Annotated in this window: 46 protein-coding genes and 2 pseudogenes (1 of these 48 running past the window's edge); 30 read left to right on the top strand and 18 right to left on the bottom strand. The window is 59.4% G+C overall.

Annotated features, from left to right (window positions below):
- The 4 genes from ACIPZE_RS10025 to ACIPZE_RS10010 form a co-directional block, all read left to right on the top strand.
- Positions 1 to 1,615 carry the 3' end of a hypothetical protein gene (locus tag ACIPZE_RS10025; RefSeq protein ID WP_400772665.1) on the top strand. It extends 1,745 nt beyond the left edge of the window, so the window shows 1,615 of its 3,360 coding nt (coding positions 1,746-3,360); its start codon lies off the left edge, out of view; it ends in the stop codon at positions 1,613 to 1,615.
- A gap of 144 nt (positions 1,616 to 1,759) precedes the next feature.
- The gene (locus ACIPZE_RS10020) at positions 1,760 to 5,383 is read left to right on the top strand and encodes a Tc toxin subunit A (protein ID WP_400772663.1); all 3,624 of its coding nucleotides are present in this window, start codon (positions 1,760 to 1,762) and stop codon (positions 5,381 to 5,383) included.
- Between the two features lie 49 nt (positions 5,384 to 5,432).
- Entirely contained in the window at positions 5,433 to 9,488 is a 4,056-nt protein-coding gene (locus tag ACIPZE_RS10015) for a neuraminidase-like domain-containing protein (protein ID WP_400772662.1), read from the top strand.
- A complete protein-coding gene (locus ACIPZE_RS10010; RefSeq protein WP_400772660.1) occupies positions 9,481 to 13,773 on the top strand; it encodes a hypothetical protein in 4,293 nt (1,430 codons plus the stop codon). Before ACIPZE_RS10015 ends, ACIPZE_RS10010 begins: the two co-directional genes overlap by 8 nt.
- A gap of 30 nt (positions 13,774 to 13,803) precedes the next feature.
- Here the strand turns inward: ACIPZE_RS10010 and ACIPZE_RS10005 are convergent, their stop codons facing one another.
- Genes ACIPZE_RS10005 through ACIPZE_RS09980 form a run of 6 tightly spaced genes read right to left on the bottom strand, consistent with a single transcriptional unit; the run spans position 13,804 to position 20,532 of the window.
- Positions 13,804 to 15,135 (bottom strand): DUF58 domain-containing protein, encoded by a 1,332-nt coding sequence (locus ACIPZE_RS10005; protein WP_400772658.1) that lies wholly within the window; start codon positions 15,133 to 15,135, stop codon positions 13,804 to 13,806.
- On the bottom strand, positions 15,132 to 16,133 hold the full coding sequence (locus ACIPZE_RS10000) for an AAA family ATPase (protein ID WP_400772656.1): 1,002 nt from the start codon (positions 16,131 to 16,133) through the stop codon (positions 15,132 to 15,134). The genes ACIPZE_RS10005 and ACIPZE_RS10000 overlap by 4 nt, the downstream gene beginning before the upstream one ends.
- Complete coding sequence (locus tag ACIPZE_RS09995) at positions 16,130 to 17,293, bottom strand: DUF4350 domain-containing protein (RefSeq protein ID WP_400772654.1); 1,164 nt, start codon at positions 17,291 to 17,293, stop codon at positions 16,130 to 16,132. The genes ACIPZE_RS10000 and ACIPZE_RS09995 overlap by 4 nt, the downstream gene beginning before the upstream one ends.
- Positions 17,290 to 18,846 carry a DUF4129 domain-containing protein gene (locus ACIPZE_RS09990; RefSeq protein WP_400772652.1) on the bottom strand — a complete coding sequence of 519 codons (1,557 nt, stop codon included), beginning with the start codon at positions 18,844 to 18,846 and terminating at the stop codon, positions 17,290 to 17,292. Before ACIPZE_RS09990 ends, ACIPZE_RS09995 begins: the two co-directional genes overlap by 4 nt.
- A complete protein-coding gene (locus ACIPZE_RS09985; protein ID WP_283439264.1) occupies positions 18,833 to 19,810 on the bottom strand; it encodes a stage II sporulation protein M in 978 nt (325 codons plus the stop codon). The genes ACIPZE_RS09990 and ACIPZE_RS09985 overlap by 14 nt, the downstream gene beginning before the upstream one ends.
- Positions 19,807 to 20,532, bottom strand: a complete 726-nt coding sequence (locus ACIPZE_RS09980; RefSeq protein WP_400772650.1) for an RDD family protein — start codon at positions 20,530 to 20,532, stop codon at positions 19,807 to 19,809. Before ACIPZE_RS09980 ends, ACIPZE_RS09985 begins: the two co-directional genes overlap by 4 nt.
- A 181-nt stretch (positions 20,533 to 20,713) precedes the next feature.
- Here ACIPZE_RS09980 and sbcB point away from each other — a divergent pair, with 181 nt between their 5' ends.
- Positions 20,714 to 22,144, top strand: coding sequence for an exodeoxyribonuclease I (gene sbcB / locus ACIPZE_RS09975; RefSeq protein WP_283439262.1), 1,431 nt, complete (start codon positions 20,714 to 20,716; stop codon positions 22,142 to 22,144).
- Positions 22,145 to 22,243: 99 nt separating this feature from the next.
- Here sbcB and mvaT read toward each other — a convergent pair whose 3' ends face one another.
- On the bottom strand, positions 22,244 to 22,621 hold the full coding sequence (gene mvaT / locus ACIPZE_RS09970) for a histone-like nucleoid-structuring protein MvaT (RefSeq protein ID WP_064391821.1): 378 nt from the start codon (positions 22,619 to 22,621) through the stop codon (positions 22,244 to 22,246).
- A gap of 336 nt (positions 22,622 to 22,957) precedes the next feature.
- Between mvaT and purU the strand changes: the two genes are divergently transcribed.
- Both purU and ACIPZE_RS09960 read left to right on the top strand, forming a co-directional pair.
- Positions 22,958 to 23,806 (top strand): formyltetrahydrofolate deformylase, encoded by an 849-nt coding sequence (gene purU / locus ACIPZE_RS09965; protein WP_016983125.1) that lies wholly within the window; start codon positions 22,958 to 22,960, stop codon positions 23,804 to 23,806.
- Positions 23,807 to 23,890: 84 nt separating this feature from the next.
- On the top strand, positions 23,891 to 24,067 hold the full coding sequence (locus ACIPZE_RS09960; RefSeq protein ID WP_283439261.1) for a hypothetical protein: 177 nt from the start codon (positions 23,891 to 23,893) through the stop codon (positions 24,065 to 24,067).
- A gap of 86 nt (positions 24,068 to 24,153) precedes the next feature.
- Here the strand turns inward: ACIPZE_RS09960 and ACIPZE_RS09955 are convergent, their stop codons facing one another.
- The 5 genes and pseudogenes from ACIPZE_RS09955 to ACIPZE_RS09935 form a co-directional block, all read right to left on the bottom strand.
- Positions 24,154 to 25,149, bottom strand: a complete 996-nt coding sequence (locus ACIPZE_RS09955; RefSeq protein ID WP_400772648.1) for a YbhN family protein — start codon at positions 25,147 to 25,149, stop codon at positions 24,154 to 24,156.
- On the bottom strand, positions 25,146 to 25,922 hold the full coding sequence (locus ACIPZE_RS09950) for a DUF2334 domain-containing protein (RefSeq protein WP_400772646.1): 777 nt from the start codon (positions 25,920 to 25,922) through the stop codon (positions 25,146 to 25,148). The genes ACIPZE_RS09955 and ACIPZE_RS09950 overlap by 4 nt, the downstream gene beginning before the upstream one ends.
- On the bottom strand, positions 25,915 to 27,006 hold the full coding sequence (locus tag ACIPZE_RS09945) for a glycosyltransferase family 1 protein (protein ID WP_283439487.1): 1,092 nt from the start codon (positions 27,004 to 27,006) through the stop codon (positions 25,915 to 25,917). Before ACIPZE_RS09945 ends, ACIPZE_RS09950 begins: the two co-directional genes overlap by 8 nt.
- 309 nt (positions 27,007 to 27,315) lie before the next feature.
- Positions 27,316 to 28,080 carry a methyl-accepting chemotaxis protein gene (locus tag ACIPZE_RS09940; protein WP_372238489.1) on the bottom strand — a complete coding sequence of 255 codons (765 nt, stop codon included), beginning with the start codon at positions 28,078 to 28,080 and terminating at the stop codon, positions 27,316 to 27,318.
- 93 nt (positions 28,081 to 28,173) lie between these two features.
- A pseudogene (locus ACIPZE_RS09935) lies at positions 28,174 to 29,205 on the bottom strand (cache domain-containing protein); the annotation flags it as partial.
- A gap of 189 nt (positions 29,206 to 29,394) precedes the next feature.
- Between ACIPZE_RS09935 and ACIPZE_RS09930 the strand changes: the two are divergent.
- Positions 29,395 to 30,882: a helicase HerA-like domain-containing protein gene (locus ACIPZE_RS09930; RefSeq protein WP_283439257.1), complete on the top strand. Its 1,488-nt coding sequence runs from the start codon at positions 29,395 to 29,397 to the stop codon at positions 30,880 to 30,882.
- Between the two features lie 80 nt (positions 30,883 to 30,962).
- Here ACIPZE_RS09930 and ACIPZE_RS09925 read toward each other — a convergent pair whose 3' ends face one another.
- On the bottom strand, positions 30,963 to 31,418 hold the full coding sequence (locus ACIPZE_RS09925) for a DUF721 domain-containing protein (RefSeq protein WP_129395245.1): 456 nt from the start codon (positions 31,416 to 31,418) through the stop codon (positions 30,963 to 30,965).
- Between the two features lie 308 nt (positions 31,419 to 31,726).
- Between ACIPZE_RS09925 and secA the strand changes: the two genes are divergently transcribed.
- From secA to ACIPZE_RS09905, 4 genes are all read left to right on the top strand, one after another.
- Positions 31,727 to 34,462, top strand: a complete 2,736-nt coding sequence (gene secA / locus ACIPZE_RS09920; protein WP_129395244.1) for a preprotein translocase subunit SecA — start codon at positions 31,727 to 31,729, stop codon at positions 34,460 to 34,462.
- Positions 34,463 to 34,584: 122 nt separating this feature from the next.
- Positions 34,585 to 35,802 carry a bifunctional glutamate N-acetyltransferase/amino-acid acetyltransferase ArgJ gene (gene argJ, locus ACIPZE_RS09915; RefSeq protein ID WP_129395243.1) on the top strand — a complete coding sequence of 406 codons (1,218 nt, stop codon included), beginning with the start codon at positions 34,585 to 34,587 and terminating at the stop codon, positions 35,800 to 35,802.
- Positions 35,803 to 35,950: 148 nt separating this feature from the next.
- The gene (locus ACIPZE_RS09910) at positions 35,951 to 36,583 is read left to right on the top strand and encodes a glutathione S-transferase family protein (RefSeq protein ID WP_400772643.1); all 633 of its coding nucleotides are present in this window, start codon (positions 35,951 to 35,953) and stop codon (positions 36,581 to 36,583) included.
- Positions 36,580 to 37,527, top strand: coding sequence for a Nudix family hydrolase (locus tag ACIPZE_RS09905; protein WP_400772641.1), 948 nt, complete (start codon positions 36,580 to 36,582; stop codon positions 37,525 to 37,527). Before ACIPZE_RS09910 ends, ACIPZE_RS09905 begins: the two co-directional genes overlap by 4 nt.
- A 120-nt stretch (positions 37,528 to 37,647) precedes the next feature.
- On the opposite strand, the gene ACIPZE_RS09900 is transcribed toward ACIPZE_RS09905, so the two are convergent.
- From ACIPZE_RS09900 to ACIPZE_RS09890, 3 genes are read right to left on the bottom strand one after another with little or no spacing between them, the layout of a single operon-like run.
- Positions 37,648 to 38,223: a cob(I)yrinic acid a,c-diamide adenosyltransferase gene (locus tag ACIPZE_RS09900; protein ID WP_283439253.1), complete on the bottom strand. Its 576-nt coding sequence runs from the start codon at positions 38,221 to 38,223 to the stop codon at positions 37,648 to 37,650.
- Positions 38,224 to 38,226: 3 nt separating this feature from the next.
- On the bottom strand, positions 38,227 to 40,263 hold the full coding sequence (locus ACIPZE_RS09895) for an ATP-binding protein (RefSeq protein WP_129395239.1): 2,037 nt from the start codon (positions 40,261 to 40,263) through the stop codon (positions 38,227 to 38,229).
- A gap of 45 nt (positions 40,264 to 40,308) precedes the next feature.
- Positions 40,309 to 41,226 (bottom strand): putative 2-dehydropantoate 2-reductase, encoded by a 918-nt coding sequence (locus ACIPZE_RS09890; protein ID WP_400772639.1) that lies wholly within the window; start codon positions 41,224 to 41,226, stop codon positions 40,309 to 40,311.
- Between the two features lie 140 nt (positions 41,227 to 41,366).
- On the opposite strand from ACIPZE_RS09890, the gene ACIPZE_RS09885 reads away from it, so the two are divergent.
- Both ACIPZE_RS09885 and ACIPZE_RS09880 read left to right on the top strand, forming a co-directional pair.
- Positions 41,367 to 41,852, top strand: coding sequence for a YajQ family cyclic di-GMP-binding protein (locus ACIPZE_RS09885; protein WP_042560649.1), 486 nt, complete (start codon positions 41,367 to 41,369; stop codon positions 41,850 to 41,852).
- A 152-nt stretch (positions 41,853 to 42,004) separates the two neighbouring features.
- On the top strand, positions 42,005 to 42,847 hold the full coding sequence (locus ACIPZE_RS09880; protein WP_064391795.1) for a mechanosensitive ion channel family protein: 843 nt from the start codon (positions 42,005 to 42,007) through the stop codon (positions 42,845 to 42,847).
- 118 nt (positions 42,848 to 42,965) lie between these two features.
- Here ACIPZE_RS09880 and ACIPZE_RS09875 read toward each other — a convergent pair whose 3' ends face one another.
- Positions 42,966 to 44,315, bottom strand: coding sequence for an OprD family porin (locus tag ACIPZE_RS09875; protein ID WP_283439251.1), 1,350 nt, complete (start codon positions 44,313 to 44,315; stop codon positions 42,966 to 42,968).
- Positions 44,316 to 45,211: 896 nt separating this feature from the next.
- Here ACIPZE_RS09875 and ACIPZE_RS09870 point away from each other — a divergent pair.
- Together ACIPZE_RS09870 and ACIPZE_RS09865 are read left to right on the top strand one after the other, a co-directional pair.
- Positions 45,212 to 45,637 (top strand): HIT domain-containing protein, encoded by a 426-nt coding sequence (locus tag ACIPZE_RS09870; protein ID WP_283439486.1) that lies wholly within the window; start codon positions 45,212 to 45,214, stop codon positions 45,635 to 45,637.
- A 3-nt stretch (positions 45,638 to 45,640) separates the two neighbouring features.
- Positions 45,641 to 45,847, top strand: a complete 207-nt coding sequence (locus ACIPZE_RS09865) for a SlyX family protein (RefSeq protein WP_283439250.1) — start codon at positions 45,641 to 45,643, stop codon at positions 45,845 to 45,847.
- Positions 45,848 to 45,914: 67 nt separating this feature from the next.
- Here ACIPZE_RS09865 and ACIPZE_RS09860 read toward each other — a convergent pair whose 3' ends face one another.
- Positions 45,915 to 46,517: a cold shock domain-containing protein membrane protein gene (locus ACIPZE_RS09860; RefSeq protein WP_400772637.1), complete on the bottom strand. Its 603-nt coding sequence runs from the start codon at positions 46,515 to 46,517 to the stop codon at positions 45,915 to 45,917.
- A gap of 313 nt (positions 46,518 to 46,830) precedes the next feature.
- Between ACIPZE_RS09860 and ACIPZE_RS09855 the strand changes: the two genes are divergently transcribed.
- The 14 genes and pseudogenes from ACIPZE_RS09855 to ACIPZE_RS09790 all read left to right on the top strand — a co-directional run.
- The gene (locus ACIPZE_RS09855) at positions 46,831 to 47,301 is read left to right on the top strand and encodes a Dps family protein (protein ID WP_129395234.1); all 471 of its coding nucleotides are present in this window, start codon (positions 46,831 to 46,833) and stop codon (positions 47,299 to 47,301) included.
- Positions 47,302 to 47,489: 188 nt separating this feature from the next.
- Complete coding sequence (locus tag ACIPZE_RS09850) at positions 47,490 to 47,825, top strand: ribbon-helix-helix domain-containing protein (RefSeq protein WP_283439248.1); 336 nt, start codon at positions 47,490 to 47,492, stop codon at positions 47,823 to 47,825.
- A gap of 129 nt (positions 47,826 to 47,954) precedes the next feature.
- Positions 47,955 to 48,176, top strand: a complete 222-nt coding sequence (locus ACIPZE_RS09845; RefSeq protein WP_007912741.1) for an FmdB family zinc ribbon protein — start codon at positions 47,955 to 47,957, stop codon at positions 48,174 to 48,176.
- Positions 48,177 to 48,275: 99 nt separating this feature from the next.
- The gene (gene aspS, locus ACIPZE_RS09840) at positions 48,276 to 50,051 is read left to right on the top strand and encodes an aspartate--tRNA ligase (RefSeq protein WP_129395232.1); all 1,776 of its coding nucleotides are present in this window, start codon (positions 48,276 to 48,278) and stop codon (positions 50,049 to 50,051) included.
- A 129-nt stretch (positions 50,052 to 50,180) separates the two neighbouring features.
- Positions 50,181 to 50,927, top strand: a complete 747-nt coding sequence (locus ACIPZE_RS09835) for a YebC/PmpR family DNA-binding transcriptional regulator (RefSeq protein WP_034153419.1) — start codon at positions 50,181 to 50,183, stop codon at positions 50,925 to 50,927.
- Between the two features lie 156 nt (positions 50,928 to 51,083).
- Entirely contained in the window at positions 51,084 to 51,611 is a 528-nt protein-coding gene (ruvC, locus tag ACIPZE_RS09830) for a crossover junction endodeoxyribonuclease RuvC (RefSeq protein WP_129395231.1), read from the top strand.
- A gap of 114 nt (positions 51,612 to 51,725) precedes the next feature.
- Complete coding sequence (gene ruvA, locus ACIPZE_RS09825) at positions 51,726 to 52,334, top strand: Holliday junction branch migration protein RuvA (RefSeq protein ID WP_129395230.1); 609 nt, start codon at positions 51,726 to 51,728, stop codon at positions 52,332 to 52,334.
- Positions 52,335 to 53,396 (top strand): Holliday junction branch migration DNA helicase RuvB, encoded by a 1,062-nt coding sequence (gene ruvB, locus ACIPZE_RS09820; protein ID WP_008080222.1) that lies wholly within the window; start codon positions 52,335 to 52,337, stop codon positions 53,394 to 53,396.
- Between the two features lie 127 nt (positions 53,397 to 53,523).
- Complete coding sequence (gene ybgC, locus ACIPZE_RS09815; protein WP_064119107.1) at positions 53,524 to 53,991, top strand: tol-pal system-associated acyl-CoA thioesterase; 468 nt, start codon at positions 53,524 to 53,526, stop codon at positions 53,989 to 53,991.
- The gene (gene tolQ, locus ACIPZE_RS09810; RefSeq protein ID WP_129395227.1) at positions 53,981 to 54,676 is read left to right on the top strand and encodes a protein TolQ; all 696 of its coding nucleotides are present in this window, start codon (positions 53,981 to 53,983) and stop codon (positions 54,674 to 54,676) included. The genes ybgC and tolQ overlap by 11 nt, the downstream gene beginning before the upstream one ends.
- A gap of 23 nt (positions 54,677 to 54,699) precedes the next feature.
- Entirely contained in the window at positions 54,700 to 55,152 is a 453-nt protein-coding gene (gene tolR / locus ACIPZE_RS09805; protein WP_161806672.1) for a protein TolR, read from the top strand.
- Complete coding sequence (gene tolA / locus ACIPZE_RS09800) at positions 55,152 to 56,216, top strand: cell envelope integrity protein TolA (protein ID WP_129395226.1); 1,065 nt, start codon at positions 55,152 to 55,154, stop codon at positions 56,214 to 56,216. Before tolR ends, tolA begins: the two co-directional genes overlap by 1 nt.
- Positions 56,213 to 57,514: a Tol-Pal system beta propeller repeat protein TolB gene (gene tolB, locus ACIPZE_RS09795; RefSeq protein WP_129395225.1), complete on the top strand. Its 1,302-nt coding sequence runs from the start codon at positions 56,213 to 56,215 to the stop codon at positions 57,512 to 57,514. Before tolA ends, tolB begins: the two co-directional genes overlap by 4 nt.
- Positions 57,515 to 57,566: 52 nt before the next feature.
- Positions 57,567 to 57,638 (top strand): annotated as a pseudogene (locus tag ACIPZE_RS09790) (peptidoglycan-associated lipoprotein); the annotation flags it as partial.
- Positions 57,639 to 57,671: the final 33 nt, after the last annotated feature.

Below are 57,671 nucleotides of genomic sequence, written 5' to 3'. Positions count from 1 at the left end.
CCTGGCTTACACCGTGGTCGATTACACGCCGATCCTGACGGGCAAGGGGGTGAGCGGAGCCACGGTGCAAGTGACAGACAAAGCCGGCGGCGCGTCGCTTGCACCGCCGGCAGCGGTCACGGCTCAGGGCTGGCGGGCACAGGCATCATCACGCTGGGAGCCGAACACCAGCAAGGTTGTGCTGTTGGTGCAAAAACAAGGTGCTCTGGACTCCGAGCCCGTGGAGATGACCATCAGCGTGCCATTGCTGGCACCGCTGATCACTGCTGTTGAGGATGATGGCCTGTCGCCGAAAATCTCCGGCACTTGCTGGCCCGGCGCGACACTTAGCCTGAAGTACAGCGACAGTACGACCGGACACGAACCCAGTGGCAGCAGCGGCACGTGGGCTTTCAAACGAGACATCGGGTTTGCACCGGACAAGGAGCATACCGTCACGGTGATACAGACCGTGGCAGGGCGCGCCTCGCCGGCAGCGACGCAAACGTTCTGGGTCAGCCCGGAAAAACCGCTGATCACCGAACCGGATGAAAACGCAGACACCCACTATGACCTGATCGTGCGCGGAACCAACGGGTTTAGCGGTGCCACGCTGCAATTGTGCGACGCCCAATACGGTCGGGCATTGGGCGATCCGAAACGGCTGACGGCGCATGGTGACTGGTTCATCGAACTGAAAAAACTCGATTTTCGCAAGTATCAGATCGACGCCACGCAAACCATCGCCGGCAGGGAATCCCTGCGCAGCGATGTGCGCAGCTATTTTGTGGTGCTGTTGCCCCCGAAAATCGATGTGCCGGCACACAATCAGTCGTTGGCGCGAATCTCCAGGTTCTCAGGTACTGGAGAACCCTTCGGTCAGGTGACGCTCTGGCGTGAAAATCCGAGCGAAATCCTGCTCGATAAAGTCCCCGTCAGTGGCGAGGGGAAATGGCAGGCCGAGGTGGCGTTACCGATCGGCAACTACACCGTGAAGGCCAGGCAATTCTTTCAGTCCCATGAATCGAAGGACACTGCGTCGCGCATTTATAAAGTGGTGCCGGCAGCGCCGTTCATCGAGAGCCCCGGGCGGGGCGTGCATGTCGGTCGGTCGGTTGTCGTGTCCGGATTCGGATACCCGGGAGACACCGTTACGGTCACGCTGACAGGCAGCAAGGGCACGCTGTCCGGTCGTAGTCCGGTGCTTGGGGATCGTAGCTGGTCATTGACGCTTGAACCGGATCAGCCCGCCGGCACCTGCGATATGGTGGCGGTGTCCTCGCGTGACGGCTTCGAATCTGCCGCCTCGGCTGCACACCCTGTGGTGCTCGGCACTTACCTGCCTGTCATCGATGAGCCGGCGCCGGGGCGCTGGGTCGAAAATCCGCTTCTCTTCGTCGGTAAAGGGCGCACCGGCGTCGGTCGCGTGGTGACCTGGTTCGACCCGGAACAAGCCCTGAGCGCAGGCCTTGCCGTTACCGCGCAAGGCTGGCGCGGCGAGGCGACGCAAACGCTGAGTCCCGGCGGCCACTGGTGCCGATTCCAGCAGACCATCACCGACGCAGCGGACGGTTCGACCCTGTCCGACTGGATCGAAAGCGATCGTTTCGACGTGTCATCGCCGCCTGAGGATTGATCTCTTTTCCGAAGAGTGGTGGTGTCTACTGTCATTTATGACAGTAGACACCCAGCCGCCGCATGACTCAGATTCATGCATGAAAGCATCGGCTCGTCAGGCGAAAAAACATCCTGACACGAAAACGATACAGGGAACCCGACCATGACTAACCCGGTGATTCGTCCCGTTGAGCAACTGCTGAAGCAGGTGTTCAGCGAAGCGCAACGCGACAGCTATGTCGATTTCTGCACCTATCTGGAGCGCGGCGGGTCCATTTTTCATGTGGTGGAGCACGGCGTTCGCGGGTTGGTCGACGAATACAGCATGCATCCCGAGGACGCGCAGGCATTTTTGCGCAGAGCCAACAGTCTGGCGATCTTCGTGCGACGTCGTTTCATCGAGCACTCGTTGCGCCATTCTTCGACACAATCGGTCCATCCTGGCAGTGGTTTGCTGTCGATCGTTGACGGGCCGAGCTACGAGCGACTGTTCTATCCGAAGTTCGATGAGTTTTGTCCGCCTCAGGCACTGGAAGCGATGAACTCGCCAGTGGCCTATCTGATCGAATTGTTACGCTGGATCGATCAGCGGATCTTTCCTGAAGGTGACGCGAGCAAACTGGATTTGCACCTGCGCCGCCAGGATCTCAAACAGTTGCTCGTCGACTTCAACGCCGTGCATCAAGCGATCTCGGCGCTGGACGTCATTATCCCGGTGCTTGAAACCTTTATCATTAAAAACAGCCCCAAAAAGCTGGACCTGGAGGACGCCCTCTTCGAGGCACGCTACCCCAATGGATTACCGTATTTTCAGCATTGGGTCACGCTCGATTTCGTCGCCCGTCAACACGGTTTTTCGGTGGGCAATATCACCCACATGGTGGACCTGGCCTATCCCTATTTTTTGCAGTCCGAAGCGTGGGACACCGATGCCGGACGCGCACTGAGCCATGCCTCGCGACTGGGTCCGTATCAGCGTGAGTTACTGACTGAAGCCCCCATTGACCCAGAGGACGACGATGCACGGGATGCGTACTACGCGCGTAATTTCGGCACGGTCGGCGCTGGATGGCAAAACCTCAATCAGGTGAAATTCTTCGGCGAGCGTACCCGACAGGACTCGCGGGGCCTGGAGGCGTTGCTGTCGATTCGCGAGTTCGCCCCGACCCGTTCGGCCAATGTGGCTGTTTACGGAGATTCCCAGCCGGGGGAAACGGAAAGTCATCGTTGCGGATCGGTCTTCGTCAACGCCGGCACATCGCCGGTGCTCGATATCGACTACAGGGACAGCAGCGGAGGGTTTCTTCATCGCTTGACGCAAGCGCCGACGACGATTGATCGCTACGAGCGAATGAATCGCAAGCTGCGACTGGACCAATGGCTGGACCTGCCCAGCGACCAAGTGGATGCGCTTCTGGCAGCAGCCATCCATGCCGAGGCGCGAGGGGCAACACCCGCTCATCCGAACTGGATTTCCACGCACAGCGTGCATGCGCTGGGGTTGTTTCAGTCACTGCGCGAGCGCTACGGTTGCACGGCCCAGGACTTCGCGGCGTTTATCGATGAAGTGTCGATTTATGGCCGGGCGCAGGTGCTCTCGCTGTTTGACCGCACCTTCAACAGTCAGGGTGACTATCGCCAGCCAATGCGGCTGGACGGTGGCGAGTTTTCGGCACTGCCGACGCAAGGCGAGAGCGATTTGACGATCAGTCAGCTATGCAGCGGTTTGAGTATCGATCTGCAGACCTACGCTTACCTGGCGGCGGCCATTGCCGAGGCACATGGGCTGGGGAACAAACTCAAGCGCAGCGCGGCGGTGATCTCGAGTTTTTACCGGTTGGTGAAGTTGCCGCGGTTGCTGGGCATTACGCCGGTCGAAGGCGTACTGATGCTGACCCTGTTGGGCGGCAAGAGCTGGATCAACGGGTTGGCAGGCCTGCCACGCATGGTCGAGCGCCGCGATGATGAAACCCCTCCCGACGTTCTCAATCTGATTTATGCCATGCATTCCTGCGCGTCCTGGTGCAAGGATCGCGACATGCCGGTGTTGTGGATGTTGCAGCAGGTTTCACCACCTCAGGCATTGGCGGTGGTCACCGAGGCTGAACGTCAGTTGTTCGAGCAGATTCGCAACTTGCTGCCAGCCTCATTGTTCAGCAATGCCGGACTGCAGACGGCCGGCGTCCCCTTGCTGGTCGGGCTGGACTGGCTGCAATTACTGGTAGCGCTGGTCGACGCCACGGGGCTGGTCATTGCTTCGGATTTGCCTGAGGCGGATTACCTGCTCTTTGCCAGAGAAAAGCTTGATCAGGCGGTCAGGGACGGACTCGGAGAAAACGACGCCGGAGTGCGGGCGATGATCGTCGAACGCATGTTGAGCGTGCTGATAAAGGCACGGGAGGCTCAAGTGTCGGTTGCCAGAGAGTGTCTGGCGGTCTACACCGCACTCGACGCCGAACGTTCGCTGCGGATACTGACCTGGGCGCAGTCCACGGTGTATCAACTGTTGGCCCGGGTGCTGGAACGTGCCGAACAGTCTGCACCGCAGGCGCGTGCGTCCGAGCAGCCGGATCCCTTGTTGAGCCTGTTGGCCGATGTGCGGCGGCGCGCTGCGGTGGTGAGCAAGCTGAACCTGAGTGCCCGGCTGCTGGAGGACCTTCTGCAGTACGGCCACAAGGCCTGGATGGATCAGCAAGACCGGCATCTGTTGTCGGTGCGCACGCTGTATTTCCTGAGCGCGTTGACTCGAGCGTTCGAGTTGAGCGAGCAACCTGCCGAGGAATTGCTCGACTATCTGCGCGAGGTCAATGCCCTGACCGATGATCTGTCTGTCGACGCGTTGTGGCTCGCGCAGCAGGCGGCATTACGGCGGCTCGCGGCATTTTTTGACTGGAGCGTGCAGGAAGTGCACGAGTGCGTCATTCACATCGACCCTGCTCTCAAGATTCTGAAGAACCTCAGTCAACTGGACCTGTTGCTGCGCATACGCGTACTGGCGGCGCACAGTGGCATGGATGCCCAGACGATTTTTCTGTTGGGCAATTTGCCTGAAGCGATCGACAAGGACGCTTATCGACTCGCCGCCGAACGAGCCGTGCTCAGCCTCTCGGAAACCCGTGCACCGATGGTGTCTTTCGCCGATGAGGTGCCTGAACCGCTGCTCAGCATGATCTGTACTGCGGACAAGACCGACGTAGTGGCCAACAAACCTGATGAGAAAATCATCTTTACCGTGACGCTCAAGACTCCCGGCGGCGAAGCGTTGAAAGGAGTCTACGTGCACTGGCAGACGAGTCTGGGCACGGTCGCTGCGAAAGCCACGCAAGTCGATGGCACGGTGCAGGTCGAATACCTGCCGGGCAAAGTCGTGGGGCAGGAGGTGCCTTTATTCTGGGTGGCCCTGATCGATGCGCAGCAGGCACCGCTCGTCACTGTCTCCGATGACGCTCAGACGCTGTTTTTCCCTGGGCCATTGATGTCTCTGGTACCCGAGGAGCCAATACCGGCGGGGCAAGAGTTCGAGCTGACCGCCACGCTGCGCGATGACTATAAAAATCTCGGACGCAACCGTCTGGTGCGCTGGTTTGCCGAGGCCCAGGACGGTACGAGTTTGCCCGTGGCGGTGATCCGCCCTGAACAGAGTTACACCGATGCCGAGGGCATCACACGGGTGTTTGTGTCCAGCCCGTCGGGTGGCACCTTCATGTTCAGCGTGGTGTGCGAGGCCAGTTCCAACACGGCGTTTTTTGAGCCCATCACGTTCGACGCCCCGCCAGTTACCCCATGACTGCGCCCGTTGCCGGCGCGTGTGCTCCAGGACGCAGGAAGAACAGACCATGACTCAGAGCAATCTGGCTGAACTGTTGGAAAAACGCCGTAACGCCTTGGTCGAGTATTGCATTGGCCATATCGCCAAAGACCGTTACGCCTTTGTGAGAACGCCGCAGGATCTGTTCGAATTATTGCGTCTGGACCCGCAGGATAATTACCCGGTGCAGAGTTCCTGGGTGGCGGAAGCGACGAGCTGTGCACAGCAATTCATTCATGCGGCCTATCGCAAGCTTGAACCCGGATACGAAAAGGTCGAGTTCGATAAGGCCGATCTGAAGCTCTGGGAACTGTACAACAACTATCCGGACTGGGCCGCGCTGACGATGATTGCGCTCCACCCGGAAAACTTCATCACCCCGTTCGTGCGGCAGCGCAAGACCCGTCTGTTCAAGGCGCTGGAAGATGACTTGAACCAGACACGCCTGAGCGGCGATTCGGTGCAACGTGCCTTGCAGGGTTATCTGAAAGCATTCGAACAAACCTGCAACCTGGACGTTATCAGTGCCTGTCTGGACGGCGATTCGGCGGTTCGCGCCACCTACTATTTTGTCGGTCGGCAGCGGGTGCAGCCGTTTCAGTATTTCTGGCGCAAGGCCGGGATCGAACTGACCACAGCGGGTGAACCCGTCAATCCAGCGGCTTGGGATGAATGGCAAGCGATCGAGATTCCAGTGGGGGGCCGGGTGCTGGATGTACGACCGGTGTTCTGGAGCGGACGTTTGTGCCTGGTCTGGGCCGAGTGGCGCGACGAGGTAAAGGGGCAGGCAGGGGAGCGTAGCCTGCCGAACCGACTGGACGTCAATCTGGCGTTCATGAACCAGAGTGGGGATTGGTCGGCGCCCTTGAGCCTGCACAGCAGTGAACAAGACACCGATAAAAGCGCGGGCGCGCGGCTGATTGCGACCACGCTGGTCGACGCGTACCACCCCAAGGGCCGGTTGGGTGTATGGCTCACCAACGGCAGCGACTTGAAAGTCGGTGCGACGCGCGACGTGTTGTTTCGTCGGCTGCCTGAAGACGATGGCAGTTGGCTCGATCACCTGGCGACGCATCGCTTTACCGATGCACTGGTCGTTCAGCATCCGTTGACGTCTGCGACTCAGCCAACAATTGTGGCGAGTGAACCCGCAGGCAACATAGGGCCTTACTTCAGGCTGCAAGCGGTGTTTTCAGAGGTGGCTGACAAGGATTCCCTCTGGTTCAGAGGACAGTGTCTGCCGAGAAATCTGGCGGGCAACGCCACCGCCAAGTTCATTTTGAAAGTGAACAATCCGGCAGACGGCGATCCGGAAGAGATCGAAGAATCATTCCCTCTTGCCGGTGGCTGGGCGACTGATTGGCTTTCGCTGAGCCGAGCCAAGGGCGGCTTCACAGGAGAGGTCACTTTTACGCTGAGTAACGCATCTCAAGGCAGTCGGAACTTTACGGTCTCGCTGACGGATTTAATCCGCACAGTCCCGCCAGCACTGGAAAAAAACACCCGGGATGCGGCGCAGTTCATCGCCTTCCGCCAGCCCGGCATGCTGCCCCGCGCCCGATTGAACTCGCTGTTTGGTCCCGATCTGGTACAGCGCAGCAACATCTCGGTCGATGCGGTGCTGGATTGGGACACGCAGTTTCTGCAAGAACCCGCCCCTGAGGCAGACGATAAGTTCACTGAGCCGAACGGGGCATTCAACGGCGCGAATGGCTTGTATTTCTGGGAGCTGTTTTTTCACTTGCCGCACCTGGTCTCCGCGCGTCTGCGAGCCGAAGACCGGTTTGCCGAGGCACAAAGCTGGCTGCATTACCTGTTCGATCCGCAAGCCATCGCAACGTCGGACTCTCCACCGAAACCCCGTTACTGGCGTTGCCGTCCGCTTCAGGAGACGGGCAATCTGGGCCACGAAGTGCGGATGCCCACCGATCCGGACGCGATTGCTTACGCGGCGCCCGAGCACTACAGCAAACTGGTATTCACCGAGTATGTAAAAAACCTCATCGCCTGGGGTGACTGGTATTACCGCCAGCTTACCCGCGATGCGCTGGTGGCCGCGAAGTTGTGTTACGTGCAGGCCGAATTTCTGATGGGTGAACCGCCCTTGGCCCGGACTGTGGATCGCTGGGAAGTGCAGACGGTCGACAGCTTGCTGAAACAGGGTAATACACGTCCGGCGCTCGAGCAGTTTGAACGTGAGTTGGCGTATTCCCTTGCGCAGATTCCAGCGGTCGCCGAAGCGGCGCCGCTGATGGGATTACTGGCGAACGAGCCGTTCAAAACGCCAATCAATCAACAGTTGCTCGAACTGTACGACTGGCCCGGCCAGCGCCTGAACAATTTGCGCAACAATCTGACCCTGGATGGCAAACCGCTGAGCGTTCCGTTGTTCAGCCCGCCCACCGATCCCAATCAACTGTTGCGCGACTTGGCCGACGGCGGTATCGGCGGGCCTCGGCCAATGGGCGGTCGTCTGGTGGTGGGCGCGTTTCGCTGGCGTGTCACTTACGAGTCGGCACTGCGTGCGGTGCAGACCCTGCAGGAATACGGCAGTCAGGTTTTGCGCCTGATCGAACAACGTGACCGTGCTGAACAGGAGGAAATGCAACAGGAACACATGAAGGAGCTGGGCGACTATGCACGCATTGTGCAGGAGCAATCGATTGCCCATTTACAGGCGAGCGTTACCGCTCTGGCTCAAAGCCGCAGCATGGTGCAGGAGCGGGCCGACCGGTATCAGGCCTGGTACGACGAGAACGTGACCGATGCTGAATATCAGGTCATGGAAAAACTGCAGATCTCCAAAGATCTTAATCTGGGCGCCGTCGCGCTGAAGGGCGGAGGGGCAGTGCTGGCCAATCTGCCGAATATTTTCGGCATGGCCGTCGGTGGCAGTCGCCTGGATGCCATCACCGATGCAGTGGTCTTCGGGTTGCAAATCGGCGCCATGGCTTTGCAGACCGACGCGGAAAAACAGGCACTCACCGAGAGTTATCGCCTGCGTCGCCGAGAGTGGGAGTTGCAACGCGATCAGGCTCGGTCCGAGGTGCAAGCCATTGACGAGCAACTTAGCGCGCAGGCGTTTGCGCTGGAAGCGGCCAAGGCCAGCCTGGAGCAGACCTTACGCGCCAACGCTCAAGCATTGACCCTCTACAACTACCTGAAAAAGCGCGCCAGCAACGCTGAATTGTTCGGCTGGCTGTTGGGGCAACTCAAAGCCTTGCACTATCAGGCCTACGACGCGGTGGTCAGCCTGTGTCTGAGCGCCCGCGCGTCGCTGAGCGCCGAAACCGGTGACGACGATACCGACGATGCGTTGCCACAAGTCTGGCTGGACAACCGTCACGGCCTGACCGCCGGCGAGCACCTGCGCGAATATCTGCTGCGCATGGACCGTCTGTATCTGCAAAGCCATGAGCGTCGGCTGGAGCGGGTAAAAACCGTTTCGTTGCGGCAACTGTTCGATGATTCGGCCGATCCGCAGAGCGGATTTACCAACTGGTCGCTGGCGCTGGAGGACTTGATCGACAAGGGCACTCTGGAATTCCAGCTGACGCAGTTGCTGTTCGACCGTGATCATCCGGGGGAGTACTGCCGGCTGATCAATCTGGTCGAAGTCGATCTCCCGGTGCTGACCGGCCCTTACCAGGATGTTCAGGCGACGCTGCGTCAGGTCGGCAGCATGACCGCCACCCGGGCAACGGCGCGTTCGGTTGAGTACCTGCACCAGCCGACAGGCGCAGTGGCGCCACCTGATGTTCAGTTCAATCTGCGCAGCGGCCAGCAGATCGGTTTATCGGTGGGCATCGCCGACACCGGAATGAACGCCAGCAAACCGGATGAAGGCTTGCTCAATCCGTTCGAAAACACCGGGGCGGTCTCGCGCTGGCAGTTGCACTTTCCGTGGCCCAAGAGCGAGCGGCAAGCGCCGATGCTCAAATCGCTCACCGACGTCATCGTGCGTATCCGCTACACGGCCAAGGCCGGTGAGCCGACGTTTACCCTTGCCGTCAAAGACCTGGTCACCCGGGCTATGAGTTCCCGTCAGTCACGCAATGTCAAAGGAGCAGGCAATCATGTTTGATCCAGTCGTTCAGGCCAATGACAGTCTGCTGCTCAATGGTGATTTCAGTCAGGGCATCGAAAACTGGACGCTAGGAGCCAACCCGCGTGAGGTCAGAGTCGTCAGCGAGGTGTATGACGGCGTACCGATCAGGCTGCTTTCTGCGGGCAACCTTGGTTCTGCCTGGCAGCAGGTCACCGTACCGGTAGAGCCGGATGCCAGCGCCAGGTATGTATTGAGTTTTCTGTATGAAACGCGGCATGCCGAAGCGGGCCGCATGCTCATCACGGCTGAAGATGGAACCGTGTTGAGAGAAATCTCGTTGCCGCCGGCCAGCCCTCGCGAACTTGCAGAGGACCAGGCAAGTGTCGCCAGCAGACCGCCGCTGGTATTCGAGCCAATAGAGTACAACGCTCCGTTCGATCTGCCGTTGCAGCGCCTGGACAAGATCCGCGTCACGGTGGTCGCTCCGGCCAATGCTGATCCCGATGACTATCACCAGAGGATCCTGATCACTCGCATTCATCTGGCCCTGCACCTTGAGCCAGCAGTGCTGCAGACACTGAAGCTGGACGATGAGCAATTGCCGGCCAGCGGGTTGCTCTACCTGTGCCTGGGTTCAAACGGTGGCTTTCAGCATCGGCTTGAATGTGTTCCCGAACCCGCCAGCCCCTGGCTATACACCAAAGCCGCGTTGATCAGCGACGATAACCCGCAAGGCGCCGTTACCGCGACGCCTGACTGGGGCGTCGATCATCCGCTGAATTTACCGTGGGTTTTGCAGTGCCCGTTGATCGGTGATCAGGGGCCGTATCTGTTCACGATCAAACTGGTAAACCAATACACCGCTGCGCCCTACCCGATACAGGTCTCGCTGGGCCATCACCGGCTGGTGTTTCGCGAGAAGCTGGAGGCCGTGTATTACCCGGTGCTGGAGTTGGCGCAATCGGTGCGGCTAGGCGTGCGAGTGGCCTCCTGGTACACCGGTCAATATCTGGCCGGGCGCACGGTGACCTGGGCGATCGACGGGCAGGGGATTCTCGGCACTACGCCCACCGATCCCGAGGGGTGGGCGTATTTCGATTTCCCGCCCACGACTGCGGGCGATGTTGCGATCAAGGCCTCGGTAACGAGTCCGTACTATGCAAGTGGCGTCGAGACTACAACGCTGGATGTTCGGGTACTCGCGACCGATCCATGGAAGGACGTGCTGGCGGTGGTCGAGGGCAACGCCTTGCCTTGGGCGCAAACGACCGGATATCCCAATCGTGGTTCTACCTATCAGTTGAGTGTCCGGCTGCCTGAGGTGTTGCGCGGCACTGAGTTGGCCATGCGCTGGGAAGGGGATTCTGCGGCACAGTTGGGCGTGCAGGTGCGCCCTGAACTGGAAGAGCCAGTATCGGTGGGGGCAACAGACCTGAGCTGGGATTTTATCTGTCAGGACAAACTCGACGGTCGCTTCCATTTGTTGTTGTCGTGTTCGAAGCTGTTGTCGCCCTCCAGCAGAAAACCGATGTCACTCGCGCGTAACCTGGTGCGCATCGGTGACGTTCAGTTGGCTAACAAGTTTCCGGTGGTGGATGAGCGCGAAAGCGTCCTGCTGCGGGTTCAAGTGGTGCAAGTGGTGCACGTGGTCACCAGTGGCGACGGCGATCCGGTCAACAATGCATTGGTCGACTGGCTGACGCCCGAAGGCACGATCTCGACCCAATCGGGTAGCGGTGGCTGGGCCAGCGTGCTTTACCAGCCCTCTCGGGGTGGCGACCTGGTGGTGACCGCCCGCGTCAGAGCGCACGCCGACGCGCTCGCAATCGAGCGGCCGTTTGCAGTCAAGGCATTGCCGAGCAGTCCATGGAAGAATCAGATCAGGATCTTGTTCGACAACACTGAAGTGGATCTGGCCGAGCTGGGGTTGCTGTGCTGGCGTGGGGCTTCGCACACCCTGCGCATTGAAGCGACGGCCGGCAGTTCGTTGCTCGACCAGTTGGTAACGCTGCAATGGCGCGGTGAGTCGCCGGGGATCGGCTTGACCGTCGCGGGTATCGGCGTGCCCTTGAAGCTGGAGTCGAAGGGGCTGGAATGGACGTTCAGTTCACAAGTGGCATCGAGTAGCAGCAGCCTGTTCAGTCTGGTATTGAGCAGCCCGGTGCTGGCGTCACCCCGAGAGTTGTTCGGTCGGTTGATCGCTACGGAGCTGTTTGACGAATTGACGGTGATGCTGGATCAGGTGACCGCGACAATAGCCAGCCAGAGATTGTTTCCATGCCTCGGCGCCAGACACAACGTGCGCTATTTACCCAATGCGCTGAGCCCCTTGGTGGGGCTGCAGGGAACGTTGATGTGGCTGGGAACACCGGCCGGCGAGCTGGATGCAAGCGTCGAACCGCCGCTCCATGTTACCCAGACGCTGAGCGATGGCGGTATTGCATGGAGTCTGGACTTCACTGCGAGCAAGGTCTGCGGTGACTTTACGCTCGGGCTTTTTTTGCCTGCATTGAGTTTGTCCATGAGCGCCAACCCGATGCAGCTCGCCCACAACAAATTGCGCATTGGCGACTGGCGCGAGTCTGCGGTTGATGCCGTCATCGGCAAGGATAAAGCCTGGAGTTGGGTCAGGGTGTTTTCAGCATTCACCGGCCAGGCGGTGGCGCAGGTGGCGGTGCAGTGGAAGACGGCGGCCGGCCTCGAAACAGTCGCCAGCGATGACCTTGGCTGGTCGGGCTTTGGCTTGACGCCGGGCACCGCTGGTCAGCAGCAGGTGTTGGCCAGCGTGCTCAGCCCGTTCGACGGCTACGAAGAGCAGCGCGTCTTGTCTTTTATGGCACTCGCCCGTGACCCTTGGGAGGGTGTGCGGGTGCGCTTCGATGGCCATGACGAACAGCCATGGGGCAGCCAAACCTTCTTCCCGCGGCGCCGAGGCACACATGTCGTCGAAGTGCTGTTTGAGGATGGCAGTCCATTGTTCGAGCAAGACCTGGCCTTGGGATTGACCGGTAGCGGTCCTGCGGAGCTGGGGCTGCGCTTCGAACCCGCGCTCGGCGTTGCGCGCCGGCCCTCGGCGCTTGGCCTGCATTACTCATTGCGCTGCGATGATGTGACGGACGGCGGTTTCGCGCTACGCCTGAGCGCCGAGCGATTGGCGCGCCTGTCACCGGCCAACGCGATGTCGTTGGGCGTGGGCGAGCAAGTGTTGAAACTTCTCGCCAATAGTCGTGTTCAGCAGGTGCTGGAATGGGAGCAGGAGCTGGTCGAGCAGGTGACCGTGGTCTCGTCCATCACCGGTAAGGGCATCGCGGGAATCGCAGTGACCTGGCGCAATGAAGCCTTGGGGACGGTGACCACCCTGACCGACTTTTATGGGGTGGCCCGTGTACGGTTCAAACCGCAGACACCAGGTGCGGCGGTGGTGACGGCAACGGTGGGGGATGCGGTTTATTCGGAGTCGGTCGATCTGGCGTACACGCTTGAGGAACCGCGCGAAATCAGTGAACTGTACGAGCCGCAAGGTTCGCGGTTGCCGCCGGACGAGGAGCAGACGGTAGCCATTGCCAAAGTGGTTTCGGCACGCACCGGCTTGCCATTGGCTGGTGTGCAGGTGCGGTGGAATTTTGCTGGTAATGCCTTGGTCCCGTCGGTGACGGACGAGGAGGGTATTGCTCGGTTGACCTTTAGGTATCCGGCCGGAGTCGAAGACGTCCTATCGGCAACTGTCCGGGGTGGGTTGGGTGGTTGGGATATGGCGCAACTGGGATATGTCGGCGTAGTGCCGGAGATTGATTCGCTTACCAGTCCCGATACAAATATTAATCTGGGCCAGGATGCAACGGCCGAAATCCGGGTGGTGTCGCGCCACGATGGCCGGGGGCTGGCTGGCGTCAGGATCGTCTGGGACTACCCGCAGCTGTCGCTGCCGCCAACGGTCACGGGACAAGACGGAAAGTCACGCATTGATTTCAGACCGGGTGAAACGGGTCAGCATGATCTGAAGGCAACGGTGGTCTTGGGTGGCTCGCGATTGCTCGAGTTTGAAGTGTTTGATCCAGCAACGAGGCCGCAGATGTTTGAGCTTGCAAAGCTTCACGGGCAGATCGGTGTTGGTGGAGAGGCTCACATGCGTGCGCGAGTGACTAACAGATCCTTCATACCTATCCAGGGAGAGGAGGTTTTCTGGAGCTTCCCCAATACTGAAATCGCTTCTACCAGGACCAACGCTGATGGTTATGCAGAAGTAAAATTCATTCTGCCTGCAAGGGGAACCATCGTTGCTAAAGTTCGGGGAGGATCAAATATGAGTATGCCTGTATGAGTAGGTCTCTCATTGGCTATGGGAGCGGCGTCAGAAAATGCCGGACCGCTTCCAGCTCAAATAACGGTTCACCAACTCAGTGCTCAAATCACCAGAGCGTACATCCAGCACCTGCACTCCATGAGCATTCAACCGCTCATGCAGTTCAGCCCGGGCGTTGAGGTAATCTACCGTGCCGCAATAGGCCAGCGCTTCAGGCAGGGTTTGCACTGGGGCCTGGCGCACCTGGTCGAGCGTTTCTTCGCGCAGGCTGACCACCAGCACTTGATGCTGGCGGTTCAGGTGCTGGACCGCGTTGGTCAGTTCGCCATGGTCTTCATCGCGCAGGTTGGTCACCAGGATGACCAGTGCCCGGCGTTTCTGACGGGTCAGTAGCTGTTGGACGGCTGACTGGTAATCCGCCGGACGTTGGCTACTCGCCAGATCGTAGACTGCGTTAAGCAAAATGTTCAGTTGCCCTGCGCCTTTTACCGGCGCGAGATATCGCGGTTGATCGCCGGCAAAGGTGCTCAACCCCACGGCATCGCCCTGCCGCAGCGCGACGTAACTCAGCAGCAGACACGCATTCAGCGCATGGTCGAAATGCGCCAGCTCGCCATCCTGGCTGCGCATTTGTCGACCGCAATCGAGCATGAAGATGATCTGCTGATCACGCTCGTCCTGGTACTCGCGGGCAATCGGCGTGCGCTGCCGGGCAGTCGCCTTCCAGTCGATCTGGCGCAGGCTGTCGCCTTCGCGAAATTCGCGCAGTTGATGAAATTCCAGGCCTTGCCCGCGACGCTGGCGCTGGCGCACACCGAGCTGGCTGAGCCAGTTGTCCACCGCCAGCAACTGCCCGTCGTAGAGCTTTGCAAAGTCCGGATAGACGCGAATGTCGCTGCACACCTCGATCAGACGTTTGCCTGACCACAGCCCCAGCGGGCTGGGCAGGTTGATTTCGCAAAGTTCGAAGGTGAAATGACCGCGCTTGAGCGGGCGCAGGCGATAGCTGACCGCGCTGAACTGACCGGGTTGCAGGGCGACCGTCAGCCGCAGGTTTTCGACACTCAGACCCTGCGGCACGTGATCGAAGACCTCTACCGTTACGGGATCACCGAAGTCGTGACTGACCTGCAACCGTACCTCGCTCCAACGGCCGAGTGCGAGGCTCCCGGGGATCTGCCGTTGCACCCGGGGCGAGGGCAGGCGCTGGAGGCGGATGGCGTCGAGCAGCGCCAGCACCAGCAGGGCCAACAGCAACCCCCAACTGATCGCCGACAGGCTGGAGGGTGTCGGGATGTCGAGTGCCTGCACGGTGCCCAGCAGCGTGCCGACGGCCAGCAGAAAGGCCAGCCACATCAGCAGCAGGCGTGACGGTTTCACAGGCGCGGCGCCGGCACTTGGTCGAGCAGTTGCTGCAGCACCTGATCGACCTGCAAACCTTCAATATCCAGCTCCGGCGCAATGCGCACGCGATGACGCAGCACCGCCAGTGCACAGCCCTTGATGTCGTCGGGAAGCACAAATTCACCACCGCGCAACAACGCACGAGCCCGGCCGCAACGCACCAGGGCGATAGACGCCCGAGGCCCGGCGCCGAGGGTCAGGCCGGGCCAGCTGCGGGTGCTGCGCGCCAGGCGCACGGCATAGTCGAGCACCTGATCGTCCAGCGGCAAATCACTGGCAATCCGTTGCAGGGCCTGCACATCCTTGGCTTGCAATACCGTGCGCAACGGCTGCACATCGAGCATGTCGGCGCGAGTCGACCGGCTGACCTGGCGCACCATGTTCAGCTCCTGATCGGCATCCGGATAGTCCATGCGCACCTTGAGCATGAAGCGATCGAGCTCGGCTTCCGGCAATGGATAAGTGCCTTCCTGTTCGATCGGGTTCTGCGTGGCCAGCACCATGAACGGTTGAGCGATCGGCAGGGCGCGACCTTCGAGGGTGACCTGGCGCTCCTGCATGGCTTCGAGTAGCGCCGCCTGGGTTTTCGCCGGTGCCCGGTTGATCTCGTCGGCCAGCAGCAGGTTGGTGAACAGCGGTCCCTTGCGCAGCTTGAACTGCTCGGTGTGCAGGTCATACACCGCGTGCCCGGTGACGTCGCTGGGCATCAGGTCGGGGGTGAACTGGATGCGCGCAAACTCACCGCCAAAGCAACGCGCCAGCGCCCGTACCAGCAAGGTCTTGCCCAAACCGGGCACGCCTTCGAGCAGCACATGACCGCCGGCAATCAGCGCAGTCAGCACATCTTCAATCACTGCTTCCTGGCCGATCACGGCCTTGTGCAATTCGCTGCGCAACGCTTGCGCCAACTGGCTGGCACGCTGGCGTTGCTGGGCAGCGTGGCTGGCGCTGCCGGGCTCGATCTGTTCACTCATAGCGTGTTCCTCAAGGTTTGCAGGCGGGCGACCTGACGGCTGAAGTCAGCGGCGGACATGCGCTGTTTCGGCGGCGGGCTCAGCGCCTGGCTGATGGCGCGGGTCGGTTGCCGGGTCAGGCGCGACAGCGCCAGCCATTGTTCGGCAACGTTCAATTGGTCGAAGCCGGGATGCCGGCGTCGCGCGCGGCGCAGTACATCCTGTTGCAAGGCTTGCAACAGCGTGTGCTGGCCGTTGTGACGCAGGATGAAATCGGCACTGGCGCGCAGGTGTTCCTGCAACTGGCGACGGCCCGTCGGCGCTGGCGCCTGAACAGGCCCGTGGCGGACAGCAACGTGCCAGAGCCACAGGCCGATCAGCGCCAGCAGGGCGACGATGGCCTGCGGGAAATAACGCCAGAGCAGCGCCAACAGACCCTCGTGTTCAGTGTTGTAGATCAGGGTGACGTCAGTCTCGGCGCTCAGATACCAGAGCAGCCAGGCGTTGTCGTGTTCGCCAATCGACGGGGTTTTCCACAGGTCGGCATCGGTGACCACGGTGACGGTGCCGAGGCCATAGGTCAGTTGCATCATGTGCGTGGCCTTGGCGCTATTGGCCCAGGCCTGCGCGAGATTGTTCGGGTCTTCGAGGTGAAAGTCAGTATCGAAACCGGCGTAGGCCGGTGCGTCTTCGTCCTCCAGATACAGCTTGGTCAGTTGCGGATAGCGGTCTTGTTCCTGATCTTCGGGTGGATCCTTCAAGTCCTTGCTCAGGGACTGATGCAACTGCACCCGATCAAGCAGCAAGTCGTTGCTCTGTTTGCTGCGTTCATCCCACAACGATTCGGCGACGAACACCAGTCGCCCCCCCGCGCGGGTCCAGTTGAGGACTTGATCGATCTGGCGCGGTGGCATCTTCGAACGCTCCCCGAACAACAACAGCGTATGCCCGCGCGGATCAATATCGGCGAGTACCGCCTGGCTCTCGGCATGGCTGACGTTGAGGCCGCGCTCACGCAGGAACATTTCTGCCGCCAGATAAGGATTGGCCTGCGCGGCTGGCGAGGGGCCGTGATCGACGACTTCCTGATAAGGCCGCGCCTTGAGGAACAGATAGACGCTCAACGTGCCCAGCAGCACGACAATCAAGGCGCCAACCAGCCACAACGTGCGCCGGTTCAACGGGCCAATTCCCGGTCGAACAGCACGCGCCAGCCGCTGCACAGCTCTTGTTGCAGCTGTGCCGGCGGAATTCGATTCCCGTAAGCCATGTTTTGCCAGTGCCGGGTCAGGCTGCGGCTGTACAGCAGCAATTCTGGACGTTGCATTTGTTCGATACGCGCCAGTACCTGGTTTTCCGTGTCGGCGGGTTTCAGTGTCAGGGCATAGTCATGCAGCAGATGGCTGAGCAAGCCTCGATAGAGCAGACCCAACGCTGCTCGCGGATCGCTCAGCCAGAGTTGTTCGGCGCTGCCGGCGATGTCATCCGGCAGGGTTTCTCGGTTCAGGTCCAGGCCAAACGCTTGTTGTGGCTGCGGTCGCTTGATGCGTGTTGGCAGACTCGGCCGGCGACTGACGAAGGTGCGCAGAAAGTCGCGATAGCGCCAGATCAGCCAGCCGAGTGCGGCGATCAGCGTGGCCCACAGCAGCACTTCAATGACCTTGGCGAGAACGTTGAAATGCTGACCCTCGAGCCAGCCCAGCAAGGTTTTCAGCCACTGCGGGGCTTCACCGGGTTTGTTCTCCGTGGCCGGTGCGGCCGGGTCATCGCCAAACCGGTAGCGGGTGACGGATTGCTTGTTCTTGAACGGTGCCTGCTCCAGCAGGGCCTTGATGCTGTCGTGCGCGGCCTGGCTGGTCACTGGCTGATTGAGCAGGCGTGGAGCGCTCGGGGCATCGTCAGCGTTGGCGTTTTCAGCGGCCCATGCCGGTTGCAGATTCGGCAGCACCAGACAGATCGCCAACAGCACACCGAGTACGCCGTTGTTCAGGCGTTGGCGCAAGCGGCGGAACACCAGTTCAATGTCCCAGGCTTCCAGTTGCGTGCGGCGGTTGAGGTAAAGGCTGAAGCCGCAGGCGACGTAGACCGGTTCCCAGACCACGAGGATCAGCGCGTAAAAAGCGTTGGTCAGATGTTCCAGCCAACGCCAGTGATGATCGGCGGAGAGAATCAGAGTCTGCCAGTCCCAGTCGGTTTCGATCTGCTGGGGCAACAACATGTAGAACAGCACCATCAAGCCGATCCACAGCGCGGTTTCCAGGTGCACGCCGATGATGGTCAGCCATTGCGCGGCCCCCGCATTGCGTTGCAACAACGCTTGCAGGCGTTGTTGCCGAGCAGCGCCGTCGAGGCCCTCGAGCTGCATCACCGGCAGCAGAAAGCTGCGGCTGAAACTCAGCCGTCGCCAGGTCAGACTGGCCAGCAGTTGAGGCTTGAGCAGGCGCGGCCATGCGCGCAGGGCTTGTTTGAGTGTGGGCGTTTCGCCGAACAGGGCTTTCGACAGGATGTACAGCGGCAGGCGTTCATAAGCAGGTTTCAGCCACCAGAAAATGAAGATCGCCAGCGACGGCGAGTCCCACAGCAGCAGACTGAGCAGGACAAACAGCGGCAGGGTGACGATCGCCCAACTGGTCATCAGCAGGCGTCGATGACGCTGACTCATGAGCACGCCGAGGTCCATGGCTTCCCAAGTGGTGCGCGGGCGGATCACCACAGTGGCGTCACTCAGGCGCATGGCGGATCCTTCCGGCGAACAGCAGGTACATCGCCACCAACGCCCAAAGCCCTGTGCCAACGGCATATTTGGTCAGCGGCGTGACAGCGGTTTTCGACGACCAATAGGCCTCGATGAACGCCGCGATCAGCAGGAACAGCATGACCCCGCAGATCAGCAACACGCTCTTGCGCGCGGCCAGGCGCAGCGCTTCGCCGCGAGTCAGGCGCCCTGGTGCAATCAGTGCCCAACCCAGTTTCAAGCCAGCGGCGCCGGCCAGGGCAATGGCGCTGAGTTCGAAGGCGCCATGGCCGATCACAAACGGCCAGAAGGTCTGGCCGAAACCGATTTCGCTCAGGTGACCGGCCACGGCTCCGATCACCAGACCGTTGTAGAACAGAAAGAACGCACTGCCGACACCGGCGAGCAATCCGCTGGCGAAGGTCTGAAAAGCGATGCCGATGTTGTGCATCACGTAGTAACCGAACATCACCCAGTCTTCGCTGGCCGCCCGTTCGACGGTGCGCCCGAGGTGCCCGGCGACAGGGTCGTACATGCCTTGCATCTCGCGCACCTGATCGGCGGGAATCAGGTTGTAGACCAGTTCGGGAAATGCATAAACCAGCACACCGACACCGATCAGACTGCCGAAAAACAACAGGCCGGCAATCAGTACGAAGGGCCATTCGGCGCGCACCAGTCGCGGGAAGTCCGCGAGGACAAAACTGAGCAGATTGGCGCCGAGTCGACTGCGATGGCGATAAAGTTGCTGATGGCCGCGCAGCGCCTGTTGTTGTAACGAGTCGATCAGAAAACTGCTGTAGCCACGTTCCTGCGCCAGCGCCAGGTGCTGGCACAGCCGGCGATACGCCTTGGGGAAACCGCTGACCTGCGAGGTTTGCTTGCCGTGTTCAAGGCGTTCGAGTGCCAGCGCAAAACGCTCCCATTCGGCCTTGTGACGACTTTCGAAAAGGCTCTGTTTCATGTCGGGCCCAACAAGCCGCGAGCGATGCCGTTGAGTTCGGTGACCGCTTTCGGCGCGGAGATATGCAGGGGCTGGGCGAGCAGTGCCGCCAGCTCATTGACCCTTGCCGGCGACAACTCGCCCTGACGCTCGGCAAACCCGAGCACCGCGCGTTGTTCGCTGAGGGTCAGCGGGACCGGTGCGCGCCGAGGTTCGGCGACGGGCAACTGCGGACGCTTGAGAGGGCGTTCGGTGTAAACCACCAGGGTGCCGGCAGCGATGTCGCCGAGGCGTTTGAACGTCGGGTGTTGCAGGCAACTGATGGCGCCGAAGAAATAGCCGAAGGGCAGCAAGTCGACGAATCGCAGCAGGTTGCGCAGCAGCGAGGCTGACCAGCCGACCGCTGTGCCGTCATCATGGACGACCCGCAAGCCCATCCACTGTTTGCCCGGCGAGCGTCCCTGGCGCAGCACTTCGAACAGCACCATGTACCACCAGCTCACGGCAAACAGCAGCAGCGAGCCGAGGCCCATGCCGAGTTTGCCAAGGAAGGCGAGGGCAATGAACAACACACCGAGGATCACCCCGCGCAGGCCCAGGTCGATCGTGAAAGCCAGCGCACGCACCATCAACCCGGCCGGACGCAAGGGCAGGTCGATGCCTTCCGGCGTTTCGACCTGGTGCCGCGTATCGAGCGGCGGGGGCAGCGGTGCTTTCCTTGGCGGTGCTGTGGTCTCGAGCATGGGCTACCTGATGTTCGCCTGTTCGGGGTGCAAGTGGGTCCGATGCTAGCAGCCTCTCGGGGGAAAACGACATAACTATGTATTGCACATCGTGTGGCACAAGGTGCTTGAATGACGCGAGGCTGGCCGCGACCGCGGTTGAGCGCCTAGACTTCGCCGATCTTCAGTTCAGGAACCGCCCGTGACTTCCATCTTCTGGTACGACTACGAAACCACTGGCATCAATCCCCGTAGCGACCGCCCGTTGCAGGTTGCCGGGATTCGCACCGACCACGACCTCAACGAAATCGACGCGCCGGTCAATCTCTATTGCCAGCCCAGCGAAGACATCCTGCCGCATCCGGCGGCATGCGCGATTACCGGCATCACCCCGAGCCAGCTCGCCGACAAGGGTTTGAGCGAGGCCGACTTCATGACCCGGGTGCATGCGCAACTGGCGGCGCCCGGTACCTGCGGCGCCGGTTACAACACCTTGCGTTTCGACGACGAGATGACCCGCTACAGCCTGTATCGCAATTTCTTCGATCCCTACGCCCGTGAGTGGCAAGGCGGTAACAGCCGCTGGGACTTGATCGATGTGGTGCGCGCCGCCTACGCACTGCGCCCCGACGGGCTGGTCTGGCCGACCGATGACGAAGGCCGCGTCACCCTCAAGCTCGAACGCCTGACCGCCGCCAACAATATTGACCATGGCCATGCCCACGAAGCGTTGTCGGACGTACGCGCAACCATCGCGCTGGCGCGGCTGATCCGCGAGAAACAACCCAAGCTGTATGACTGGCTGTTCCAGTTGCGCAGCAAGCAGAAAGTCATGGACCAGATTCGTCTTTTGCAGCCGATGGTGCATGTTTCCGGGCGTTTTTCAGCGGCGCGCAATTACATCGGAGTGGTACTGCCACTGGCCTGGCACCCGAAAAACCGTAACGCCTTGATCGTCTGCGACCTGCACCTCGACCCGCAGGGTTTGCTCGACCTCGACGCACAAACCCTGCGCCAGCGCCTGTACACCCGCCGCGATGACTTGCTGGAAGGTGAGTTGCCGGTGCCGCTGAAGCTGATTCACGTCAACCGTTGCCCGGTGGTCGCACCGCTGGCGGTGTTGCGTCCGGCAGATCAGCAACGCCTGGGCCTGGACATGACGCTTTATCAGGAACGGGCACTGCGGCTAACTGACGCACAACTAGTCTGGAAAGATAAAGTTGCGACGATTTATGCCAGCGAAGACTTCACCCCGAGCGAGGATCCGGAACAACAGTTGTACGACGGATTTATCGGTGACCGCGATCGACGTCTATGTGAGCAAGTGAGAACCGCAGACCCTGCGCAATTAGCGCAAGAGCAATGGCCTTTCGATGATGAACGTTTGCCTGAGTTGCTCTTTCGATATCGAGCACGCAACTTTCCCGATACCTTGAATTTTGCAGAGCAGGAACGCTGGAGAATATTTTGCCAGCAGCGTTTGTCGCAAGCCGAAATGGGCGCGCCGAATACCCTCGATTCTTTTGCGCAGGCGCTAGAGCAATGGCTGCCAAATGCTACGCCGATGCAAAACCAGGTACTCGGTGAATGGCAGAATTATGTCGAGGCATTACGCAAACGTTTGAATCTTTGAAATCGAACATGTCCGCCGCACAAATGGCGGGCATAAAAAAACGCCAGCGCAAGCTGGCGTTTGTTTTTATCGCAGATTGCTCTGCGAAGGCGTTGCGGCTTAGCCCAGCAGGGTAGCCCAGCCTTCAACCACGTCACCGCCCCACTTGGCTTTCCACTCTTTCAGAGTTTTGTGGTTGCCACCTTTGGTTTCGATGACTTCGCCGTTGTGCGGGTTTTTGTATTGTTTAACTTTGCGAGCACGCTTGGTGCCGGTAGTTTTTACTGCGCCGCCACGTGGAGCTTTGGATTTTGCATCCGGATCCAGCAGGGCAATGATGTCACGCAGGGACTTGGAGTATTCGCCCATCAGGGTGCGCAGTTTGCCTTCGAATTCCAGCTCGGCTTGCAGTTTGTCGTCTTGCGACAGGTTCTTCAAACGGGCTTGCAGCTCTTTGATAGCTTCTTCGGTGGCGCGGTATTCGTTGATCAAGGACATGATTACTACCTTAGTAGAGTGCTGAATGGCAGGGACAGTGGCGCAATAATAGTCAGGCTGTTTCATCAAGTAAACATTTAACCGGAGTTTTTATTTGAATTAGTTACGGGGAATTAGCGGCAAATTGAATATTCAGTTAAATAGTGTGATGCAGTCATCACAGATATTCACACTTGTCTGATCAAGCAGCGCCATTAGCACGCCATCATGCCGGCGAACGTCCCCGTGAAAACGCCTTACGCCGTGGCGGCGCCCACGCCAGCGCTGATCAATACTGCAGTTTTCCTGCGCAGTCGCTAGAATGGCGGCCTTTGCGAAGTTCTGGAGTTTCCCCTCATGCGCACTTTTCGGCTGGTGATATCTTGCCCGGACCGCGTTGGCATCGTTGCCAAAGTCAGTAATTTTCTGGCAGCCCACAATGGCTGGATCACCGAAGCGAGCCACCACTCGGATAATCAGGTCGGCTGGTTCTTCATGCGTCACGAGATTCGTGCCGATTCGCTGCCATTCGGTATTGAAGTATTGCGCGAGAAGTTTGCGCCAATCGCCGAAGAGTTCTCGATGGACTGGCGTATTACCGATACCGAGCAGAAAAAGCGCGTGGTGCTGATGGCCAGCCGCGAATCCCACTGCCTCGCCGACTTGCTGCACCGCTGGCACAGCGACGAACTGGACTGCGACATCTCCTGTGTTATTTCCAACCATGACGATCTGCGCAGCATGGTCGAGTGGCACGGCATTCCTTATTACCATGTCCCGGTCAATCCGCAGGACAAGCAACCGGCCTTCGACGAAGTGTCGCGCCTGGTCAAACAGCACGACGCCGAAGTGGTGGTGCTGGCGCGCTACATGCAAATCCTGCCGCCGGACATGTGCCGCGAATACGCGCACAAAGTCATCAACATTCACCACAGCTTCCTGCCGTCGTTCGTCGGCGCCAAGCCGTACCACCAGGCTTCCCTGCGTGGCGTGAAACTGATCGGTGCGACCTGCCACTACGTGACCGAAGAGCTGGACGCCGGCCCGATCATCGAGCAGGACGTGGTGCGCGTCAGCCACAGCGACAGCATCGAAGACATGGTGCGTTTCGGCCGTGACGTCGAGAAAATGGTGTTGGCGCGAGGCCTGCGTTATCACCTCGAAGATCGCGTGCTGGTGCATGGCAACAAGACCGTGGTGTTCTGATCGAACTCACACAGGCTTGAAAAACGAAGGGTCTGGGCGTTCAATCGTCCAGGCCCTTTGTCATTTCTGCTTTGAGGAAAAGCCATGACCGATCCACTGGACAAAGCCACTTCCAAAGCACCGGCGACGTTGGGCGAGGGTTGTTTGAGTCGCTACGACCCGGAGGACATGAGCCCGGAGGATGGCACCGAGTTTCCCGGTGCGGCCGAGTTGTGGGAGCAGGTAAAACCAGAGTCGGACGATGAAACAGGCGAAGCCTGAAAAGATCGCAGCCTGCGGCAGCTCCTACATTGAAACCCAATCCCTGTAGGAGCTGCCGAAGGCTCGGGCCGCGATCGGACGATCTTTTATGCTTGCCCCACCTTCATCAGTTTGCGCAACAACGGCCGCCCCAGCATCAACAAAAACACCGGTCCCCCTACTACCAGATAAAAGTAATACGTCACCACCCGCCAGATCAGAATCGCCGCTGCTGCCGTCGATTTCCCCACCATCGGCGCCAACAGCGCCGCCGAGGTCAATTCCGCCGCCCCCGCGCCACCTGGCAACAGACTGAACTGCCCGGCGCCGAGCGAGAGCATCTGCACGAGGAAACTCCACGCCCACTGCAAGTCCGCGCCCAGCCCGCGCAGGGCCAGATACAGCACGCTATAGCGCAGCAGCCAATGCACGCAGGTCAGGGCGAACACTTTGGCCAGGGTTTGCCAGGGCAATTTCAACGTGTCGGTAAACGCGGCGAGAAAGTGCAGCAGCTTGCGCGCCCAACGGCGACGGGTACCGGTCTTGACGTTCATCCTCGCCAACAGACGACCGCTCAGCCGGATCAGGGCGCGGTGGTAACGTGCCAGCAACACGCAACTGAACAGGCCGCCAAACAACGACACGGCGCTGACCATCAGCAGCCATTCGAGGCGATCGCTGAGGTGCTGGAACAGCGCGTAAATCAGAATCCCACTCAACGCACAGAGAAAGAACAGCAAATCGCTGAGCTGGTCCATGGCAAACACCGCACTGCCACGCGCCGGACGTACGCCGCTGCGCGCCAGTAACGCCATGATCGTCAGCGGCCCGCCACTGCCGCCGGGTGTGGCGCAATAGGCGAACTCAGCGGCCATGACCACGCCGAGACTTTTCAGTGGCGTGACGCGCTCGCACTGATCGCCGAGCAACAAGCGTAAACGCAAGGTATTGATGCCCCAGCAAAGCAGGATCATGCCGAACATGACCAGCAGCCAGTGCAGCGGAAAACTTTGCAGACGCGCCCAGATTTCGCCGCCGCCCAGCACCACCGGGATCAGCACTGCCGCGAGCAAGCCGATCAGTAACAGAATGCCGCGACTCATGCGACATGTTCCAGTTGACCGCGCTGTTGTGCCAGCCAGTTGATTTTGCTCATCGGTACGCGTCCATCCGCCAGCAGTTGTTGAAGAGTGTGCAGCCAATAATCACGGGAAAAACGGTGACGCATGTCCACGGGGTGCAAGCCTAGCCGAATCACCGGCGCCTGGCGCCAGCGCTGTTGCCGCTGATCGCTGAGCATTTTCGACAGGCCTCGACGCCAGGCACTGCGGGCGCTCCAGACCAGACCGGGGGCCGCTATGGGGGTGAAGTCCGGCAGAAGATAAAGATGTTGCGGGTCGCTGGTGTAACGCAGCGGCAATTGGCGCAAGGCTTGGCGGGTGCCATCGCTCATCAGCCAGGCCGGGGCGACGAAACCGTGCAGTGGCCAGTTGTGGCGCTGGAACACTTCGATACCGGCGCGCAGTCGGGTCAGGGCGGCGTCGTGGGACAACCGATAGAACTCGCCTTCGTGGGTATAAACGCGGCGCATAAACCAGTCTCGCGGGGTGTGCGGGCCGGGTTCCTGATCGTCATGGTAATAACCGTGCAGCGCCAGTTCATCACCGCGTGCCACGCGTTCGCTGAGCATTCGGGAAAACGCCGGATGAGCGTCGAGCGTGTCGTGGCGGTGGAAGTCCGGCACAACCAGCCACGTCATCGGCACGTTGCCCAGGGCGTCGATCGCTTCAACAAACGGCTGGTAATCCGCCCACGTCGAAGGTGCCACATCGTGCAGCACCAGCAACACGGCGGGTTTGGTGAGTGGCTCAGCCATTGGCAACTCTGGGTAACGAATCACCGAGCACGGCGTGATAGTGACCCAGCAGGCTGTCCACTACCGTGTCCCAGGCGTAATGCTGTTCGACATGTTGGCGGGCTTGCTGGCCAAGCCGGGTGTTGCCACGACTGAATAGCTCACGCACCGCATTGGCCATGGCTTGCGGGTTGTTCGGCGTGCAAAGCAGGCCGCACGATTCATTGACGATTTCGGTAAACGCGCCAGCCGCGACGGCCACCACCGGAATGCCGCAGGCCATGGCTTCAAGAATCACCAGGCCGAAGGTTTCCTGATCGCCGGCATGCAGCAACGCATCGGCACTGGCCATCAATTGCGCGACCCGTGGGGCCGGGCAGAACTCATCGATGACACTGACGTTGTCCGGCACCACGGCGGGCATCGACGAGCCAACCAGCAACAGGTGATAACGCGGGCCCAGCCGCTGCATGCATTTGAGCAGCACTGGCAGGTTTTTCTCTTTCGAGCCTCGTCCAGCGAAGATCAGCAGGCGCGTGTCTTCGGCGAGGCCCAATTCGGCGCGCAGATTACGGTCGCCAGCGTGCGGATGAAAAGTTTGCAAATCGACGCCCAGCGGTTGCACGAAGACATTGCGTACGCCGAGGCTGCGGAGCTTGTCGGCCATGACTTGGCTTGGCGCCAGCACCCGATCGAAATTGCCGTAAAGTTTGGTGACGTAGGCTTCGACATTCGGCGTGAGCCAATGGCCCATGCGATTGCCGACCAGCAGCGGCAGGTCCGAGTGATAGAAACCGATCACCGGCACGTCGAGTTGCCGGCGCGCATCAAGTGCGGCCCACGCCGTGAGGTATGGATCGCCAACTTCGATCAGATCAGGCTGTAAATCCTGCAGGACGTTTCGCCAGGGCGCGAGACGCAGGGGGAAGCGATATCCCTTGCCGAAGGGCAGGGCAGGGGCGGGAACCGTGTAAACGCCGTCGTGTTCGCCGAAATCCGCGCCGGGGATCAGCAGGCTGTGACGAATGCCGGGTTTGAAGCCGAGGCGACGATGTTTGGCATCCAGATACGTTCGTACGCCACCGCTGGCCGGGGCGTAGAACATGGTGATGTCGGCGATATGCACGGTGATCAACCCTCCGCAGCTGTGTTCTCCCTTGGTTGACCTTTATCAAGAATAGATGTTCGGTCGGGATTGCGCGGTAGAGCTGAAGAGCTTCAGAGCGGAGGAGCCCCTCACCCTAACCCTAACCCTCTCCCGGAGGGAGAGGGGACTGACCGAGGTGTCTGGGCTTGATTCATGGAGCTGAACGTCTTCAGTCGAACTCAGGTTTTGAACAGCATGAAGATCGGCTCCCTTTCCCCCTCGCCCCCCTGGGGGAGAGGGCTGGGGTGAGGGGGTAGGCTTTTGATCTTAAATCCGGAAACTACCCACAAGCTGTTTCAGGCGCGAAGCCTGCTGCTCAAGATCCGAGCAAGCGCGCAACGTCGCCTGCAAGTTCTCCACTCCTTCCTGGTTCAGCGTGTTGATCTCGGTGATATCGACATTGATCGACTCGACCACGGCCGTCTGTTCCTCGGTCGCGGTCGCCACCGACTGGTTCATCCCGTCGATCTCGCCAATGCGCTGAGTCACGCTGTTCAAACGCTCCCCGGCAAGGTTGGCGATTTCTACGCTGTCCTGGCTGTGGCGCTGGCTGTCGCTCATGGTACTGACCGATTCACGCGCGCCGACCTGCAGCTCCTCGATCATCGTTTGCACCTGCTGCGCCGATTCCTGAGTGCGATGCGCGAGGTTGCGTACCTCGTCCGCAACCACGGCAAACCCGCGTCCGGCCTCACCGGCCCGCGCCGCTTCGATCGCGGCATTGAGTGCCAGCAGGTTGGTTTGCTGGGAAATGCTGGTGATCACTTCGAGAATCTGGCCGATGTTCACGGTTTTGCTGTTCAGCGACTCGATGTTGCTGCTCGACGCGCTGAGCATGCTCGACAGCTGATTCATCGCCTTGATGCTGCGATCCACCACTTGCTGGCCGTCTTCGGCGAGGCCGCGCGCGTCACTGGCCTGACTGGAAGCTTGCGCGGCGTTGCGGGCGATTTCCTGAGCGGCGGCACCGAGCTGATTGATCGCGGCAGCCACGCTGCTGGTGCGCGAAGCCTGTTGATCGGAGTTGTACATCGACGAGTTCGACGCGGCGACCACACGCAGGGCGACTTCGTTGACCTGGCCGGTGGCCGACGAGACTTCGCGGATCGAGCCGTGGATACGCTCGACGAAGCGGTTGAACGCCGTCCCCAGAACACCGAACTCATCATTATTGACGATGGTCAGGCGCTTGGTCAGGTCACCTTCGCCGTCGGCAATGTCTTCCATGGCGCGGGTCATCACGTGCAACGGCTGGATCAGGATGCGGATCAGCATGCCCAGCAGCGCGAGGATGATCGCCACGGCAATCACGGTGGCAATTACCGCCGAGGTGCGGAACTGGCTGAGCATTGCGAAGGCCTGGTCTTTATCAACCGACAGACCGATGTACCAGTTCACCGACGGCAGGCCTTTGATCGGCGCGAAGGTGACGATACGGGTCTTGCCATCGACCGTGACTTCACTGAAGTCGCTGCTGATGCGCGGGGTGTCCTGTGGATAGGCTTCCTTCAGTGACTTCATCACCAGGGCTTTGTCCGGGTGCACCAGAATCTTGCCGTCGGCGCTGACCAGGAACACATAACCCATGCCGTCGAAATCACGTGCGGCGAGGGTGTCGACCAGCGATTGCAGGCTCAAGTCACCGCCTACTACGCCGACGCTCTGCCCGGCTTTTTTCGAGGCGGTGGCAATCGAGATGATCAACTGACCGGTGGCGGCGTCGATGTACGGTTCGGTCAGGGTCGAGGTGCTGCTGCTCTCGGCACCTTTATACCAAGGGCGCACGCGCGGATCGAAACCGTCGGGCATTTTCGTGTCCGGGCGGATGGTGAAGTGCCCGGTGGCATCACCCAGATAAGTGGCCATGAACGTCGAGGTCAGGGTTTTCTGTTCCAGCAGGCTGGCGACGTTGGCCGGTTCCGGGTTGATGGCGATGTTCTGGGCGGCGTTCTCGATCAACAGAATGCGACCGTTGAGCCAGGTCTGGATATTCCCGGCAGTGACCTCGCCCATTTCGTTGAGGTAGTTGTTCAGATCAGCGCGGATCGCGTTGCGCTGTAGCCAGTCGTTATACAAGGTAAACGAGGCGAATGCGGCAATGACGATGAGGGCGGCGGCAAGCAAAATTTTATGGCTGAAGCGCAGATTTTTGTTCATGGCTTGGGGTTCCGCTAAGGTCTTAATGTCCAGGGCGTGCTTTTATAGAAGCGCGCAAAATGGGCAAGGTTGAAAGTAAGCTGATATTTCCGTCTCTCCTTAGGGAAATGTCCGTCCTGACTTTTGGTCAGGTCCTACACCTCTCTTTATCGGCCATGCAGAATCAAAGATTAACCAACGGGTGACAAAATGCCTGACTCATCGCAACTCGTTATCGGCGCCGACCTCGCGGGGCAGGAAATTGGCCAGGCCATGCGCCTGGCGAACCGGCACGGGCTGGTCGCTGGCGCCACCGGTACCGGCAAGACCGTGACCTTGCAGCGTCTCGCCGAAGCATTCAGTGACGCCGGCGTCGCGGTATTCGCCGCCGACATCAAGGGCGACCTCTGCGGCCTCGGTGCCGCCGGCAACCCGCAGGGCAAGGTTGCCGAGCGCATCGCCGGGATGCCGTGGCTCAACTACCAGGCGCAGGCTTATCCGGTGACGTTGTGGGATATCCACGGTGAGTCCGGTCATCCATTGCGCACGACGTTGAGTGAAATGGGCCCGTTATTGATCGGCAGCCTGCTGGAACTGACCGACAGTCAGCAGTCGGCCCTGTACGCCGCGTTCAAAGTCGCCGATCGCGAAGGCTTGTTGCTGCTCGATCTGAAGGATCTGAAGGCGCTGCTCAATCACCTCAAGGACAATCCGCAGATGCTCGGCGACGACGCCGCGCTGATGACCACCGGTTCCAGTCAGGCGTTGTTGCGCCGTCTGGCGACGCTGGAACAGCAAGGCGCTGAGGCCTTGTTCGGCGAGCCGGCGCTGCAACTGGAAGACATCCTGCAACCGACCGCCGATGGCCGTGGGCGCATTCATCTGTTGGACGCCAGTCGTCTGGTGCACGAGGCGCCGAAGGTCTACGCGACGTTTCTGTTGTGGCTGCTGGCCGAACTGTTCGAGCAACTGCCCGAGCGCGGCGATGCCGACAAACCGCTGCTGGCGTTGTTTTTCGATGAGGCGCACTTGTTGTTCGGCGACACGCCCAAGGCTTTGCAGGAGCGTCTGGAACAAGTGGTGCGGCTGATTCGCTCGAAAGGCGTTGGCGTGTATTTCGTCACCCAGTCGCCGGCGGACCTGCCGGATGACGTGCTCGCGCAGTTGGGTTTGCGTATCCAGCACGGCTTGCGCGCCTTCACCGCCAAAGAGCAGAAATCCCTGCGTGCGGTGGCGGACGGCTTCCGGCCCAATCCGGCGTTTGATACGTTGTCGGTGTTAACCGAACTGGGGATCGGCGAGGCGTTGGTCGGAACCCTCGCCGAGAAGGGCACGCCGGAAATGGTCCAGCGTGTGCTGGTGGCGCCACCGCAATCGCGGATCGGGCCGTTGACCGCTACCGAGCGCACAGTGCTGATCGCCGGGTCACCGTTCAAGGGCCGCTATGACAAGCCGATCGATCGTGAATCGGCGTATGAGATTCTCATGGGCCGTAAGGGCCTGGCGCCGGAAGCCGAAGCACCCGCCGGCAAGCCTGCGGTTGAAGAACCAAGTTTGGCTGACAGGGCCGGAGAGTTTCTCGGCACCGCTGCCGGCCAGGCGCTGAAATCCGCCATGCGCCAGGCCGCGAATAACCTCGGCAAACAATTGGTGCGCGGTTTGATGGGCTCACTACTGGGCGGCAGCAAACGCCGCTGAAAGCAAAGATCGCAGCCTGCGGCAGCTCCTACAGGAATTAATGTAGGAGCTGCCACAGGCTGCGATCTTTTGATCTTGCTTCAGGTTTTGTCTTTGGCGTGCGCCGCAAGACGCTCAAGTGCGGCACGCAACCCCGGATCACTTATCCCGTCCGCCGTTGCCTGAATCGTCGCCGCCGCATCCGTCGACAAATCCATCGTGTGCCCGGCCGCGCCGCGTTGCACTGTTGGCGGTTGCACCTTGAACAGGATCCGCGTCAAGCTGGCGAACTCATCGAACATCTGCAGTTGCCGCTGCAAACGTTTTTGCTGATAGCGCAGGCGGGTGGCCCAGTGGCCATCGGTGACAATCAGCAACAAACTGCCCTCACGCCACGAGGCAACATGGCAATGTTCACGGGCGGCAGGCTGCAGTTGGCTTTCGAGCAGACGCTGCAAATGCCCCAGGCGCTGGGCATGGCCGAGGATGGCTTTGAGCGGCTTGGCTTCGCGCAAGAGAACGGCGGGTGCTTTGGCCGTAAGAGGGCGAAATGCCATGATCGAACACCTGAAGTAACAGAATCGCCATGGTAGCAGAAAGGCCAAACTCACTCGCCCATTGCTTTTGCCCCCGCTTTACCCATTAAATCAACGACTAACTTCTGCCTTGTATGACTTGAAGTTGAGCAAAACGCCCCTATTTTAAGTGAGCCCCGTCAAAGCGCAGTGCCAGCATCGTGGAATATCGCCACTTTCCTCACTTCCGTTTCCGGGTAGAATGCTCGTTCGCATGCGGCCATGAGGGCTGCACGGGCGACGCTCACGGGGCCGCCCTCCATCCCTTTAGTGTGGAAGATCCTGCCGATATGTTTGCGCCTTTGTTAAAGAAACTTTTTGGAAGCAAGAACGAGCGTGAAGTCAAACGCATGCTCAAGACGGTGCAGCTCGTCAATGCCTTCGAAGAGCAAATGGTGGCCCTTTCGGACGATCAATTGCGCGCCAAGACCGATGAGTTCAAGGCCCGCATCGCCAAAGGGGAAACCCTCGACAAGCTGTTGCCAGAAGCCTTTGCGGTCGCCCGCGAAGCCGGCAAGCGCATCATGGGTATGCGCCACTTCGACGTGCAACTCGTCGGTGGCATGACCTTGCACGAAGGCAAGATCGCCGAAATGCGCACCGGTGAGGGTAAAACCCTCGTGGCGACCCTGGGTGTTTACCTCAACGCGCTGTCCGGCAAGGGCGTGCACGTTGTGACGGTGAACGACTACCTGGCCCGTCGTGACGCCAACTGGATGCGTCCGCTGTATGAATTCCTCGGCCTGACCGTCGGCGTCGTGACGCCGTTCCAGCCGCCGGAAGAGAAGCGTATCGCTTACGCCGCCGACATCACCTACGGCACCAACAACGAATTCGGTTTCGACTACCTGCGCGACAACATGGCGTTCAGCATGGAAGAAAAATTCCAGCGCGAACTCAATTTTGCCGTGATCGACGAAGTCGACTCCATCCTCATCGACGAAGCGCGTACCCCGCTGATCATTTCCGGTCAGGCCGAGGACAGCTCCAAGCTGTACATGGAGATCAATAAACTGATCCCGCAGCTGGAACTGCACATCGAAGAAGTCGAAGGCGAAGTCACCAAGGCCGGGCACTACACCGTTGACGAGAAGACCCGTCAGGTCGAACTCAACGAAGCCGGTCACCAGTTCATCGAAGACATGCTCACCGGCGTCGGCCTGCTGGCCGAAGGCGAGAGCCTGTACTCGGCGCATAACCTCGGTCTGTTGACCCACGTTTATGCCGGTCTGCGTGCGCACAAGCTGTTCAACCGCAACATTGAATACATCGTGCAGGACGGCCAGGTCGTCCTGGTCGACGAACACACCGGTCGTACCATGCCGGGCCGTCGTCTGTCCGAAGGCCTGCACCAGGCCATCGAAGCCAAGGAAGGCCTGAATATTCAGGCCGAGAGCCAGACCCTGGCATCGACCACGTTCCAGAACTACTTCCGTCTGTACACCAAGCTGTCCGGCATGACCGGTACCGCCGACACCGAAGCGTTCGAATTCCACCAGATCTATGGTCTGGAAGTCATGGTCATTCCGCCGAACAAACCGTTGGCGCGTAAAGACTTCAATGACCTGGTGTTCCTGACCGCCGAAGAGAAGTACACGGCGATTGTCGCGGACATCAAGGAAAGCATGGCCGCTGGCCGTCCGGTGCTGGTGGGTACTGCGACCATCGAAACTTCCGAGCACATGTCCGCATTGCTGGTGAAGGAAGGCATCGAACACAAGGTTCTCAACGCCAAGTTCCACGAAAAAGAAGCCGAGATCATTGCGCAGGCCGGTCGTCCGGGCGCGCTGACCATCGCCACCAACATGGCCGGTCGTGGTACCGACATCCTCTTGGGCGGCAACTGGGAAGTTGAAGTCGCTTCGCTGGAAGACCCGACCCCTGAGCAGATTGCCCAGATCAAGGCCGACTGGCAGAAGCGTCACCAGCAAGTGCTGGAATCCGGTGGTTTGCAAGTGATCGCATCCGAGCGTCACGAATCGCGCCGTATCGACAACCAGCTGCGTGGCCGTGCCGGCCGTCAGGGCGATGCCGGTTCGAGCCGATTCTACCTGTCGCTGGAAGACAGCCTGATGCGCATCTTCGCCTCTGACCGGGTGAAGAACTTCATGAAAGCCCTGGGCATGCAGCCCGGCGAAGCGATCGAGCACCGCATGGTGACCAACGCGATCGAAAAGGCGCAGCGCAAGGTTGAAGGCCGCAACTTCGACATTCGCAAGCAACTGCTCGAGTTCGACGACGTCAACAACGAACAGCGTAAAGTGATCTATCACATGCGTAACACGTTGCTGGCCGCTGACAACATCGGTGAGACCATCGCCGACTTCCGTCAGGACGTGCTCAACGCCACCGTCAGCGCGCACATTCCACCGCAATCGCTGCCAGAGCAGTGGGACGTAGCCGGTCTGGAAGCGACGATTGCCAGCGACTTCGGCGTAAAACTGCCGATCCAGCAGTGGCTCGACGAAGACGATCACCTGTACGAAGAAACCCTGCGCGAGAAGCTGATGGCCGAGCTGATTGCCGCGTACAACGAGAAAGAAGACCAGGCGGGTGCCGAGGCACTGCGCTCCTTCGAGAAGCAAATCGTTCTGCGCGTACTGGACGACCTGTGGAAAGACCACCTGTCGACCATGGATCACCTGCGTCACGGCATCCACTTGCGTGGCTACGCGCAGAAGAACCCGAAGCAGGAATACAAGCGCGAGTCGTTCACGCTGTTCTCCGAGCTGCTCGATTCGATCAAGCGCGACTCGATCCGTGTGCTGTCGCACGTTCAGGTTCGCCGCGAAGATCCGGAAGCCGAAGAGCAACGCCTGCGTCAGGAAGCCGAAGCACTGGCCGCCCGCATGCAGTTCGAACACGCTGAAGCGCCAGGCCTGGAGCAACCGGAACTGCTCGGTGAAGAGGTCGATGTGGCCCTCGCCGCCGCCCCGGTTCGTAATGAACAGAAGCTGGGCCGCAACGAACTGTGCTACTGCGGTTCGGGCAAGAAATTCAAGCATTGCCACGGGCAGATCCAGTAAAACCCGTTTCAATCGCTGAAATACCCGCGCCGCGACCGGCTCCTGCCGTCGCGGCGTTTTGCCATTTAAACCACCGTCGCTGCGAGCGGCGGTGCTGACATCATTGAGTAAGGAGCGCATTCATGGCTGTTGGTCTTGGTCCTTTGCCAACGTTGCACCCGGTTGCCGGTTTTGAACTCGGTATCGCCTCGGCCGGCATCAAGCGTCCTGGGCGCAAAGATGTCGTGGTGATGCGCTGCGCCGAAGGTTCGACCGTGGCGGGCGTGTTCACGTTGAACGCCTTTTGTGCAGCACCGGTGATTCTGGCCAAGAAGCGCGTGCAGAACGCTGTGCGTTACCTGCTGACCAACACCGGTAACGCCAATGCCGGCACCGGCGAGCCGGGTCTGGCCGCTGCCGAGCGCACCACGGCGAAACTGGCTGAGCTGACCGGCGTTGCCGCCGAGCAGATTCTGCCGTATTCCACCGGTGTGATCGGCGAGCCACTGCCGGTCGAGAAGATCGAAGGCGCGCTGCAAGCCGCGCTGGACGACCTCTCGGAAAACAACTGGGCAGCGGCCGCCACCGGGATCATGACCACCGACACCCTGCCGAAGGGCGCCAGCCGCCAATTCGAGCATGACGGCGTGACCATCACCGTGACCGGCATCAGCAAAGGCGCGGGCATGATCCGCCCGAACATGGCGACCATGCTCGGTTACATTGCCACTGACGCCAAAGTCTCCCGCGACGTGCTGCACAACCTGATGCTCGACGGCGCGAACAAGTCGTTCAACCGCATCACCATCGACGGCGACACCTCGACCAACGACTGCTGCATGCTGATTGCCACCGGCAAGGCTGCATTGCCGCAAATCACCCGCGCTGAAGGCGAGTTGTTCGCCAAACTGAAGCAGGCGGTGTTTGAAGTGTGCATGGATGTCGCCCAGGCCATCGTGCGTGACGGCGAAGGCGCAACCAAGTTCGTCACTGTTGAAGTGAATGGCGGCGGCAATCATCAGGAATGCCTGGACGTCGGCTACACCGTGGCGCACTCGCCGTTGATCAAGACTGCGCTGTTTGCTTCCGACCCGAACTGGGGCCGTATCCTCGCAGCCGTCGGCCGTGCCGGCGTGCCGGACCTGGACGTGAGCAAGATCGACGTTTTCCTCGGTGACGTGTGCATCGCCAGCCGTGGCGCGCGTGCGGCGACCTACACTGAAGCGCAGGGTTCGGCGGTGATGCAGCAGGAAGAAATCACCATCCGTATCGAGTTGGGTCGCGGCGATTGCAGCGAAACCATCTGGACCACCGACCTGTCGCATGAGTATGTGAAGATCAACGCCGAATACCGCACTTGATCTAACCTGAGACCGACTCGCTGCCTTCGCGACCAGGCTCACTCCTACAGTTGCCACAGATCTTCTGTAGGAGTGAGCCTGCTCGCGAAAGCGATGGTTCAGACACAGCAAGTTTTGAAGCTTTCCTCTGACGAAAAGGCGCCACACCATGTCCTTGCACCTGATCATCGGCGACAAACTGCTTTCCTCCTGGTCCCTGCGCGCGGCACTGGCGGTGGAACTGACCGGTGCTCCCTACACGGAAGAACTGATCAAGCTCGGCAAGCCCGACACCCGCGAGCTTTTGCTCAAACATTCGCCGACCGCCAAGGTGCCGCTGCTGCAAACCGCACGCGGGACCATTGCCGACTCGTTGGCCATCGCCGAATACCTCGCCGAACAATTTCCGTCCGAGCAGCTCTGGCCGAGCGATATCTTCGCCCGTGCCCAGGCGCGATCCGCCTGCGCACAAATGCACAGCGGCTTTTTCGCCATGCGAAATCACATGCCGTTCAACCTCAGCCACGACGCGCCGCTTAGCCCGGTGCCGCCGGAGGTGAAGGTCGATATCGAACGCATGCTGACACTGTGGGCCGAATGCCGTGCTGCGGCCACCGAAGCCGGGCCGTACCTGTTTGGTCGCGTGAGTCTGGCCGACGCATTTTTCGCACCGATCGCCGTGCGCCTGCGCACCTATCAGGTACAGCTGCCGGCCACCGATCAAGCCTATGTTGAAACCGTCTACCAATGGCCGGCCTTCAAGGCGTGGCAGAAGGCTGGACTGGAGGAATTGAACCCGTGAAACGCGTACACGTCGCCGCTGCCGTCATTCGTGACGAGAGTGGCAAAATCCTCATCGCCCGCCGTGCCGATACTCAGCATCAGGGCGGCTTGTGGGAATTTCCCGGTGGCAAGGTCGAGGCAGACGAATCAGTCGAAACCGCGCTGGCCCGCGAGCTGCACGAAGAGTTGGGCATCGTCGTTGGTGCTGCCCGACCGCTGATCAAGGTGCGTCACGATTACCCCGACAAGCAGGTGTTGCTGGATGTCTGGGAAGTCTCGGCATTCACCGGCGAACCCCACGGTGCCGAAGGTCAGCCATTGGCCTGGGTCACGGCGAAGGAACTGGTGAGCTACGAATTCCCGGCAGCCAATCAGCCGATCGTGGCGGCAGCGCGTTTGCCGGCGCAATATCTGATCACCCCGGAAGATCTGGAAACCCCGGCATTGCTGCGCGGTATCCAGAAGGCGATCGCTGGCGGGATCAAATTGATCCAGCTGCGCGCCCCGAACGGTTACGACCCCAAGTACCGTGATCTGGCGGTGGATGCTGCGGGTCTGTGCGCAGGCAAGGCGCAACTGATGATCAAGGGGCCGTTCGAGTGGCTCGGCGATTTCCCTTCGGCTGGTTGGCACATCACCTCTGCACAGTTGCGAAAATACGCAGCGGCGGGGCGTCCGTTGCCGGCGGAACGCTGGTTGGCGGCGTCGTGTCACAACGCTGAGGAATTGGCGTTGGCGGAACAGATGGGCGTGGATTTTGTAACCCTGTCGCCGGTGCAGCCGACCCTGACGCACCCGGATGCGCAGCCGTTGGGCTGGGAGCAGGCCGGGGCGTTGATTGAAGGCTTCAGTAAACCGGTGTTTCTGTTGGGCGGGGTTGGCCCGGTGGAGTGTGAGAAGGCCTGGAATCATGGTGCTCAAGGTGTAGCCGGGATTCGCGCGTTCTGGCCTGATTCGCTGTAAAGGCTGCTGGCCTCATCGCGAGCAGGCTCACTCCTACAGGGACCGTGTTTCTTCTGATGGAATGCGGTCAACTGTAAGAGTGAGCCTGCTCGCGAAGGCGTCCTTCAAATCACTGCAAATCTAAGGCTTGGCAGCAGGTTGCCAGAGAATCTCCGCAATCCCCTGCCGCCGCGCAATCAACCGCGCCGCGACAAACAACAAATCCGACAACCGATTGATGTACGCCAGGCCAACCCCGGCCAACGGCTCAAGCGCATTCAAATGCTGACAGCGCCGCTCGGCACTGCGCGCCAGGCTGCGACACACATGCGCCTGTGCAATCAGCATCGATCCACCCGGCAAAATGAAATTCTCCAGCGGCCCCAGCTCTTCATTCCAGACATCGATCGCTGCTTCCAGCCGTTCGATTTCCGCCGCGTTCAACGCCTGATACTCCGGCATCGCCAGCTCGCCACCGAGATCGAACAGCCGATGCTGACAAGGCGTCAGCACCTCGATCAATTCATCCAGTCCCGGAAACGCCTCTCGCTCGGCAATCAATCCGGCCAACAGCACGCCGACCTGACTGTTCAGCGTATCGACCTCGCCAATCGCCTCGATGCGCGGGTGATCCTTTGGCACGCGACGGCCGTCGCCCAGGCCGGTTTCGCCTTTGTCGCCGGTGCGGGTGTAGATCTTCGACAAGCGAAAGCCCATGGGTTACCTCGGTAGTTGATTGGTTTCGGCGGCGATGGCGGCAGGCTGCGTCAAGGGCAGGCGCAAGGTGAAGCAGGTGCCCTGGCCGGGCGCGGACTGCACTTCCATCTGGCCTTTGTGATTATTGGTAATGATGAAATACGAAACCGACAAGCCCAGCCCGGTGCCCTGACCGATTTCCTTGGTGGTGAAGAACGGCTCGAAGGTGCGTTTGCGCACGTTCTCGCTCATGCCGATGCCGTTGTCTTCAACCTGAATCTCGGCCCACGGCGGATTGAGTTTGGTCCGCAGGATGATCCGCCCCGGCTCACTGTCGTCCTCGCGCTGGTGAATCGCCTGCGCAGCGTTTTTCAGCAGATTGAGCAGCACTTGCTCAAGTTCGTTGGCGGTGCCCGGCACCGGGCCAAGTGTCGGATCAAACTGGCGGACGATCGCCTGTCCCTTGAAGTCGAAGCCGATGGCCAGATCGAAGTCGTTGCCAGCAATATCGACCGCTTGATCAATCAATGCCGGCAGATCGCACGGGGCCATCTGGCGCGTGCTGCGGCGACTGAAACTGAGCATGTGCGTGACGATTTTCGCCGCCCGGGCGCCAGCCTGCTGAATGCCATCGAGCAACTGCGGCACTTCGCGGCCTTGCAGGTAACGGTTGACCGTGTCGATTTCAATGCCCAGTTGCTCGGCGGTTTCGAGGTTCTTCGGCAGCTCGGCGGACAGCCGCCGACGAATGTTCTGCACGTTATGCAGAATCGCGCCCAGCGGGTTGTTGATCTCGTGGGCCATGCCGGCGGCGAGACCGCCGACCGAAAGCATTTTCTCCGACTGCACCATCATTTCTTCCAGCGACAGGCGCTGGGTGATGTCGTCGATACGGATCACCACGCCGCGCCCGGCACCGCCCATCAGTGGATAAAACGTCAGTGCGTAATGCTTCGGTTCATCGTCCTTGAACCATGTCACCCGCTCGATTTTCGCCACCGTGTGCTGTTCGACGGTCTGCTTGAGCTGCGGCAGAAACGGCTTCAGCGGCTCGAAGGCGAGGAAGATCGGCTGGTTCAGCGCTTCGTCCAGGCGCGTGCCGGAGAGCGCGCTGGCTTCCTGATTCCATTGGGTGACGTAGAGTTGCTCGTCGAGGGCGATCAGCGCCGAGGGCATCGAGTCGATGATGCTGTTGAGGTAGTTCTGGAAACCGGTGAGTTTCTTCTCGATCTTGCTGCGCACCTGGACTTCGAGTTCCAGCTTGCGGTTGGTGTGGCGGGTCTCCTCGGCCAGCCCTTGTGCCTGATCGTAAGCCGCCTGCGAGTCATCGCGGGCGCGCTTGAGCTGCTGCTCGCGAGCTTCAATGCGCGAAAGCATGGTGTTGAACGCCTCGGCGAGGCTGCCGATTTCGTCGTGGTTGCCGCGCGAGGCGCGCAGGGCGTAGTTCTCTTCGCGGGTCACCTGGCGCGAGAGTTCTTCCAGCTCATGGATCGGCCGGGTGATCAGGCGTTTGATCTGCCGGGCAATCACCAGCCACAGCAACACACTGAAAATCAGGATGCCGAGGCTCGCAGTCAGAGTGCCGGTGTAGAACGCCATCGGCAGTTCGCTGCTGGCCACCAGCAACAAATGTCCCGGCGCGGTGCCGGGGCGGGGCAGGGTGATCAACTGGTTGCTGCGAAACTCGGTCAGTTGCCAGGCTTCGATATGCCGATAGCGTTCCGGCAGTTTGAGTTTGTCGCCGCGCTGCACCTGCGCCAGCCGTTCGCCTTTGCCGTCGTACAGGGCGGCGGCGCGCAGCGGTGAATAACTGTCGAGTTCCTTGAGCAGGCGTTCGGCACTTTGTGGCGATTGCAGGGCTTCGCTGACCAGACTCGGGTTGGCGATCAGTCGGCCGATGGTCTGCAAGGCTTGTGGCGCCATGCTTTCCTGCGAGATGTAGTAGGCGGCGCTGATAAAAGTCAGGTTGGCGACCAGTAAAACCGTGGTCAACAACACCAGCAGGGCGGCCAGCAGTTTCTGGCCGACCGGCAGGTTTTCGAGGCGCTGGCGCAATGGCATCAGGTTTATCGCAGCAAAGGAACAAGTGGCCAGCGTAGCCGCTGCTCAGTCGCTGGGCAATCCAAGGCTGTGCAGATGAGCGATCAGCCGTTGCTGCAATTGCTTGAGGTGCGGCAGGTTCAGTTGGTGGCGCGCGGCGACTGCGCAGGCGTGCCCCAGCAGATAACTGATTTCGGTGCGGCGCGCGTTGGCGACGTCCTGATACATCGAGGAGTAATTGGCGGCGGTAGCGTGAATGACGCGTTCGACTTCTGCTTGCAGGTTGTCCGCCGCTGCCGGCTGGCCGCAACGCTGCAGCAATTCCGCCAGCTCAGCGCACAACGTCGCGACTTCGCATTGGTGTTGTTGCAGGCCACCGTTGCGGCAGCCGTGCAATACGGTCAGCGGGTTGATGGCGCAGTTGAGTGCGAGCTTGCGCCACAGGCGGGTGAGGATGTCGGTGCTCCACTCGTGGGGGATTTTCGCCGCGTGCAGATCATCCAGCCAGATTGGCGCGACCGGATGACCGGCATCGCCGAGCCAAGTGAAGCCGTGGCCGGCAAACACCACACGCCAGTCGCCATCGCGGAACGCGCCTTCGGTGCTGGAAGCGCTGATACAGCGTGCATGCGGAATTTGCGTGGCGACGGCATCCTGACTGCCGAGGCCATTCTGCAGCAGGATCAGTTCGGCATCCGGCGACAGGCGCGGGGCGAGGCGGGCGACTGCACTTTCGGCGTCGTAGGCCTTGCAGGCTACCAACAAGCGCCGGATCGGCTCGGGGCTGTCCGGCGTTTCACCCGGCACCGCATAGGTGCTGGCCTGGCCTTGTTCGACCAGGGTCAGGCCGCCCGCGGTCTGGTAACTGCGCAGGCGTTCGCTATTGCGCACGATCAGCCTGACCGGTATGCCTGCGCGTGCCAGGCGCGTGGCCCATAAGGTGCCGAGACTGCCGGCGCCGAGAATATGCCAGGGGGTCGACATCAGTTTTTTGCTCGAATGGTTGCAGGCATGTAAGGCGCGCCGTGTCGTCAGGAAAAGACCCGTTATAATGAGCCCGATTTTAACCGCAAGCCAAGCGCGCTCCATCCTCATCGAGCGCGCCTTTTTATTGGAGAGATTACATGCCGTCGTTCGACGTGGTATCCGAACTGGACAAACACGAACTCACCAACGCGGTCGAGAACGCCGTGAAGGAACTCGATCGCCGTTATGACCTGAAAGGCAAAGGCAGCTTCGAGTTCAAGGAAAAAGACCTCACCGTCAGCCTGACCGCTGAAGCCGGGTTCCAGCTGGAAGCGATGATCGAAATCCTCAAGCTGGCACTGGTCAAGCGCAAGATCGACGTGCAGTGCCTTGAGGTCAAGGACGAGTACGCATCGGGCAAGTTGATGAAGCAGGACGCCGTGCTCAAGGAAGGTATCGACAAAGAGCTGGCGAAGAAGATCGTCGGCCACATCAAGGACGCCAAGCTCAAAGTCCAGGCTGCCATTCAGGGCGAGCAGGTCCGTGTCACCGGCAAGAAGCGTGATGACTTGCAAGAGGCCATCGCGGCACTGCGTGCCAAGGAATTCGGCATGCCTCTGCAGTTCAACAACTTCCGCGACTAAGCTCGGTCAGATGACCTGTGGGAGCGAGCTTGCTCGCGAAAGCGATGTGTCAGTCAACTCATTGGCTGAATGACCCACCGCTTTCGCGAGCAGGCTCGCTCCCACATTTGTTTTGAATACACCCCGGAAAGCCGGAAATCAGGAGATAGAACATGGATTTGAATGCTGAGGTAGACAACCTGGTCAAGGCGTCCCAGGCGTGGATCCCGATGATCATGGAATACGGCAGCCGCGTGCTGCTGGCGGTGATCACCCTGGCCATCGGCTGGTGGCTGATCAACAAGGTCACGCAAAAGCTCGGCGGTCTGCTGGCCCTGCGCAACGCCGATCTGGCGCTGCAAGGTTTTATCAGCAGCCTGGCCAACATCATTCTCAAGGTGCTGCTGATTGTCAGCGTCGCGTCGATGATCGGTGTTGAAACCACCTCGTTCGTGGCAGCCATCGGTGCTGCCGGTCTGGCCATCGGTCTGGCGTTGCAAGGCAGCCTGGCGAACTTCGCTGGCGGCGTGCTGATTCTGCTGTTCCGTCCGTTCCGTATCGGTGACTGGATCGAAGCGCAAGGTGTCTCGGGGACGGTCGACAGCATCCAGATTTTCCACACCGTGCTGCGTACCGGCGACAACAAGACCATCATCGTGCCGAACGGCAATCTGTCGAACGGGATCATCACCAACACCAACCGTCAGCCAACCCGCAAGGTTGTGTTCGATGTCGGTGTCGATTACGAAGCTGATCTGCAGAAGGCCCGTCAGGTGCTGCTGGATCTGGCCAAGGATGATCGCGTATTGCAGGACCCGGCACCCCAGGCGGTCATTTCGACTTTGGGTGACAGTTCGATCACTGTTTCCCTGCGTGTGTGGGTTAAAACCGCAGATTATTGGGATGTGATGTTCATGTTTAACGAACAATCGCGTGATCGTTTAAAGACTGCCGGCATTGATATTCCTTTTCCGCAACGCGTGATTCGCGTGGTGCAGGAATCGGCAACACAATGATAGGTTGCTAATTAATTGCCTGACTTCTCGGTCAGGCAATTAACTGAAGTGACAGGCAATAAAAAAGGCCCATCGCAAGATGGGCCTTTTTTTATGCTTCGAAACTAACCACTGACAATTACAAGATGTTCAGTGGGTATTCGGTGATCAGGCGGAACTCTTTGACGTCGCCTTCGCCCTGGTCAGCGTTGGCAGTGTGCCAGGCTTGACGAATGCGGAAGGACAGGTCTTTAGCCGGGCCAGTCTGAACAACGTACTTGGCTTCAAAGTTGGTTTCGTGGTGTTTGCCATCTTCACCGTACAGGCCGGTGTAAGGGCTGCCAGCTGGAGTGCTGGTACCGTCGATGTCCCAACCTTTAACGTAACGAACCATGAAGCTCAGGCCTGGAACGCCGTACTCAGCCATTTTCAGGTCGTAACGGGCTTGAACCGATTTCTCGCCAGGACCGTTGAAGTCAGAGTACTGGATGGAGTTGGCGAGGAAGATCGAGTCGCCACCACGGTTGTTCTTGCCCACACCGATGTAGTCGAACGGAGTGTCGCCGTTGACCTTCTGGAAGGCCAGGGTGAAGGTGTGTGCCTTCAGGAACGACAGCGCTGTTGCCAGGGAGAAGGCAGTGTTGCTGATTTCACCCGCCAGCTTGTCACCGGTGTCGGTGGTGCGGTAGATGTTGAAGTCGGTGTTCAGCGAGGTGTCACCACTGAAAGGCGTGGTGAGGTTCACGTTGGCGTAGTACTGGTTCCAGATGTCTTCCAGCTTGGCGCCGTAGAGCGATGCGCTCAGGTTTTCGGTGATGCCGTACTTGCCGCCGAAGTAGTCGATAGTCTTCGATTCTACGCCAGCGTAGTTCGCGTACAGGCCGCCATCACTGGCGTTTTTGTCCTGGCTGCTCGCCGAGTAGAAGTGACCGGCTTCGAGGTCGAGGTCTTTGACTTCGCTGCTCTGCAACTGGAAGCCAGTGGCAGTTTGCGGAAGGATGCGGGAGCCGCCGACAGCGAACACTGGAGCAGTGCTAGGCTGCATGTCGCCGAATTTTAGCTCGGTTTTGGAAACGCGGAACTTGATCGAAGCGCCGGCTTTGCCCTGGCTGTCGTTAACGTCGCGAGCGCCGTTGTTAGGGTTGACGGTGTCGCTGCGGCTCATGTTGCCCGAACCGGAAGTACCGTCACCACCGTCCAGTTTCAACGCCAGGTAACCGTATGCATCGATACCTACACCCACAGTACCTTGGGTGTAACCGGAGGTGAAGTTACCAAGGAAACCCTGGGTCCAGTCTTTCTGGTCGCGGCCGCCGTTCTTGTTGTCGCGGTTGAAGTAGTAGTTCTTCAACGTCTCGGTGAGTTTCGCGTCGTCAACAAAACCTTTGGCTTCTGACTGGTCACTTACAAACGCAGCGGCCGTAGCCAACTGAGTACTGGCTGCTGCTGCAACTGCCAGTGCGATCATGCTCCACTTCATCACGCGCATCGTGATTTGCTCCTTTGGTTTTAGAAGAGTACTGCCGTCCCACCTGTTTTATTATCTGGGCGGCTCTTTCTTTTTGTGTCGGCGCAAACTTATATCACGCCGACAATGTTGGCGATACTTGCTAATCCAACCTTTCAGCTTCTTTACGACGGTGTCGCAAACGGCGTTGTGGATGTCGCAAATTCACAGTACCAATGCAGCCGGACTGACAACTTTATCGCTGTTTCTGGGCCTTTTTGCATCGGTAAAAAAGAGTCCCTGGCAAAACACTTGAATCTCCATCGGGCAACCCTGCCACTGTTCTTATGGGGCTTAAGGCATCCACTTCCAGTGGTGCGCTTATAGTCCATATGGGTACGAATGCAACAAGCGTGCACAAACCGCGTTTCTCTTGCGGTTATTTTTTCGAACACCCGCCTGTGCCTGTAAAAACCGCATGAATACTGGGCGCCAAGCCCCTTTTTATCAGGGCTTGACGCGATTCTTGCGATGGTGTTGCCACACCGGAAATCGCGCGTGACAACCAAAAACGTTACCGGTTCACCCCGCCAGTGAGTATTCGGCGGATGCCTGACGCAGTGAGCGTAGTCGCGCTGTACGGTTTTGGTGCAAAAAATTTTACAGATGTTCAGTATTCATACAGTTGGCGCGGCACAGCAAATGGAACGAGAGCAGCAATTTCGGTCATTTCTTCGGTCTTTCAGGCGCTGCTGGTTCCGTGGTGGTGCGCGTGGTGCATAAATGTCACATCTCGGGGCAGCGACAGCGCAAGATCTCGGCACTGCGACCGTGAAGGCTGCGGCATTCGCAGGTATGCTGCCGTCCTGTCGCTTGGCGCGCCGTCGATAGGGATGGCCGCTAAGCTGAATTCTGTAGATCAGCCGGGAGTGCGCGCAGTGTTTGCTTTAGATCCACGACTTCAACAGGACACGCTGGTCATCGGCGATTTCCCGCTCAGTCGCCTGCTGCTGTCCAACGATGCCAACTACCCCTGGTTCATCCTTGTGCCTCGTCGCGACGATATCAGCGAGTTGTTTCAGTTGGATGTCGCCGACCAGCAGCAACTGTGGCAAGAAACCACGGCGCTGGCCGAGTTGCTCAAGGATTTATTCGATGCTGACAAAATGAATGTCGCGACCCTGGGTAACGTCGTCAGTCAGTTGCACATGCACGTGATCGTGCGCAAACGCGATGACGCGGCCTGGCCAGCGCCGGTGTGGGGCAAGCTTGCGGCCAAACCGTATAGTGCCGAGCAGGTTGCTGCCATTCGCGAACAGTTGCGTCTGGTCCTGAGCGAGCATTTTATCTTTGTGGAGGGCTGAGGCATGAGCCTGGAAGAGCGCGTTAACGATCTGGAAAGCCGTCTGGCCTTTCAGGACGACACTATTCAGGCGTTGAACGACGTGCTAGTCGCCCAGCAGCGCGTGGTCGAGCGTCTGCGGTTACAAATGGCTGCGTTGCTCAAGCGTCAGGAAGAAATGGTCGGCCAGTTCGGCTCTTTCGAGGAAGATGCGCCGCCACCGCACTATTGAGTCCTTTTCTTCAGGCGTAAAAAAACCGCGAACAGCCAGGCTGCTCGCGGTTTTTTTATGCCTTGGATCAGCGACGCGGCAATGCGGCGATCACGTCCTCGGCTTGCAGGCCCTTGTCCCGGTTCATCACCGAGAATTCCACGCGCTGGCCTTCGACCAGAACGCGGTGGCCTTCACCACGGATGGCGCGAAAGTGCACGAAAATATCATCGCCGGAATCCCGGGAGATAAAGCCGAAGCCTTTGGAGGTGTTGAACCACTTGACGGTGCCGGTATCGCGATTGCTCATGTCATAGCTGGTTGGCGCGGCGGCAGGTGACGATTTGTAGAAGCTGACAGCCAGGTGCAGAACGACGGCAATCAGCGCAATCACCAGGCTGAACAGCACAGCTGGCTGGCCGGCGATGACAGGCATCGGGGCGATCAGGGTCAAGGTTTGCAGGACGACAGTCAGCACCAGAAGTGCGCTGACCAGATTTTGCAGATGCTGGCGCGGGCCTTTGTTCCAGTAAGGAATCACTGGAGCGATGACCAGGTTCAGCAGGCCGAAAAAGGCCAGGTAAAGTGCATCGGGTTGTTGCAGGTAGGGAACGGCTTCAGATTTCAAGCTGGGTATGAACGACAGCAGCAATGCCGCTGCGCCCATTAACAGGTGGACGATTTTCAACATTTTGATTGGCTCACGTTATGACGGCTCACAAGGAAGAGCTGAAGGCGCACGGTTCGCTTCGGAACAAAAATAAGAGGCGGTAGGCACGTACACGGCATCAGCCTATGCGCGACGCCCCGGAAAATGGGGCATGGCGACACACTGCCTATTTAACAGCAAAGCCTGCAGCTACTCAAATCAGCCCGGCCAGCGGCAGCCGGATGAGCGATTTTGTCGCAGCGCGGGTGGCCGATCAGGGCTGCGGGGTGGCGACAGGCTTGCTAGAGTGGGTTGGCACCTGCTGGATGAATTCAATCGCCGTTAGGGGGTAAACATGGCAATCGATATCGGTATCAGTGAAGAAGATCGCAAGTCCATCGTCGAAGGGCTGTCCCGTCTGCTGTCGGACACCTATGTGCTGTATCTGAAAACCCATAACTTCCACTGGAATGTCACCGGTCCGATGTTCCGTACGCTGCACCTGATGTTCGAAGAGCAATACAACGAACTGGCGCTGGCCGTGGACTTGATCGCCGAACGTATCCGGGCGCTGGGGTTTCCGGCGCCGGGCGCTTACGCGACCTATGCACGTCTTTCTTCTATCAAGGAGGAGGAGGGTGTACCGAGCGCCGAAGACATGATCAAGCAACTGGTTGCCGGCCAGGAAGCAGTGACGCGTACTGCGCGTGGCATCTTTCCGTTGCTCGACAAAGTCAGTGACGAACCTACCGCCGACCTGCTGACCCAGCGCATGCAGGTGCACGAGAAAACCGCGTGGATGCTGCGAGCGCTGCTGGAAGGGTAATCCGCGCCAGGCGCGGGTATTTATAGCAGGCCAATACCCGCGAGCTTCCAAAGTCTTACTTTTGATGTCGGCTTATCCTACGCAGATGGGCAATTAGTCATCTGGATATAACTTTGCGTCTGCGCTTTTATGAAGGCACAGGATGTTGTCTTTATAAAAAGCAGCGATGGCAAAGGAGTGTCAGCGATATGGTCGATGGAGACAGGCAAACCGAAAACTTCGGTTCGCGACAGGAAGGAAGGGTCGATCCGCTGGTCAGCGAGTTCGATATTGCATTGATTCAGCCGTTGTCCAGGTCCGTGCGCCTGAATGGTTTTGCGACTTGCCTGCGGCTCGAACAGGTCTACTGGAACATTCTCGGGCGCATGGCCGAGGATTGCGGTTGTTCGATCAGTACGTTGCTGTCCCATGTGGATCGGCAAGTGCACTTGCGCCACGGCGGGGTAAAAAACTTCAGCGGTCTGGTGCGGGTGGTCTGCGTGATGAATGGTCTCAAGGAAGTCCCGCAGGCCATCGCGCTGTGACGGGCAGTTGAAATGACGTTGCCGCCTGTGCAGTCTTCCGGCTGCACAGGCCGCATTTAATGGATATAATCCCGCCCTTTCGCCGCAAAGCCCTGCGCGCGGTGGCAATCTGATCGCCGAGACACACCCATGCCGATGTACGATTACCAATGCGCTTCCTGTGGTCATCAGTTGGAAGCCATTCAAAAGATCAGCGAGGCACCGCTGGTCGACTGCCCTGCCTGCCAGGCACCAGAGCTCAAGAAACAGCTGTCCATGCCCGGCTTTCGCCTCAGTGGCGGTGGTTGGTACGAGACTGATTTCAAGACCGGCGCCAAGAAGAATCTGGCCGGTGGCGACAAATCTGACTAGGGTTCAAACCCAGGTCTAACGACACGCGCGAGTTTCCGTTTTGTTTGAACGCAACGGGATCTCCACCGAATTTCGAATTACGAGAAGCGAACCACTACCATGATGCGCAGCCACTATTGCGGCCAACTGAACGAAAGCCTGGAAGGTCAGGAAATTACCCTTTGCGGATGGGTTCACCGTCGTCGCGACCACGGCGGGGTGATTTTCCTCGATATCCGTGATCGTGACGGTCTCGCTCAGGTGGTTTTCGATCCGGATCGCGCCGAAAGCTTCGCTGCTGCCGACCGCGTGCGCAGCGAATACGTGGTGAAGATCACCGGTAAAGTGCGTCTGCGTCCGGCCGGCGCGACCAACGCCAACATGGCGTCGGGCATGATCGAAGTACTGGGCTACGAGCTGGAAGTGCTGAACGAGTCGGAAACCCCGCCGTTCCCGTTGAACGAGTTCTCCGACGTCGGCGAAGAAACCCGTCTGCGTTATCGCTTCCTCGACCTGCGTCGTCCGGAAATGGCCGAGAAGCTGCGTCTGCGTTCGCGCATGACCACCAGCATCCGTCGCTTCCTCGACGAGAACGGCTTCCTCGACGTAGAAACACCGATCCTGACCCGTGCCACCCCTGAAGGTGCGCGTGACTATCTGGTGCCGAGCCGTACTCACGCTGGTTCGTTCTTCGCCCTGCCGCAATCGCCGCAGCTGTTCAAGCAACTGCTGATGGTCGCCGGCTTCGACCGTTACTACCAGATCGCCAAGTGCTTCCGCGACGAAGACCTGCGCGCTGACCGTCAGCCGGAATTCACCCAGATCGACATCGAGACCAGTTTCCTCGATGAAAAAGAGATCATGGGCCTGACCGAGCAAATGATCCGCAACCTGTTCAAGGAAGTGCTGGGTCTGGAATTCGGCGATTTCCCGCACATGACTTTCGAAGAAGCCATGCGCCGCTACGGTTCCGACAAGCCAGACCTGCGTAACCCGCTGGAACTGGTCGACGTTGCCGATCAACTGAAAGAAGTCGATTTCAAAGTCTTCAGCGGCCCGGCCAACGATCCGAAATGCCGTATCGCCGCACTGCGCGTTCCAGGCGGAGCGAGCATGCCACGCAAGCAGATCGACGATTACACCAAGTTCGTCGGCATCTACGGTGCCAAGGGCCTGGCGTACATCAAGGTCAACGAGCGTGCTGCCGGTGTTGACGGTCTGCAATCGCCGATCGTGAAGAACATTCCGCTGGAAAACCTCAACGCCATCCTCGATCGCGTGGGTGCAGTTGACGGCGACATCGTGTTCTTCGGCGCCGACAAGGCCAAGATCGTCAGCGAAGCTCTGGGCGCGCTGCGTATCAAGCTCGGTCACGACCTCAAGCTGCTGACCTGCGAGTGGGCGCCAATGTGGGTTGTCGACTTCCCGATGTTCGAAGAGAACGACGACGGCAGCTTCTCGGCGCTGCACCACCCGTTCACCGCACCGAAGTGCACGCCGCAAGAGCTCGAAGCCAACCCGGCTGGCGCTCTGTCCCGCGCGTACGACATGGTCCTGAACGGCACTGAGCTGGGTGGCGGTTCGATCCGTATCCACCGTAAAGAGATGCAACAGTCGGTATTCCGTCTGCTGGGTATCAACGAAGCGGAACAGGAAGAGAAGTTCGGCTTCCTGCTCGACGCGCTGAAGTACGGTGCACCGCCGCACGGTGGTCTGGCTTTCGGTCTGGACCGTCTGGTGATGCTGATGACCGGCGCCCAGTCGATCCGTGAAGTGATCGCCTTCCCGAAAACCCAGAGTGCTGCCGACGTGATGACGCAAGCACCGGGTGTGGTGGATGCCAAGGCATTGCGCGAGCTGCACATTCGTTTGCGCGAAACGCCAAAGGCTGAGTAAGACGGGCCTGAAGGCGCATCTTCGGATGCGCCTTTTTTCTATCTATAGAGAGCAGGTCGAGATTTTTTTGTTTGCTGGCCGCTGCATGAGCAGGGCGGGCAACGTTTCAAAGAGAATTCGGAGCGAGTTATGGCAGGTCATTCCAAGTGGGCGAACATCAAGCACCGCAAAGAACGTCAGGATGCCAAGAGGGGCAAGATCTTCACCAAGTGGATCCGTGAGCTGACCGTTGCGGCCCGTCAGGGTGGCGGTGATCCGGGTTCCAACCCGCGTCTGCGCCTGGCCCTGGACAAGGCGCTGAGCGCGAACATGAGCCGCGACATCATCGACCGTGCCGTTGCGCGCGGCGCCGGTGCCACCGAAGCGGACAACGTAGAAGAGCTGACCTACGAAGGTTACGGCCCGGGCGGTGTGGCGGTGATGGTCGAGTGCATGACCGATAACCGCAACCGTACCGCCGCAGCCGTGCGCCATGCGTTCAGCAAGTGCGGCGGCAACCTCGGCACCGACGGTTCGGTGGCGTACCTGTTCGAACGCAAGGGCCAGATCAGCTTCGCGCCGGGCGTCGATGAAGACGCACTGACCGAAGCGGCGCTGGAAGCCGATGCCGATGACGTGGTTACACACGAAGACGGTTCGATCGACGTGTTCACCTCGTTTACCAGCTTCTATGCGGTGCGTAATGCGCTGGAAGCCGCTGGTTTCAAGGGTGATGACGCGGAAATCGTCATGCAGCCGACCACCAGCGCCGAGCTGGATCTGGAAGGTGCGGAGAAAGTCCTCAAGCTGATCGACATGCTCGAGGATCTGGATGACGTGCAGAACGTCTATTCCAATGCGGACATTCCGGAAGACGTGGCCGCTCAGCTCGGTTGATCTAAATACAAAGGTCGCAGTTTTTGCTGGCTCTACACTTCCCCTGTAGGAGCTGCCGAAGGCTGCGATCTTTTGATCTTTTAAAAACACAAAGATCGCAGCCTTCGGCAGCTCCTACCTGTACCCTCAGCTTTCGCATCAATTTCTGCAGGCGTTATGACTTTAATTCTTGGTATCGACCCCGGTTCGCGCATTACCGGTTACGGCATTGTTCGTGATACCGGGCGTGGTGGCTGCATCTATGTGGCCTCGGGCTGTATCCGCACCGGCGCCGGCGAGCTGCACGAGCGTCTGCAAATCGTCTATCGCGGCGTACGCGAGATCATCCAGACTTATGGCCCGGTCACCATGGGCATCGAAAAGGTGTTCATGGCGAAAAACGCCGATTCGGCGCTGAAGCTCGGCCAGGCTCGCGGCGCAGCGATTGTCGCCGGTGCCGAAGAATGCCTTGAGATCGCCGAGTACACGGCCACTCAGGTCAAACAGGCCGTGGTCGGCACTGGCGCCGCCAATAAAGAGCAAGTGCAGATGATGGTCATGCACATGCTCAAACTGACCGCCAAACCGCAAATCGATGCCTCGGATGCCCTGGCCATCGCCATTTGCCATGCGCATACCCGCTCGAGTCTGCTGCCGCACGGTTTGGGAACGGCACGCAGTCGTGGCGGGCGCCTGCGTCTCTGATAGCATCAGCATCAAATTTGCGGAGTGTGGACTTGCGCGCCTGTGTTGTCGGCCCGAGTCCTTCGCTCTGATAGTCGCCAGCCCACGGCTGGCCAATGCTCAAGGATCTGAAACGTGATTGGACGCTTGCGCGGCACCTTGGCTGAGAAACAGCCGCCGCACCTGATTCTGGATGTAAACGGCCTCGGGTATGAGCTGGAAGTGCCCATGACCACCCTTTATCGCCTGCCGTCGGTCGGTGAGCCGCTGACCCTGCACACCCATTTGGTCGTACGCGAAGATGCGCAATTACTCTATGGTTTTTCCGGCAAGCGTGAGCGAGACTTTTTTCGCGAGTTGATCCGTCTCAATGGTGTCGGGCCAAAACTGGCGCTGGCACTGATGTCGAGTCTGGAAGTCGACGAACTGGTCCGTTGCGTACAATCCCAGGACACGTCGGCCCTGACCAAAGTCCCGGGCGTTGGCAAGAAAACCGCCGAGCGTCTGTTGGTCGAACTGAAAGATCGTTTCAAGGCCTGGGAAACTTCGCCGGCGATGTTTGCCTTGGTGCCGAATCAGCCAGACGGCCCTGCGCCGGTCAACACCGCCGAAAACGATGCGGTCAGTGCACTGATTTCCCTGGGCTACAAGCCGCAGGAAGCGAGCAAGGCGATTACCGCCATCAAGGACAAGAATTTGAGCAGTGAAGACCTGATCCGCCGCGCCCTGAAGGGAATGATTTAAGTGATTGAAGCTGATCGTCTGATCGCCGCCGCGCACAGCCCGCGCGAGCGCGAAGAAGTCCAGGACCGGGCCATCCGTCCGGTCAGTCTGGCTGACTACATTGGCCAGCCGACCGTGCGCGAGCAGATGGAGCTGTTCATCCAGGCCGCCCGTGGTCGCAATGAGTCCCTCGATCACACGCTGATCTTCGGCCCGCCGGGGTTGGGTAAAACCACCTTGGCGAACATCATCGCCCAGGAAATGGGCGTGTCGATCAAAAGCACCTCGGGCCCGGTGCTTGAACGTCCGGGTGACCTGGCCGCATTGCTGACCAACCTTGAACCGCACGATGTGCTGTTCATCGACGAAATCCATCGTCTGTCGCCGATCGTTGAAGAAGTACTGTACCCGGCGATGGAAGATTTCCAGCTCGACATCATGATCGGCGAAGGGCCGGCAGCGCGCTCGATCAAGCTTGATCTGCCGCCGTTTACCCTTGTTGGTGCGACCACTCGCGCCGGCATGCTGACCAATCCGTTGCGTGACCGCTTCGGTATCGTCCAGCGTCTTGAGTTCTACAGCACGGCCGATCTGGCGACGATTGTCAGTCGTTCGGCAGCGATTCTCGGTCTGCCGCTGGATCCTGAAGGTTCTTTCGAAATCGCCCGGCGCGCTCGTGGTACGCCGCGGATCGCCAACCGTCTGTTGCGGCGGGTACGCGATTTCGCCGAAGTCCGCGCCAAGGGGCATATCACCAAAGCGGTGGCGGATCTGGCGTTGAACCTGCTCGATGTCGACGAACACGGTTTCGATCATCAGGACCGCCGTTTGCTGCTGACCATGATCGAAAAGTTTGACGGCGGGCCGGTCGGTATCGACAGCCTGGCGGCGGCGATCAGCGAAGAGCGTCACACCATTGAAGACGTGCTGGAGCCGTACCTGATCCAGCAGGGTTACATCATGCGCACGCCACGGGGCAGGGTGGTGACGCGACATGCCTACCTGCATTTCGGATTAAACATTCCGTCACGAATGGGTGAGATGCCCGTGGTAGACGAGTTTCTCGATGCCGTGGACGATTGATACACATTTTTTGGCGATTTATTCAGGGTTTGTACTGTCAGACGACGGTACTTTTGCAGTAAAGCCCTGAAACCATGAAAAACAGTTGCCTGGCCGGATTGGCAACCTGAGGAGTAAGCACTAGAGTATGCGCGCGCAAAACGGGCTTGAGCCGTTCGCACATCGTTGTCGCGTTTATTACGAGGACACCGATGCGGGCGGCATCGTGTATTACGTTAATTACCTCAAGTTTATGGAACGGGCTCGAACCGAGCGGCTGCGTGAACTGGGCTTTGCCCAATCGCAGTTGGCGGGGGAGGATCTGTTGTTTGTCGTGCATTCCAGCGAAGCGCGCTATCACGCGCCGGCGCGACTGGACGACGAACTGCTGGTAAGCGCTGAAGTAATCGAATTGAACCGTGCCAGCCTGCGCTTTAAACAGCAGGTCAGGCGGGCTACGGATAATGTGCTGCTCTGTGAAGGGCAGTTTTTGGTGGCCTGTGTGCGCACTAACAGTTTGAAACCCCGGGCCCTTCCCGAAGACTTGCGTGCGGCCTTCGCCGACGCGGTCGGCCCGGGTACACACTCAAAGCAGGAGATAAAGCGTGGAAGCTAACGTCGTCGACCATTCCTCCATGTGGAGCCTGGTCAGCAATGCCAGCATCGTGGTGCAGTTGGTAATGTTGACCCTGGTGGCCGCATCGGTGACCTCATGGATCATGATCTTTCAGCGCAGCAATCTGCTGCGTGCCGGTCGACGCGCCCTGGAGAGCTTCGAAGAGCGCTTCTGGTCGGGTATCGACCTGTCCAAGTTGTACCGTCAGGCGGGCAGCAACCCGGATCCGGATTCGGGCGTGGAGCAAATCTTCCGTGCCGGTTTCAAGGAATTCTCGCGTCTGCGTCAGCAGCCAGGCGTCGATCCTGAGGCGGTGATGGAAGGTGTGGCCCGGGCCATGCGCGTAGCCATCTCGCGCGAAGAAGAGAAACTGGAGCAGAGCCTGCCGTTCCTCGCCACTGTCGGTTCGGTCAGCCCGTACATCGGTCTGTTCGGTACCGTGTGGGGCATCATGAACTCCTTCCGCGGTCTGGCCAGCGCCCAGCAAGCGACCCTGGCGACTGTCGCCCCGGGTATCGCCGAAGCCCTGATCGCCACCGCGATCGGCCTGTTCGCTGCAATCCCTGCAGTAATCGCTTACAACCGTTTCGCCGCTCGCAGCGAAACCTTGCTGAGCCGCTACTACACCTTCGCCGATGAATTCCAGGCGATCCTGCACCGCAAAGTGCACACCAGCGAAGAATAAGCAGGTATTTTCCAATGGCTTTAATCGCTCGAGCTCGCAAAAAGCGCAAGCCGGTCGCCGAAATGAACGTAGTGCCTTACATCGACGTGATGCTGGTACTGCTGGTCATTTTCATGGTGACCGCGCCGATGCTCAATCAGGGCGTGAAAGTTGATCTGCCCAAGGTTTCCAGCGAAGCCTTGCCGCAGGACAACAACACCCAGGTCCTGACCATTTCGATCAAGGCTGACAAGACCTATTACTGGAACCTTGGCAGCGAAGTCGACACCGAGAAGCAACAGGACAGGGCCATGACCCTGCCACAGATGACTGATGCGGTGACCAAGATCATTCGCGCCGGCACCGAAGGCGGCAAGCGTACCCAGGTCTTTATCCGTGGTGACAAGACCGTCGACTACGGTTCGGTCATGGGCGCCATGGGCGGGTTGCAGAAAGCCGGCGTCGGTAACGTTGGTCTGATCACCGAGGCCCCCTGATGCAGCAACAGAGAGAGCCGTCCGCCTCGGAAAGCTTCTTCTGGCCTAGTGTCTGGGCGATTGTCTTGCACGTGCTGGTCTTCGGCATGCTGTTCGTCAGTTTCGCCTTCACACCGGAGCTGCCGCCGGCCAAGCCGATTGTCCAGGCGACCCTGTACCAACTGAAATCGAAAAGTCAGGCAACCACCCAGACCAATCAGAAGATTGCGGGTGAGGCGAAGAAATCCGCCGCGCGCCAGACCGAAGTCGAGCAGATGGAACAGAAAAAGGTCGAGCAGGAAGCGGTGAAAGCTGCGGAACAAAAGAAAGAAGAAGCGGCTCAAAAGGCCGAGGAAGCCAAGAAGGCCGATGAGGCCAAGAAAGCGGACGAAGCGAAAAAGGCCGATGACGCCAAAAAAGCCGACGACGCGAAGAAAGCCGAAGCCAAGAAGGCCGAAGAGAAACAATTGGCTGATATAGCCAAGAAGAAAGCCGAAGAAGAGGCTAAAGAAGAGGCCAAGAAAGAGGCCGCTGAAGAAGCCAAGAAGAAAATCGTCGAAGACGCGAAGAAGAAAGCCGCCGAAGACGCCAAGAAGAAAGCTGAGGCTGACGAGGCGAAAAAGAAAATCGCCGAGGACGCCAAGAAGAAAGCTGCTGCCGATGCTGCGAAGAAGAAATCGCAGGATGCAGCGCGCAAGTCTGTCGAAGAGAAGAAGGCGCAGGCACTGGCCGATTTGCTTTCCGACAAGACCGAGCGTCAGCAGGCTCTGGCGGATGAAGTGGGTGATGAAACCGCAGGTAACTTCGATGATCTGATTCGTTCACGGGCATCGGAAGGTTGGGCGCAGCCGCCATCGGCCCGCAAGGGCATGAAGGTGATCCTGCAGATCAACATGCTGCCTGACGGAACGATCTCCGGTGTTTCGGTGGCTCATTCCAGCGGTGACGTGCCTTTCGACAGTTCTGCGGTCGCGGCAGTAAAAAACATTGGTCGATTGACCGAAATGCAGGGTTTGAAGCCAGCTGATTTCGCTCCCTATCGTTCATTCAAGATGACATTCACACCTGAGGATCTAGCCTTGTGAGAAACCTTCTTCGAGGACTGCTTGTCGTCATGGTCTGCTTTGCAGGCCTGGCTACAGCGGATGAAAAAAATATCCTGGTCAGCAGTGGCAGCTCCCAGGCGACTCCAATTGCCGTAGTGCCATTTGGTGTCCAGGGCGGTTCGGTGCTGCCGGACGACATGGCTGAAATCATTGGTAACGATTTGCGTAACTCGGGTTATTACGCGCCGATTCCAAAGCAGAACATGATCAGCCAGCCAAGCCAGCCGAGCGAAATCATCTTCCGTGACTGGAAGGCGGTGAATGCTCAGTTCATCATGGTGGGCAGCATTGCCCCTGCCGGCGGCCGCCTGCAGGTGCAATGGGCACTGTTCAACGTTGCCACCGAACAGAAAGTGGCTGATGGCAGTGTTTCCGGTACCCCGGAGCAGTTGCGCGACATGGCGCACTTCATCTCCGACCAGTCGTTCCAGAAGCTGACCGGTATCGAAGGTGCGTTTTCGACTCGCCTGCTGTACGTGACGGCTGAACGCTTCTCCGAGAAGAACACCCGTTACACCCTGCAACGCTCGGACTACGACGGCGCCCGCGCAGTGACTCTGCTGCAATCGCGTGAGCCGATCCTGTCGCCGCGTTTTGCACCGGATGGCAAGCGCATCGCCTACGTGTCGTTCGAGCAGAAGCGTCCGCGCATCTTCATGCAGAACATCGACACCGGTCGCCGTGAGCAGATCACCAACTTCGAAGGCCTGAACGGTGCACCCGCGTGGTCGCCGAACGGTGATCGCCTGGCGTTCGTGCTGTCGAAAGACGGTAACCCGGACATTTACGTGATGAACCTGGCTTCGCGCCAGATCACCCGTGTGACCGCAGGCCCTGGCATCAACACCGAACCGTACTGGGGCAAGGATGGTTCGACCATCTACTTCACCTCGGACCGCGGCGGCAAGCCACAGATCTACAAAACCAGCGCCAGTGGCGGCGGTGCGGAGCGAGTGACCTTTATCGGTAACTACAACGCCAACCCGAAACTGTCGGCGGATGAAAAGACTCTGGTGATGATCCATCGCCAGGATGGCTTCACCAATTTCAAGGTGGCGGCCCAGGATTTGCAGCGAGGGAGTGTAAAGATCCTCACTGATAGCACTCTGGACGAGTCACCCACTGTTGCGCCCAACGGCACCATGGTAATCTACGCCACCCGCCAGCAGGGCCGGGGAGTCTTGATGCTCGTGTCCATTAATGGACGCGTTAGGCTCCCGCTTCCTACCGCTCAAGGCGAAGTCAGAGAACCGTCCTGGTCCCCTTACCTGAAGTGAGCGGGCGCTACACGTTTTACTTAACACACTGGGGTTCATTAGGAGTTTCACGATGGAAATGCTGAAGTTTGGTTAATTTGCTGCGCTGGCTCTGGCCATGGCTGTAGCTGTAGGTTGCTCCTCCTAAGGCGGCGACAACGCCGGTGTAGGCGCTGTT

Origin of the sequence: Pseudomonas sp. NPDC089741 (genome assembly GCF_044748825.1) — a bacterium.
In the GTDB taxonomy this organism is placed as follows: domain Bacteria; phylum Pseudomonadota; class Gammaproteobacteria; order Pseudomonadales; family Pseudomonadaceae; genus Aquipseudomonas; species Aquipseudomonas helmanticensis.
This window is presented reverse-complemented; position numbering and strand designations above follow the sequence as displayed.

Coding starts and splice junctions, on each gene's coding strand:
- purU (WP_016983125.1), top strand. CDS start 22,958: ATGCGCACTTTTCGGCTGGTGATATCTTGCCCGGACCGCGTTGGCATC.
- ACIPZE_RS09860 (WP_400772637.1), bottom strand. CDS start 46,517: ATGTTGAAAATCGTCCACCTGTTAATGGGCGCAGCGGCATTGCTGCTG.
- ACIPZE_RS09925 (WP_129395245.1), bottom strand. CDS start 31,418: ATGGCATTTCGCCCTCTTACGGCCAAAGCACCCGCCGTTCTCTTGCGC.
- ACIPZE_RS09940 (WP_372238489.1), bottom strand. CDS start 28,080: ATGTACAACTCCGATCAACAGGCTTCGCGCACCAGCAGCGTGGCTGCC.
- ACIPZE_RS09980 (WP_400772650.1), bottom strand. CDS start 20,532: ATGCTCGAGACCACAGCACCGCCAAGGAAAGCACCGCTGCCCCCGCCG.
- ACIPZE_RS09945 (WP_283439487.1), bottom strand. CDS start 27,006: ATGTTCTACGCCCCGGCCAGCGGTGGCGTACGAACGTATCTGGATGCC.
- ACIPZE_RS10015 (WP_400772662.1), top strand. CDS start 5,433: ATGACTCAGAGCAATCTGGCTGAACTGTTGGAAAAACGCCGTAACGCC.
- argJ (WP_129395243.1), top strand. CDS start 34,585: ATGGCTGTTGGTCTTGGTCCTTTGCCAACGTTGCACCCGGTTGCCGGT.
- ACIPZE_RS10010 (WP_400772660.1), top strand. CDS start 9,481: ATGTTTGATCCAGTCGTTCAGGCCAATGACAGTCTGCTGCTCAATGGT.
- ACIPZE_RS09865 (WP_283439250.1), top strand. CDS start 45,641: ATGAGCCTGGAAGAGCGCGTTAACGATCTGGAAAGCCGTCTGGCCTTT.
- ACIPZE_RS09880 (WP_064391795.1), top strand. CDS start 42,005: ATGGATTTGAATGCTGAGGTAGACAACCTGGTCAAGGCGTCCCAGGCG.
- ybgC (WP_064119107.1), top strand. CDS start 53,524: ATGCGCGCGCAAAACGGGCTTGAGCCGTTCGCACATCGTTGTCGCGTT.
- ACIPZE_RS09910 (WP_400772643.1), top strand. CDS start 35,951: ATGTCCTTGCACCTGATCATCGGCGACAAACTGCTTTCCTCCTGGTCC.
- mvaT (WP_064391821.1), bottom strand. CDS start 22,621: ATGTCCTTGATCAACGAATACCGCGCCACCGAAGAAGCTATCAAAGAG.
- ACIPZE_RS09850 (WP_283439248.1), top strand. CDS start 47,490: ATGGTCGATGGAGACAGGCAAACCGAAAACTTCGGTTCGCGACAGGAA.
- secA (WP_129395244.1), top strand. CDS start 31,727: ATGTTTGCGCCTTTGTTAAAGAAACTTTTTGGAAGCAAGAACGAGCGT.
- ACIPZE_RS09885 (WP_042560649.1), top strand. CDS start 41,367: ATGCCGTCGTTCGACGTGGTATCCGAACTGGACAAACACGAACTCACC.
- ACIPZE_RS09855 (WP_129395234.1), top strand. CDS start 46,831: ATGGCAATCGATATCGGTATCAGTGAAGAAGATCGCAAGTCCATCGTC.
- ACIPZE_RS09895 (WP_129395239.1), bottom strand. CDS start 40,263: ATGCCATTGCGCCAGCGCCTCGAAAACCTGCCGGTCGGCCAGAAACTG.
- tolA (WP_129395226.1), top strand. CDS start 55,152: ATGCAGCAACAGAGAGAGCCGTCCGCCTCGGAAAGCTTCTTCTGGCCT.
- ACIPZE_RS09875 (WP_283439251.1), bottom strand. CDS start 44,315: ATGCGCGTGATGAAGTGGAGCATGATCGCACTGGCAGTTGCAGCAGCA.
- ACIPZE_RS10000 (WP_400772656.1), bottom strand. CDS start 16,133: ATGAGTGAACAGATCGAGCCCGGCAGCGCCAGCCACGCTGCCCAGCAA.
- ACIPZE_RS09985 (WP_283439264.1), bottom strand. CDS start 19,810: ATGAAACAGAGCCTTTTCGAAAGTCGTCACAAGGCCGAATGGGAGCGT.
- ruvC (WP_129395231.1), top strand. CDS start 51,084: ATGACTTTAATTCTTGGTATCGACCCCGGTTCGCGCATTACCGGTTAC.
- ACIPZE_RS09835 (WP_034153419.1), top strand. CDS start 50,181: ATGGCAGGTCATTCCAAGTGGGCGAACATCAAGCACCGCAAAGAACGT.
- ACIPZE_RS10020 (WP_400772663.1), top strand. CDS start 1,760: ATGACTAACCCGGTGATTCGTCCCGTTGAGCAACTGCTGAAGCAGGTG.
- ACIPZE_RS09900 (WP_283439253.1), bottom strand. CDS start 38,223: ATGGGCTTTCGCTTGTCGAAGATCTACACCCGCACCGGCGACAAAGGC.
- ACIPZE_RS09950 (WP_400772646.1), bottom strand. CDS start 25,922: ATGGCTGAGCCACTCACCAAACCCGCCGTGTTGCTGGTGCTGCACGAT.
- ACIPZE_RS09990 (WP_400772652.1), bottom strand. CDS start 18,846: ATGCGCCTGAGTGACGCCACTGTGGTGATCCGCCCGCGCACCACTTGG.
- ACIPZE_RS09955 (WP_400772648.1), bottom strand. CDS start 25,149: ATGAGTCGCGGCATTCTGTTACTGATCGGCTTGCTCGCGGCAGTGCTG.
- ACIPZE_RS09930 (WP_283439257.1), top strand. CDS start 29,395: ATGCCTGACTCATCGCAACTCGTTATCGGCGCCGACCTCGCGGGGCAG.
- aspS (WP_129395232.1), top strand. CDS start 48,276: ATGATGCGCAGCCACTATTGCGGCCAACTGAACGAAAGCCTGGAAGGT.
- ACIPZE_RS09890 (WP_400772639.1), bottom strand. CDS start 41,226: ATGTCGACCCCCTGGCATATTCTCGGCGCCGGCAGTCTCGGCACCTTA.
- ACIPZE_RS09960 (WP_283439261.1), top strand. CDS start 23,891: ATGACCGATCCACTGGACAAAGCCACTTCCAAAGCACCGGCGACGTTG.
- ACIPZE_RS09845 (WP_007912741.1), top strand. CDS start 47,955: ATGCCGATGTACGATTACCAATGCGCTTCCTGTGGTCATCAGTTGGAA.